The organism is Pelistega indica (assembly GCF_000506865.1).
Classification (GTDB): Bacteria; Pseudomonadota; Gammaproteobacteria; order Burkholderiales; family Burkholderiaceae_B; genus Taylorella; species Taylorella indica.
The window spans coordinates 1-44,904 of record NZ_AYSV01000043.1; the positions used below are offsets into that span (position 1 = coordinate 1).

Annotated in this window: 40 protein-coding genes and 4 pseudogenes; 24 read left to right on the plus strand and 20 right to left on the minus strand. The window is 37.0% G+C overall.

From position 1 onward, the window contains the following. The 3 genes and pseudogenes from V757_RS18035 to V757_RS27875 form a co-directional block, all read right to left on the minus strand. Positions 1-251 (minus strand): annotated as a pseudogene (locus V757_RS18035) (hypothetical protein); the annotation flags it as partial. Next, entirely contained in the window at positions 245-511 is a 267-nt protein-coding gene (gene tnpA / locus V757_RS18040; protein ID WP_018027281.1) for an IS66 family insertion sequence element accessory protein TnpA, read from the minus strand. The gene tnpA and the pseudogene V757_RS18035, both read right to left, overlap by 7 nt. A gap of 165 nt (positions 512-676) precedes the next feature. Next, positions 677-913 (minus strand): annotated as a pseudogene (locus V757_RS27875) (integrase core domain-containing protein); the annotation flags it as partial. Positions 914-978: 65 nt separating this feature from the next. Here V757_RS27875 and V757_RS18050 point away from each other — a divergent pair. Together V757_RS18050 and V757_RS18055 are read left to right on the plus strand one after the other, a co-directional pair. Next, positions 979-2,075 (plus strand): IS3 family transposase gene (locus V757_RS18050; protein ID WP_390621555.1). Its coding sequence is split into 2 segments (ribosomal slippage): positions 979-1,225 and positions 1,225-2,075, totalling 1,098 coding nucleotides; the frame shifts between segments, so codons are not numbered across the junction. 425 nt (positions 2,076-2,500) lie between these two features. Next, on the plus strand, positions 2,501-3,274 hold the full coding sequence (locus tag V757_RS18055) for a helix-turn-helix domain-containing protein (protein ID WP_023949775.1): 774 nt from the start codon (positions 2,501-2,503) through the stop codon (positions 3,272-3,274). A gap of 101 nt (positions 3,275-3,375) precedes the next feature. On the opposite strand, the gene V757_RS18060 is transcribed toward V757_RS18055, so the two are convergent. The 3 genes from V757_RS18060 to V757_RS18070 are packed head-to-tail and all read right to left on the minus strand — an operon-like array spanning position 3,376 to position 6,351. Next, on the minus strand, positions 3,376-3,684 hold the full coding sequence (locus V757_RS18060; RefSeq protein WP_031274193.1) for an AtuA-related protein: 309 nt from the start codon (positions 3,682-3,684) through the stop codon (positions 3,376-3,378). A gap of 6 nt (positions 3,685-3,690) precedes the next feature. After that, positions 3,691-5,028 (minus strand): acyclic terpene utilization AtuA family protein, encoded by a 1,338-nt coding sequence (locus tag V757_RS18065; protein WP_023949779.1) that lies wholly within the window; start codon positions 5,026-5,028, stop codon positions 3,691-3,693. 12 nt (positions 5,029-5,040) lie between these two features. Continuing rightward, positions 5,041-6,351, minus strand: a complete 1,311-nt coding sequence (locus tag V757_RS18070) for a CitMHS family transporter (RefSeq protein ID WP_023949781.1) — start codon at positions 6,349-6,351, stop codon at positions 5,041-5,043. Positions 6,352-6,451: 100 nt separating this feature from the next. On the opposite strand from V757_RS18070, the gene V757_RS29550 reads away from it, so the two are divergent. The 5 genes from V757_RS29550 (at position 6,452) to V757_RS18090 (ending at position 12,922) form a co-directional block, all read left to right on the plus strand. Beyond that, positions 6,452-7,015, plus strand: a complete 564-nt coding sequence (locus V757_RS29550; protein WP_081710629.1) for a LysR family transcriptional regulator — start codon at positions 6,452-6,454, stop codon at positions 7,013-7,015. Positions 7,016-7,037: 22 nt separating this feature from the next. After that, the gene (locus V757_RS29555) at positions 7,038-7,358 is read left to right on the plus strand and encodes a type 2 periplasmic-binding domain-containing protein (RefSeq protein WP_261796459.1); all 321 of its coding nucleotides are present in this window, start codon (positions 7,038-7,040) and stop codon (positions 7,356-7,358) included. A gap of 87 nt (positions 7,359-7,445) precedes the next feature. After that, positions 7,446-8,522 carry a uroporphyrinogen decarboxylase gene (gene hemE / locus V757_RS18080; protein WP_023949783.1) on the plus strand — a complete coding sequence of 359 codons (1,077 nt, stop codon included), beginning with the start codon at positions 7,446-7,448 and terminating at the stop codon, positions 8,520-8,522. Between the two features lie 237 nt (positions 8,523-8,759). Beyond that, positions 8,760-10,892: a primosomal protein N' gene (locus tag V757_RS18085; RefSeq protein ID WP_023949785.1), complete on the plus strand. Its 2,133-nt coding sequence runs from the start codon at positions 8,760-8,762 to the stop codon at positions 10,890-10,892. Beyond that, positions 10,889-12,922, plus strand: a complete 2,034-nt coding sequence (locus V757_RS18090) for a UvrD-helicase domain-containing protein (protein ID WP_023949787.1) — start codon at positions 10,889-10,891, stop codon at positions 12,920-12,922. The genes V757_RS18085 and V757_RS18090 overlap by 4 nt, the downstream gene beginning before the upstream one ends. Before the next feature lie 136 nt (positions 12,923-13,058). Here V757_RS18090 and V757_RS18095 read toward each other — a convergent pair whose 3' ends face one another. Next, complete coding sequence (locus V757_RS18095; protein WP_023949789.1) at positions 13,059-13,370, minus strand: DUF4298 domain-containing protein; 312 nt, start codon at positions 13,368-13,370, stop codon at positions 13,059-13,061. A 74-nt stretch (positions 13,371-13,444) separates the two neighbouring features. Between V757_RS18095 and V757_RS18100 the strand changes: the two genes are divergently transcribed. Then, positions 13,445-14,146: a fumarylacetoacetate hydrolase family protein gene (locus V757_RS18100; RefSeq protein ID WP_023949791.1), complete on the plus strand. Its 702-nt coding sequence runs from the start codon at positions 13,445-13,447 to the stop codon at positions 14,144-14,146. 237 nt (positions 14,147-14,383) lie between these two features. On the opposite strand, the gene V757_RS18105 is transcribed toward V757_RS18100, so the two are convergent. Beyond that, positions 14,384-14,749: a rhodanese-like domain-containing protein gene (locus V757_RS18105; protein ID WP_023949793.1), complete on the minus strand. Its 366-nt coding sequence runs from the start codon at positions 14,747-14,749 to the stop codon at positions 14,384-14,386. A gap of 169 nt (positions 14,750-14,918) precedes the next feature. Here V757_RS18105 and asd point away from each other — a divergent pair, with 169 nt between their 5' ends. The 3 genes from asd to V757_RS18120 all read left to right on the plus strand — a co-directional run bounded on the left by asd (position 14,919) and on the right by V757_RS18120 (position 19,061). After that, positions 14,919-15,815, plus strand: a complete 897-nt coding sequence (gene asd, locus V757_RS18110) for an archaetidylserine decarboxylase (protein ID WP_023949795.1) — start codon at positions 14,919-14,921, stop codon at positions 15,813-15,815. Positions 15,816-15,885: 70 nt separating this feature from the next. Beyond that, a complete protein-coding gene (gene trhP / locus V757_RS18115) occupies positions 15,886-17,280 on the plus strand; it encodes a prephenate-dependent tRNA uridine(34) hydroxylase TrhP (RefSeq protein WP_023949797.1) in 1,395 nt (464 codons plus the stop codon). A gap of 65 nt (positions 17,281-17,345) precedes the next feature. After that, positions 17,346-19,061: a DUF262 domain-containing protein gene (locus tag V757_RS18120; protein WP_023949799.1), complete on the plus strand. Its 1,716-nt coding sequence runs from the start codon at positions 17,346-17,348 to the stop codon at positions 19,059-19,061. A gap of 1 nt (position 19,062) precedes the next feature. Here V757_RS18120 and V757_RS18125 read toward each other — a convergent pair whose 3' ends face one another. From V757_RS18125 to pgaB, 4 genes are all read right to left on the minus strand, one after another. Continuing rightward, positions 19,063-20,256 (minus strand): sugar transporter, encoded by a 1,194-nt coding sequence (locus tag V757_RS18125; RefSeq protein ID WP_023949801.1) that lies wholly within the window; start codon positions 20,254-20,256, stop codon positions 19,063-19,065. A 169-nt stretch (positions 20,257-20,425) separates the two neighbouring features. Next, positions 20,426-20,905: a poly-beta-1,6-N-acetyl-D-glucosamine biosynthesis protein PgaD gene (pgaD, locus tag V757_RS18130; RefSeq protein WP_023949803.1), complete on the minus strand. Its 480-nt coding sequence runs from the start codon at positions 20,903-20,905 to the stop codon at positions 20,426-20,428. 114 nt (positions 20,906-21,019) lie between these two features. Beyond that, positions 21,020-22,204, minus strand: coding sequence for a poly-beta-1,6-N-acetyl-D-glucosamine synthase (gene pgaC, locus V757_RS18135; protein ID WP_245586954.1), 1,185 nt, complete (start codon positions 22,202-22,204; stop codon positions 21,020-21,022). 5 nt (positions 22,205-22,209) lie between these two features. Then, a complete protein-coding gene (pgaB, locus tag V757_RS18140) occupies positions 22,210-24,327 on the minus strand; it encodes a poly-beta-1,6-N-acetyl-D-glucosamine N-deacetylase PgaB (RefSeq protein ID WP_023949805.1) in 2,118 nt (705 codons plus the stop codon). Between the two features lie 334 nt (positions 24,328-24,661). Here pgaB and V757_RS18145 point away from each other — a divergent pair, with 334 nt between their 5' ends. After that, positions 24,662-26,248 (plus strand): inorganic phosphate transporter, encoded by a 1,587-nt coding sequence (locus V757_RS18145; RefSeq protein WP_023949807.1) that lies wholly within the window; start codon positions 24,662-24,664, stop codon positions 26,246-26,248. Positions 26,249-26,374: 126 nt separating this feature from the next. Here the strand turns inward: V757_RS18145 and V757_RS18150 are convergent, their stop codons facing one another. From V757_RS18150 to V757_RS18165, 4 genes are all read right to left on the minus strand, one after another. Beyond that, positions 26,375-26,887, minus strand: coding sequence for an exonuclease domain-containing protein (locus tag V757_RS18150; protein ID WP_023949808.1), 513 nt, complete (start codon positions 26,885-26,887; stop codon positions 26,375-26,377). A gap of 158 nt (positions 26,888-27,045) precedes the next feature. Then, entirely contained in the window at positions 27,046-27,633 is a 588-nt protein-coding gene (locus V757_RS18155) for a hypothetical protein (protein ID WP_023949810.1), read from the minus strand. An 8-nt stretch (positions 27,634-27,641) separates the two neighbouring features. Beyond that, positions 27,642-28,640 (minus strand): AAA family ATPase, encoded by a 999-nt coding sequence (locus V757_RS18160; RefSeq protein WP_023949811.1) that lies wholly within the window; start codon positions 28,638-28,640, stop codon positions 27,642-27,644. Further along, positions 28,621-29,085 carry an AAA family ATPase gene (locus V757_RS18165; RefSeq protein ID WP_023949812.1) on the minus strand — a complete coding sequence of 155 codons (465 nt, stop codon included), beginning with the start codon at positions 29,083-29,085 and terminating at the stop codon, positions 28,621-28,623. Before V757_RS18165 ends, V757_RS18160 begins: the two co-directional genes overlap by 20 nt. 455 nt (positions 29,086-29,540) lie before the next feature. On the opposite strand from V757_RS18165, the gene V757_RS18170 reads away from it, so the two are divergent. Beyond that, positions 29,541-30,719: an O-antigen ligase family protein gene (locus V757_RS18170; RefSeq protein WP_023949813.1), complete on the plus strand. Its 1,179-nt coding sequence runs from the start codon at positions 29,541-29,543 to the stop codon at positions 30,717-30,719. On the opposite strand, the gene V757_RS18175 is transcribed toward V757_RS18170, so the two are convergent. Both V757_RS18175 and galE read right to left on the minus strand, forming a co-directional pair. Beyond that, positions 30,714-31,343 (minus strand): hypothetical protein, encoded by a 630-nt coding sequence (locus V757_RS18175; protein ID WP_023949815.1) that lies wholly within the window; start codon positions 31,341-31,343, stop codon positions 30,714-30,716. The genes V757_RS18170 and V757_RS18175 overlap by 6 nt on opposite strands. Positions 31,344-31,384: 41 nt before the next feature. Continuing rightward, positions 31,385-32,398, minus strand: coding sequence for a UDP-glucose 4-epimerase GalE (gene galE, locus V757_RS18180; protein WP_023949817.1), 1,014 nt, complete (start codon positions 32,396-32,398; stop codon positions 31,385-31,387). A 150-nt stretch (positions 32,399-32,548) separates the two neighbouring features. Here galE and V757_RS18185 point away from each other — a divergent pair, with 150 nt between their 5' ends. Genes V757_RS18185 through wzy form a run of 9 tightly spaced genes read left to right on the plus strand, consistent with a single transcriptional unit; the run spans position 32,549 to position 40,483 of the window. Next, positions 32,549-33,835: a sugar transferase gene (locus tag V757_RS18185; protein ID WP_023949819.1), complete on the plus strand. Its 1,287-nt coding sequence runs from the start codon at positions 32,549-32,551 to the stop codon at positions 33,833-33,835. A 23-nt stretch (positions 33,836-33,858) separates the two neighbouring features. Beyond that, complete coding sequence (locus V757_RS18190) at positions 33,859-34,614, plus strand: glycosyltransferase family 2 protein (RefSeq protein ID WP_023949821.1); 756 nt, start codon at positions 33,859-33,861, stop codon at positions 34,612-34,614. Between the two features lie 16 nt (positions 34,615-34,630). After that, on the plus strand, positions 34,631-35,206 hold the full coding sequence (locus V757_RS29560; RefSeq protein ID WP_023949823.1) for a lipopolysaccharide biosynthesis protein: 576 nt from the start codon (positions 34,631-34,633) through the stop codon (positions 35,204-35,206). A 31-nt stretch (positions 35,207-35,237) separates the two neighbouring features. Then, complete coding sequence (locus V757_RS29565; RefSeq protein WP_023949826.1) at positions 35,238-35,837, plus strand: oligosaccharide flippase family protein; 600 nt, start codon at positions 35,238-35,240, stop codon at positions 35,835-35,837. Positions 35,838-35,858: 21 nt separating this feature from the next. Further along, on the plus strand, positions 35,859-37,004 hold the full coding sequence (locus V757_RS18205; RefSeq protein ID WP_023949828.1) for a glycosyltransferase: 1,146 nt from the start codon (positions 35,859-35,861) through the stop codon (positions 37,002-37,004). Positions 37,005-37,016: 12 nt separating this feature from the next. Continuing rightward, a complete protein-coding gene (locus V757_RS0113440) occupies positions 37,017-37,799 on the plus strand; it encodes a glycosyltransferase family A protein (protein ID WP_023949830.1) in 783 nt (260 codons plus the stop codon). After that, positions 37,799-39,079 carry a protoporphyrinogen/coproporphyrinogen oxidase gene (locus tag V757_RS18210; RefSeq protein ID WP_023949831.1) on the plus strand — a complete coding sequence of 427 codons (1,281 nt, stop codon included), beginning with the start codon at positions 37,799-37,801 and terminating at the stop codon, positions 39,077-39,079. Before V757_RS0113440 ends, V757_RS18210 begins: the two co-directional genes overlap by 1 nt. A 23-nt stretch (positions 39,080-39,102) precedes the next feature. Then, on the plus strand, positions 39,103-39,480 hold the full coding sequence (locus V757_RS18215) for a hypothetical protein (protein ID WP_023949833.1): 378 nt from the start codon (positions 39,103-39,105) through the stop codon (positions 39,478-39,480). Further along, positions 39,467-40,483, plus strand: a complete 1,017-nt coding sequence (wzy, locus tag V757_RS18220) for an O-antigen polysaccharide polymerase Wzy (protein ID WP_245586955.1) — start codon at positions 39,467-39,469, stop codon at positions 40,481-40,483. The genes V757_RS18215 and wzy overlap by 14 nt, the downstream gene beginning before the upstream one ends. Positions 40,484-40,641: 158 nt before the next feature. Here the strand turns inward: wzy and pgi are convergent. Beyond that, positions 40,642-42,200 (minus strand): annotated as a pseudogene (gene pgi, locus V757_RS18225) (glucose-6-phosphate isomerase). A gap of 129 nt (positions 42,201-42,329) precedes the next feature. On the opposite strand from pgi, the gene galU reads away from it, so the two are divergent. Then, positions 42,330-43,169 (plus strand): UTP--glucose-1-phosphate uridylyltransferase GalU, encoded by an 840-nt coding sequence (galU, locus tag V757_RS18230; protein ID WP_023949837.1) that lies wholly within the window; start codon positions 42,330-42,332, stop codon positions 43,167-43,169. A 113-nt stretch (positions 43,170-43,282) separates the two neighbouring features. On the opposite strand, the gene V757_RS18235 is transcribed toward galU, so the two are convergent. Next, entirely contained in the window at positions 43,283-44,350 is a 1,068-nt protein-coding gene (locus V757_RS18235; protein ID WP_081710635.1) for an LPS O-antigen chain length determinant protein WzzB, read from the minus strand. 409 nt (positions 44,351-44,759) lie between these two features. Here V757_RS18235 and V757_RS18240 point away from each other — a divergent pair. Next, positions 44,760-44,897, plus strand: a pseudogene (locus V757_RS18240) (helix-turn-helix domain-containing protein); the annotation flags it as partial. Positions 44,898-44,904: the final 7 nt, after the last annotated feature.

Sequence of the window (44,904 nt, forward strand, 5' to 3'; positions counted from 1 at the left end):
AACACGCTTATATTCAACAACACTGGACATTCATGGAGATAGAAAAAGCATAGTTTAAAGCCCCAACGCTTATTGGCTTGGGTAAGTTTAATCAAGCAATCGGCAATCTGCTCGTCCTCAGCCTTTCCTTTACTTTGATAGTAATAACTTGATGTGCTAATACCCACCGTTCGGCAAGCTAACCTGACAGCAAAGCCTTGACGTGATACAAGTGTTCTTGTCATCGCTTTTCGTAGCGATGGCTTTACCACTTTCCCTCAAGTAGCTCCTTTCGCGCCTCGGAAACTAGCCGCTCCTCAGCATAAAGCTTCTTAAGCTTCGCATTCTCTTCCTGTAGGCGTTTTAGCTCATTGAGCATTGACGAGTCCATGCCGGCATATTTGCTACGCCATTTGTAAAAAGCAGATTGGCTCATGCCGTGCTCACGACACAAATCAGCAACGCTCACGCCGCTCTCATGCTGTTTAAGAATAGATAAGATTTGTCGCTCGGTAAATTGTTTTCTACGCATGGAAAATTCCTTTAAATTTAACAAATAGTTTAACGAAATTTTCCACTCATCGGTGTTTCGATTTTAGGGGAGTATTACCTCTTATCCTTAATATTTATATTTAAAATATCCTCAGTTGTATAATTATTAGGAAAAACTTCTGTACCCATCCCATTTTTAGTACAACTATAAAGTAGAAACGGAATGTTTTTGTTTGTACATTAAAGGGGTGAGCCCCTTTAGTGCATCATGAGGTCTTTGCGTATTATAAATCGTTAACCACTCCTCGGTTAGTTGTTTAACCTGTTTTAGTGTTTTAAAGAGGTAACACCCTAAAACCTCTGTGCGATACGTCCGATTAAATCGCTCAATAAAGCCATTTTGGTAGGGGCATCCTGGTTGAATATAATGGTAGCCACCCCCTAAATTAATACAGCTCAAATGTAGAAATTTCCTTTAAAATTTAATTGATAATTAGGAGTTTTACAATGAGCAAACGTAAGCGTGAAGAGCAGATCATTGCTTTATTAAAGCGAGCAGAGGCCGGCGAGCCTATCGCTGAACTATGTCGCCAAGAAGGTATTGCTGTTTCCACCTTTTACAAGTGGCGTTCCAAGTATGATGGCCTAGAAGCGTCGGAGCTGAAGCGCCTTAAGCAGATTGAGCAAGAGCACGAGCGGCTTAAGAAGATGTACGCTGAGTTGAGTTTGATGGCCCGTATGCAGGAGGAGATTATAAAAAAGCTCTAGTGCCTGTAGAAACACGTAAGGCTTGGGCTCGTGACCTACAGGCAAGGCATCAAGTGAGTATCGTTAAAAGCTGCCAAGCAGTCGGTATTAGCCGCACGGCTTATTACTACCGTAAACGCCAAGTTGACGATAGTTTCGTTGAAGAGGTCTTGCTTAGGCTCACCGAACGTCATCCTCGCTGGGGCTTTGTGAAGTGTTTTGACCGCTTACGCGCCTTAGATCATACATGGAATCATAAACGCGTACAACGCGTCTATCATCAGCTTCGATTACAGCTACGAAGCAAACGCAAACAGCGTTTACCGGCAAGGCATCCGATGCCATTGACGCAACCGGTCATGGCACGAAGCAGTTGGTCAATTGATTTTATGTCGGATGGTCTGACGGGTCGCCGTCGGTTCCGTACACTTAACGTGATAGATGACTTTAACCGTGAGGTGCTAGGCATCGACATAGGGGTGAGTCTGCCCGCTATTCGGGTGACTCGCTTTTTAGATCAGCTTGGGGAAGCCCATGGATATCCGCAGTGTATTCGTACGGACAACGGGCCTGAGTTTACTTCCACAGAGTTCACGCAGTGGGCGCAGCAGCGAGGCATTCTGATTGACTTTATTGAGCCGGGATGCCCTTATCAGAACGCCTATATTGAGCGGTTCAATCGAACCTACCGTGAGGAAGTGTTGGATATGCATTTATTCACGACGCTCGATCAGGTGCGTTGGCATACAGAGGCGTGGATAAACATTTACAATACTGAAAGACCTCATGAGTCATTAGATCGTTTAAGTCCTGTCGAGTACAGGCAGAGAGCATATTCTACTTTAAAGCTGTGTTAAGAATGGGGTAGGTTCAATAAGACACAGTGATTAGCCCTTAATTTTCTGACTATACCTGCTTTTTTTTACCTATTTTCACAAGCATTTTTATACAAAATCATCCTCATTAACACCGAATTATGCGACTAATGTATCTTTTTTGTTGCATATTATTGAAACTTAAATGATTAAGTAGGATAAAACCATCCTAGTACATAACTTTTAACTATTTGATTTATATAAAATTTATTTATTTTCAAGATTTATTTAAATATAAAACAGTAAGCGTTTTCCTTAATTTGTAAAAAATATTAATCTGATAACATAGATTGAAACAATTTGATTTTAAAGAGAAGCAAAGGAAAAGGTGGGTTCTAATCTTAATGGAATCTATTGATGATAAATAACTTAACTGATGGAAAAAAATAATGTAAAAGGGGAGTGTTATGCGTGAAAAACTAGAATGTGGCGTATTTTATCTTGATAATTATGGTGATTGGTTAGATTCCTATATAGAAGACGTTCAAGCTATCCCAGATAACTTACGATTGTATAAAGTAAATATCAAAGATTACACTGACTGTGACTCGTTTACTGTTGGGGATTATGCTTTCCCTAGTCCCAGAATTTTAAAAGATTTAGAGTTGATGCTAGATCGTTATGACTGTATAGTCCTTCCGGTGACTCAAGATAGTCTTATCTGGACACGTATTTTATTATCACAGATAAAGTTAGAACTTCGCCATATCATTATTGTTATTGCCCATGACATAAAACCAGTTGCCTTTGTAGATTTGACTGGACTTGGTGTTAGTGATTATCTATATGACTTAGAAGATGCTTCTATGTTGAGAATCAAAGTATTGACAGCAATTGAACGAAAAAAATGGTTTAAACATGCAGAAATATTATGGCAACAAACGCCAGTTCCTGAGGTATCAAAACCTAGAGCAATTAAGAATACGAAAAAATCTAAAGGTTCCAAAGCCACTAAAAATGACATACAAAGCTATAACATTCAATATAGTGACTCATTCCAAAGCGCAAAGTCACGGCTGGTAGCTGATTTTGAGCAAAACTATATTATCAAAGCACTAGAGAAAACTAATGGTAATATCTGTGCCGCCGCATTACGAGCCAAAAAGCATCGAAGAGCCTTTTGGGAATTGATGCGTAAGTATAAAATTAATGCTAACGATTATAAAAAAGATCTGGAATGACGGAGAGTTTTCTCTAGAGCAGAATAGATGTAGATTGAATGAATAGAATAATGTACAGTTGTTTCCGTGGTAGGGTATCAACTGTACGGAAAGGATAATGTTTATATTTCCATATTAAGTAAATAAAAACTTAAAGACTTACCATGTGCATCAATTGAAAGAGATAATGTTACACCATAGTTTAGTAGTCCAGTTATAACAAAATTAAAAGCTTTTAATTGTGGTAATTCATAACGATCTACCTTTAATTCTTCATTGGGAACCATAGGTTGGAAGTAATCTTTAACTCGTTCAGGAGTTACTTTTTCTTTTATTAAGTCGTATGATGCTTGATCATATGCAATCAGCGATAGATTAGAGATATTACCCTTATCTCCAGCCCTGGAAGAAGCAAGTTGGTATAGTTTCATAATCATTTATATAAAAGTAACGTTTGTTGTAATAATGTCCTGAGGTATAAAAGTTGATAGTACAGCAACAACTGGCTTTATGCTTTTCATGGCACCTCCTCCCCCAGCGGGACCGTTAGTATAAAGTGCTTCGACCTCATTGCCGATTAATTTGGCCAAAGAAATATCCGTAGACCTTGCTGCTACACGAATTCTTATTTCAGGATGATTGAACGTGTTATTTGGGCTAGTAGGGAATAGGGAATTAGCGCCGATATAATCAAATCTAATATCTTCAAAAGCATATTGACTTAATCTTTCTTTTAATATTTCTATAGCTAATGATGCTCTTTCAAACGCTGAAATACCACCATAGGATATTTGTCCTTCACCGATATATCCAGCTTTATAGCCTATAGAAACCTTGTAGTTGTCTGGTTTGGCTTGTCCTGTAGCACCAGTAGCATATATATGATTTTTTGATTTTTCTTCAAAATACACAGCTGAAAAGTCAGCTATGACATCAGGAGTGTAATATTTTTTAGGATCATGAATTTCGTAAAGTAATTGTTCAGTACACGTTTGAGTGGTAATTATTCCTCCGCTATTTTCTACTTTACTGATCTCACAATTTCCGTCGTTAAAAATATCGGCATATGGAAAACCTAAGTGTGCTAGATTGGCGATAGTTTTTTTAGGTGGATCAGCAAAATATCCACCAGTAATTTGTCCTGCACACTCTAGCAGATGACCTATCATTGTTCCTTTACCCAATAAATGGTAATCATCAAAACTCCAGTTAAATTCATAGATAATTGGAGCAAGAAAAAGTGCTGGATCAGCTACTCTGCCTGTAATAACTATATTTGCTCCAGATCTCAATGCTTGAACGATAGGCGATGCTCCTAAATATGCATTGGCAGAAATTATTGAGTCACTAAAGTCTTTGGTGGAGATAGGGCGTTCTAGGATAGGGAAATCGTTATTCATAATAAGATTGGTCACGTCATCACCAGTAACATAAGCAATTTTGATATGCTCGTACCCTAATTTTTTTGTTAAATTTCGAACAAGTTCAGCAGCAGCTTTTGGATTAGCTGCGCCCATGTTTGTAATAATTTTTATTTTATTTTGAATACAAATATCCAAAACTGCTTCCATACGTACTTTTAGTAGAGGGTCATAACCTAAATCTGGATGAATGCTTTTTTCTAATTGAGCTAAAGCGATCGTTCTTTCTGCTAGGCATTCAAAGCATAAATAGTCAATATTACCGTACTTTGCTAATTCAATAGCAGCATCAATTCGATCTCCAGAATATCCTGCACCAGAACCAATTCGGATAAAATTTTTGTTATCTTTCATATTATTTTTTGCCTAAAATAATGGTAAAACTCCGGTAATAACCAATGTAATTGTCATGATGATAGAAATTATAAACATTACAGGGAAGGTATATTTTTGATGATCGGCAAGATCAACGCCAGCTAAACCCACTAATAAGAAAGTTGATGCAGTTAAGGGGCTGATGGCAAAACCTGTTGTCATTTGCCCTACTAAAGCTGCTTGAGCCATTGTAATCGGTTCAACACCAGTGTTAGAGCCAATTGTTGCTAGCACAGGAAGAATACCAAAATAGAATGAATCAGGGTCAAATAATAGGCTTAATGGCACAGATAAAATTGCTAGAATTAGTGCAAGACCTTCTCCCATTCCTTCTGGGACATAACCACCAATAGATTGAGCCATAGCAGTTAACATACCAGTACCTTTCATGATGCCAGTAAACACCCCTGCAGCAAGTAAAAGGGTAGCTAACATTAAAGCAGGGATGGCATGTGCTTGAATTCTATCTTGTTGCTGTTTAAGGTTAGGATAATTGATTAAGAGAGTAAGAGCAGTACCAACCATAAAGCATAAAGCAGGAGAAATTTTACCAACCACTAGGGTTGTTAGCACCGAGATAACAATTAATACATTAAGCCAAAATAGTTTTGGTCTTTTGAGAGCTTGTTGTTCAGGCGTTAAATTGTAAGTTGAAATGGTATCCAATGTATTATAGTCAGTAGATATTAAACCTAAACGTTTTTCTTCACGCTTTCCCATCCACCAAGAGAAAATATAAAGACAAATTAATCCGATGATTTGGGCAGGAATTAATGGTAGATAAATGTCATTCAGTGGCAAATGAAGTGCAGATGCAGCCCGAATAGTTGGTCCACCCCATGGTAATGAATTACAGATACCAGCGGCGGTTGCTACTACGCAAGCTAATAATCGTTTATCCATGTTCATGCGATTAAAGAGAGCAAGCATAGGAGGAATAGTAATTAGGAATGTGCTAGCACCGGCACCATCTAGATGAGAAATCGAAGCAAGAATTGCAGCCCCAAGCACGATTCTTGAGGGTTTCAATCCCATAAATTTCAATAATCGATTGATGATAGGATCCAATACCCCTGCATCATTCATGATGCCAAAAAATAGGATAGCAAAGACTAACATTCCAACTGTTGGTGCAATTGATTTAATTCCTTCAAGTACAAATTTATTGGTACTTATCCCAAATCCACCAATAAGAGCAGCAATTAATGGCAAGAGAATTAGTGCCATCATTGGAGATAGTTTCTTGGTAAGAATTAAGAATAAAAGAATGGCTATAGTGCTAAAACCGAGAATAGCAAGCATAGAAAAGTCCCCTAGTTTATATGTTTTAATTAATAAATCTATTATTTAAGATAATATTTAATTTGTAAAACTAAATTAATCAATTAATTAATCGATATTTATGATAAATATAAGTACTAAAATTTTACAGTCTTTTGTAGTATTAGTTGAATGTAAGCATTTTACAAATGCTGCTCAAAAGTTATGCATGTCTCAATCTGCGCTAAGTGCATTGATTCAGAAACTCGAAAGAGATGTTGGAGTCAATCTGTTTGTAAGAAATACTCGTCAGGTTGAGTTGAGTAGAGAGGGGGAACATTTTTATCGGATAGCAATTGATTGTTTGCATCAACAAAAAACACTTTTAAATAATTTTTTTAGAAATGTACAAGGAACATTAGGAATTATTAGAATGGCAGTATTGCCTTCGATTGCTGCCAGTTGGTTGCCGACTGTCGTCGCCCAGTTTAAACAAGAATATCCTGATATAGAAATTGAAATTTATGACTGTCTTTCTGATGAGTGCTTAAAACTTCTCCAATCAGGAATAGTTGATTTTGCGATTGCTGCGCCACGGTATATAAATCTACAAGAATTTATTGGAGAGATTATCTATAAAGATAATTATTATGTGATGTGTTGTGTGGGGCATGAATTAAGTAATAAAAAAAATTATTTCATATGAAGATATTCAGGCTTTTCCACTAATATCTCTTTCACAAGAAACAAGTGTTCGGCAATTTCTAGATAGTGAAATCATTAAAGAACAGTTGAAAGCTAGTTATGTTGTAAGAAACGTTTCAACAGTGGCGGCATTAGTTGAAAAAAATCTTGGGATTTCATTACTACCAGGTCTGGCGTGTAATTTATCAAAAGGCAGAAAAATCATTAAAAAAGTATTTATAGATACGACATTACAAAGAGAGATTCAAATAATTCAATTGAAAAGTAAACAGAATCAAATGCCTGCTGCTTCACAAAAGTTCATTTCTCATTTTAAAAAATATCTAGAGCAAAGTAACCAATAAGCTCTAAAGTAGAGGGTTTTAGACGATGAATAGTTTATAATTCCTACAACAATGAATATATATAGTATATAGGCAGGAGTTTTGGTCATGTTTGCCCCTTTACAAAATGATACTTTTTTACGTGCTCTTTTACGCCAAAAGGTTGATTACACACCAGTTTGGTTAATGCGACAAGCAGGAAGATACTTAGCTGAATACAATGCTACACGTAAGCAAGCAGGGTCATTTTTAGGTCTTGCCAAAAATCCTCAGTATGCGTGTGAGGTCACATTACAGCCGATTGATCGCTATCCATTAGATGCGGCTATTTTATTTTCTGATATTTTGATGATTCCAGACGCTATGGGGCTTGGTTTGGATTTTGTGGCAGGAGAAGGTCCTCAATTTGCCTCTCCAGTCCGTACGGAATCTGATGTGGCCAAATTAACAGTACCTGATATGAATGATTTGCGCTATGTGTTTGATGCTGTGACGCTTATTCGTAAAGAGTTAAATGGTCGTGTTCCATTAATTGGTTTTGCTGGTAGTCCGTGGACAATTAGTTGTTATATGGTGGAGGGGCAGGGTTCTAAAGAGTATCGCACTATTAAGACGATGATGTATGCTCAACCTGATTTGTTAAAACAAATTCTGTCTATAGCCGCACAATCTACGGTTTTATATTTAAATGAACAGATCAAAGCAGGTGCTCAAGCTGTCATGATTTTTGATAGTTGGGGGGGCGTATTAGCTGATGGCAAATATCAAGAGTTCTCGTTATATTACATCAAGCAAGTCGTTGATAGTCTTATTCGTTCTCATGAGGGTAATAAAATTCCAGCGATTGTTTTCACCAAGGGTGGCGGTTTATGGGTAGAAGAAATTGCTTCTATCGGGTGTGATGCTGTTGGTCTAGATTGGACTATGAATTTAGCTAAAGCTCGCCGTTTAACGGGAGATAAGGTTGCTTTCCAAGGCAATATTGACCCGATGGCTTTATTTGGTACAGAACAATCTATTCGTGCAGAGGCTCGTCGGGTGATAGATGATTTTGGCGTAGTTGGGGCTGGTGGTCATGTGTTTAATTTAGGACATGGTATTTCTCAATTTACTAATCCAGATCATGTGGCTTACTTGATTGATGAGGTGCATACCTATAGCCGTCAAATGCATTTATCAACATAGTTATCCACAATTTATTAATTAAGTAGTTAGGTGGTATATTTCAAGTTGTTTCGTATAAATTAATCATAATTATTTGATTTTTATTAAAATTCTTAAATGGCTTAGAATGATAATCGAAAATTGTGGTAATTAATTACGTCAATATATCACTTTAAAAAGATTTTTCTACAGAGTTATTCACAGTTTTTAGAGTGCTTTTTAAAAACGTTTACAGTACAGCATCATGGGGTATAGTACATGACTTCTTATTGGGTAAGAGTAGCATTAGATGTACCACTTGAGGCTGTATTTGATTATAGAGTACCTGAGGGTATGCCAGTTTGCCGTGGACAGCGTGTGATTGTTCCTTTTGGTGGGAAACAAGAGATTATTGGTGTTATCGTTAATGTACTAACTCAGACGGATATTCCCCCAGAAAAACAAAAAGATGTTATTAATGTTTTAGATGATTTACCACCGTTCAGTGAGCAGTGGCTACAATTCTGTGAGTTTGCGGCGCAGTACTATATGCGACCAATCGGTGAGGTGATTCTGCCAGTGTTGCCTCCACCGCTAAGAAAAATCACTGCTTACACAGGGAAGACAAAGACCAGTCCCGTTGAAAGATTAGATAAAAAGTTAGCTAATCAAGTGATTAGAGCAGAAAAAGAACAAAAAAAACGCTTAAAACAACAGCAATCATCCGGTAGTGAGACGACTATAGAGGCATCTATTAAGCCTTTGCAAGCAATACTATTAGCACTCAATGATGAACAGCAACAAGCTGTAGATGTCATTAGTCAGGCAAAAAAGTTTACGCCTATACTATTGCATGGGGTCACGGGTAGTGGAAAGACTGAAGTCTATTTACAGGCAATTGCTCACGTATTAGCTGAAGGTAAGCAAGCGATTTTTCTTGTGCCAGAGATTAATTTAACTCCTCAATTTGAACGCTTATTGATTGAACGATTTGTGCCTCTTTATGGGGAAAGAGCAATTGCCATCATGCATAGCAGCTTATCGGATGGTGAGCGCTTGAGTTCTTGGTTACATATGCAAAGACAAGAAGTAAAGGTTATTTTAGGCACCAGAATGTCTATCTTTGCACCGCTAGAAAATCTTGGTCTTATCATCGTAGATGAAGAGCATGATGCCTCTTATAAGCAGCAAGATGGGCTGAGGTATTCTGCAAGAGATTTAGCTGTTTGGCGAGCTCATCAACTTAATATTCCTATTGTGTTGGGTTCAGCAACTCCCTCATTAGAGACGTGGCATCACACACTTTCTGGTAAATACCAGAAACTTAGTTTAACTCAGCGTGCGAAAGAGACTCCTTTACCTTGTATCAAGTTAGTTAATACCAAAAAAATGCGTTTAAATCAGGGATTGTCAGCTGATTTAATTAGCGCTATTGATGAGCGTTTACAACGGGGCGAGCAATCCATGATTTATTTAAATCGTCGTGGTTTTGCTCCTGTGCTACGTTGTTCGTCTTGTGGGTGGACTAGTGAATGTATGCGCTGCTCTGTACATACTGTGCTACATCAAGTGCCAGGTCAAGTCCCTATCTTACAATGTCACCATTGCGGTTATAGTACGCAAGTACCTACGCATTGTCCAGAGTGCGGTAATGTGGATTTAAGCGCTTTGGGCTATGGCACGCAACGATTAGAGGATACGCTTATGCGCTTATTTCCTGAGGCAAGGGTTAAGCGTATTGATGCGGATAGTACAAGACTAAAAGGTAGTGCACAAGAGTTATTTCAGCAAGTTCACTCTGGTGATGTAGATATTATTGTAGGCACCCAGATGTTATCTAAAGGGCATGATTTTAAGCGCTTAAGTTTGGTCGGTGTACTAAATGCCGATATGATGTTATTTAGTGGTGATTTTAGAGCACCTGAGCGACTCTTTGCTCAACTTATGCAGGTAGCAGGAAGGGCGGGAAGACATATCAGAGATTCAGACGTATTATTGCAAACAGAATATCCTGATCATCACTTATATCAAGCCTTGATAAGTCATGATTATGATTCATTTGCCAATCAAACCTTGATGGAACGCAAAATGGCACATCTACCTCCTTTTGCACATCAAGTATTAATTACGGCTCAGGCAAAAGACGTGGAGCAAGCATTAGCCTTTTTACAATCTATTATTCAATATGCGAAACAATATTTGGAAGAGAGGTTAAAAGGGGTAGAGATTTATGATCCTGTACCATTAAAAATTGTTCGAATTGCTCATATTGAGCGTGCCCAATTATTAATTGAATCGGTGTCTCGTCCAGCATTACATCGTTTTATGAATGTATGGTTGCATCATATATACCATGAATTGAGAACACATAAAGTGAAGTATTTTGTTGAGGTTGATCCATTAAGTATATGATAGAAAGTTTAGGTTTAAATCAATCGCAACAGGAAGCTGTTTTGTATTTGGATGGTCCTTGTTTGGTCTTGGCTGGTGCAGGCAGTGGTAAGACTCGTGTGATTACACAAAAAATTGCTTATTTAATTAATCAATGTGGGTATGATGCTCGTTCTATAGTGGCACTGACATTTACGAATAAAGCCGCTAAAGAGATGGTCGAGCGAATTTCACATATTGTAGAAAAGAAAAATAGCAAAGGCTTAACCGTTTGTACGTTTCACTCATTAGGGGTTAGATTTTTGCGTCAGGAAGCCAAACATATTGGACTTAAAGATACATTCTCTATTCTTGATGCTCATGATGCAGGACAAATTATTCAGGAAATGTTGGCGACAACGGATAGGGGGCGTATTAAAACAGTACAACAACAAATTTCATTATGGAAAAATGACTTGTTAGAGCCTGATGATATCGTACCCACGACTCCAGATGAGAAGGATGCTCAACGAGTATATCGAAACTATAATGCTACGCTTAAAGCCTATCAAGCGGTAGATTTTGATGATTTAATCCGTTTGCCAGTCCTCTTGATGCGAGAAAATGAAGAGGTTAGGGATAGATGGCAAAAAAGAATTAAATACTTACTGGTTGATGAGTATCAGGATACTAATGTATGCCAATATGAATGGGTAAAACTACTTACGGGATGGCATCAAAAATTCACGGCTGTTGGAGATGATGATCAGGCGATTTATGCTTGGCGAGGGGCAACGATAGAAAATTTGGCAAAACTGACGAAAGATTATTCAAATTTAAAGGTTATTAAGCTTGAACAAAATTATCGTTCAGTAGAGACTATCCTTAATGCGGCTAATAAAGTTATTTCTAATAATCCAAATCTTTTTCAAAAGACACTATGGTCAACGCTTGGTAAAGGTAGCAAAATACAAATCATTAGTATGGATAATGAAGAGGCAGAGGCAGAAACTATTGGGATGAGAATTTCAGCGGATCATTTCAATAAAAAGGCACAATGGAAAGATTTTGCGGTGTTATACCGTGGTAATCACCAAGCCAAAGTCATTGAACAAGCTTTTAGACAATTACATATCCCCTATAGTATTTCAGGGGGGCAAAGTTTTTTTGATAGGGCTGAAATCCGGGATATTTTGGCGTATATGCGCCTGATTGCTAACGATCAGGATGATCCAGCGTTTATTCGTGCAGTAACAACACCCAAAAGAGGTGTGGGACAAACAACATTACAGCAATTAGGCGAGTTTGCAGCGAGCAATCAGCTATCTTTATTTGAAGCTATTTTTGCTTTAGAAATTAATGAGGTTATTGCTGAACGCCAGCTCAAACCCTTAATGGTATTTGCTCAATTTATTCAGAGAATACAGGATCGTGCGCATAAACCAGTACATCAACAATCTCCTAATGAGTTGCTAGATGAGATGATGAGCTATATTCGTTATGAAGATTATCTTTATGATCACCATGATGAACGTGCTGCGTTGTCACGTTGGCAAAATGTACTGGACTTATTGGAGTGGTTAAAGCGTAAGGCACAAGAAGACGATATGCGTTTTATTGATTTAGTACAGCATATAGCGTTAATTACCATGCTAGAGAGGAATGAGCAAGAACAAGAGCAGGATGCGGTGACATTGACAACCTTACATGCATCTAAAGGCTTAGAATTTCCTTATGTTTATATGGTGGGTGTAGAGGAAGGACTCTTGCCTCATATGGGTAAAGAGGATGAATATGGCGATACGAATAAAGATAATGAAGAATTGTATGTCCAGCGAATTCAAGAAGAACGTCGGTTAATGTATGTGGGTATCACACGGGCACAATATGAATTAACATTAAGCTGGTGTAAAAAACGTCGGCGTGCTAGAGAAGAATTGATTAGAGAACCCTCTCGTTTTATTAGTGAAATGGGAATAGATAGTGGCTCGCAAACTATTCAAGACCCATTTAAAGATATGAGTCCCAAAGAGCGTCTTGCGCAACTTAAGCAGATGTTGACAGGTGGCTAGATGTGAATAAGGATTATGACTATTTGGTTTAAGAGAATTTGTAGTTGCATCAGATTTGATTTATATCGTTATACGAAGTGCTTTATTGATAAATGAGTATCAAGTATCAGAGGATCATATTAAGCCGTTCTAAGTATCAGTCCTTTGGATCAACCACTTGCATCCCTAGCCTGATCCAATCCCAAGCTAAACTGTGTTGCTCTCCTATGGCGTCAAATATCGCATCTTCACTCATAATGCTATATTCACCTTCGGTAGCTAATGAAACATTTACGTCTTGCTTCTCGATTTGTTCGTAATAGTGTAGATAGTCACGCTCATAAAAATCTTTTATCGTTTGCATAATTTGCATACTGTGTCGCCACTCTTCTTGTGCTGCCTCAAGTTTTGGTTGAAGAGCTAGCCATTGACGATACAGTTGTTGAATTTCATTGATTTTTTCTTGCATATGTTTCTCCTAAACATATCGTTATTGTAGAGTAAAATACAATTCTCACCAAGCCCCTTTGTTTAGGATATATTATGAACACGACTTTATTATTTGATGCCCCACCACCGGTCTTACTTCCTATAAAAGGCAGTGATCAATTATTCCCCGTAAACCGTGCTTTTTGCATTGGGCGTAGTTATGCAGCTCATGCGGCAGAAATGGGGTCAAGTGTGGATAAAACTAAACAAGATCCTTTTTTCTTTCTTAAAGCGGCAAGCCATATTATTGGATCAGGTAAGACAATTCAGTTTCCTACTGAAACGGCTAACTTACACCATGAAGTAGAGTTAGTAGTATGCTTTGATAAACCAGCTTTTCGAGTAACACCAGAGCAAGCCCTTGCTAGTGTGTATGGTTATGCGGTGGGTCTGGACTTAACACGTAGAGATTTGCAAGCTAAGGCAAAAGAAAAAGGTTTGCCTTGGGATTATGCAAAAAACTTTGAAGAAGCTGGTGTGGTTGGGCTAATTACGCCAAAAACACAAGTGCCTGCGATTGAGCAATCTCGTATTAGTCTGGAAATCAATGGTCAAGTGCGTCAAGATGGTAATACCAACGATTTGATTTGGAGTTTGGCAGAGTTAATTAGTTATATCTCTAAGTTTTACCATATCCAAGCCGGTGATTTATTGTTCACTGGTACGCCAGAAGGTGTAGGTGCTATCCAGCCGGGTGATAGCTTAGTGGGTAAAATTGATGGGCTGGAGAATTTAACGCTTCAATTTGAACGTTAAGCGAGATTATCCATTTACGATTTAACTTTTTGTGAAAGAGGGCTTCTTAGTTAGCCCTCCTCAAACGCAGTGACTTTTTCTTGTTTTGACGTTGACGTGTAGCTTTTTAAGTATCAACTCATTGATCAAGTATGTGCTTACAATCATACAGTCTGCACGTCAAAGTACTACTTATAGAGAGCCTGAAAGTAACCTCTCTATTGTGGTAATAAATAAACGTGGTAACAAATAAACCGTTTATTCAAAACCTGCTTTTTTAAGATCCGCAAAACCACCAATATTATGTACTTGTGTATAACCTAGGCTTTCAAGAGTCTCTTTGGCACGTTGCGAACGATTTCCTGTTCGGCAGTATAGATAAATAGGGGCGTTTTTATTGGTTGTGATGGTATGGATTTTATTGGCAATATCATCTACTGGAATATGGATGGCTTTATTTAAATGACCTTCCTCAAATTCTGCTTGTGTACGAACATCAATGAGATAATTTGTTTTGATAGCCTCTTTAGTTTCTACTGATGGTGCTTCTACTTGGGCATTTACCACAGGTGTTGTGAGGAATAGTCCTGACACAATAAGACTGGCGATAACTAAATGTTTCATAATGGCCTCCTCCCAAAGAGTATGTGAATAGAATAAACATATTGTAGAAAAAATGTCATCATCATGGCGAAAATAGATTGTTGTTAGTAATTATTTTTCTCTGGAAAATAATCATCCTATACGTTATACAATATGCCTATATGCTTTTATATGAATGAAGGAAATGGATATGTCAATGTTAAATCCCTATGCTAAGCCTAGCTATGTACAACGTTTAAAAATAGCTTTGCATTATGTGCTACCACAATTAGCTATTACTCAATTAGCAGGGTGGTTTGCAAATAAACAATGGGGATCATTGACACATACGGCGATTAAGTTATTTGTCCAAAATTATAAAGTCGACTTATCCGAAGCGGTTAAGCAGCAGCCTAGTGATTATGCGAGTTTTAATGAGTTTTTTATTCGTCCACTCAAGGAAGGGGCGCGTCCAATAGTGCAGGATCCACAAGACTTGTGTTTGCCTGCTGATGGTCGAGTAAGTGAGGTTGGTGAGATTGTGAATCATCAATTAATTCAAGCAAAAGGACATTTTTTTACCTTAGAAAGCTTATTGGCGGATGATAAGGAATTGGCGCAGTCATTTGAAGATGGAGAGTTTTTAACTATTTATTTGTCTCCTCGAGATTATCACCGTGTACATATGCCTTGTGACGGAACATTACGCAAAATGATTTATGTACCGGGAGAGTTATTTTCAGTCAATCCTTTTTTAGCCGAACACGTCCCGAATCTATTTGCTCGTAACGAACGCGTTATTTGTGTATTTGATACGGCTTTTGGCCCTATGGTTCAAATTCTTGTAGGAGCAACAGTAACGGCAAGTATGAGTACAATATGGGCTGGTATTATTAATCCACCACGAACTCAAGATGTTAGAGTATGGGACTACCCTTCAAGTGGAGACGGTGTTGTTGCCTTGAAAAAAGGACAAGAAATGGGAGCCTTCCAATTGGGCTCTACCGTGATTAATCTATTCCCTAAAAATACTATTGATTTAAATCTTAATTTGCGTGCAGGCGTCCCCACAAAAATGGGTGAAAGATTAGGTACCTTAAAGTCTTAATTTTGTGTAAATGCTAAAATTAAGCATCAGTCGAAATCCCTTCGATTGACTTGCTTATAGATATTTATATATGAAATCTCCAGAATTACTATTACCAGCAGGTGGCTTGGATCGTATGCGAGCCGCCTTTGATTTTGGCGCGGATGCTGTTTATGCAGGTCAGCCCCGTTATTCTTTGCGTGCAAGAAATAATGAATTCGTTCGCTTTGACAAAATGAAACAAGCGATTGATGAAGCACATGCACGAGGAAAAAAATTCTTTGTGGCGAGTAATATTCTCCCGCACAATTCTAAGCTCAAAACCTATCTTGATGATTTAGTGCCTATTATGGAAATGAAGCCTGATGCACTTATCATGGCAGATCCAGGCTTAATTATGAAGACGAAAGAGCGTTGGCCAGAGGCGGTAATTCATTTGTCGGTACAAGCCAATACGACCAACTATTGGGGGGTTCAATTTTGGCAAAAAATGGGCGTTGAGAGAATTATTCTATCGCGCGAATTATCTCTTGATGAAGTTGAAGAAATTCGTCAAGAATGTCCTGATATGGAGCTCGAGGTCTTTGTTCATGGGGCATTATGTATTGCCTATTCTGGACGTTGTTTATTATCAGGTTATTTTAATCAACGAGATCCTAACCAAGGAACATGTACTAATTCCTGTCGCTGGGATTACAAAGTTCACCCAAGCCAAGAGAGTGACGCTGGTGATGCACAACTATTAGGTGGATTTGATTTTAATAAAATGCAAGAAGAAGCAAACGCTAGCTTTGCTGCTTGTGGTGGTGCAGAGCGTCATCCTTTAGCGGATCAAGTTTATCTATTAGAGGAAGGCAATCGCCCAGGTCAGTATATGCCGATTATGGAAGATGAGCATGGTACTTATATCATGAACTCAAAAGACTTACGTGCTATTGAACAAGTAGAGCGATTAGTCAAAATTGGTGTAGATTCACTCAAGGTTGAAGGGCGTACTAAATCCATTTATTATGTTGCACGTGTTGCACAAGCTTATCGTAAAGCGATTGATGATGCCGTAGCAGGGCGTTCGTTTAACCCTGAATTATTGGCTGATCTTGATGGCTTAGCAAATCGTGGCTATACACCAGGCTTTTTAGAGCGTCATCAAACCCAAGAATATCAAAACTACTTACACGGTTACTCGATCTCTAAGCAAAGTCAGTTTGCAGGTATTGTGACTGATGTTGATGCAGACGGATGGGCGACAGTAGAGGTCAAAAACCGTTTTGCTGTTGGCGATACATTAGAGGTTATTCATCCCCAAGGCAATGAGCTTATTAGAGTTGAGCAGATTATCAAGGATGATTTACCCATAGATGTTGCACCGGGTAATGGTATTCAAGTGCGTATCCCTCATATGCAAGGTAAGGAAAAAGCAATATTGGCGCGTATCCTTGATGATCAGGCTAAAGCGAAAGTCGAAGAGCTGATTGCGGGTAAATAATTGAGAGTTTAAGGTCTCCCACGGTTTAATTTCAATCAATATATCCAATTTATGAGGTACTTAAAATGACAAGTACAAATTTTAAAACGGAAAATAATACGTTTCGAAAATTAATAGGAAATGGTCTAGTCTATCGAATTCCTAGATTTCAACGTGACTATAGTTGGGAATCAGAACAGTGGGAGGATTTATGGGAGGATATATTAGTTGTTGTTAATAAGCAAGAAAATGCTCATTACATGGGTTATTTAGTTTTGCAGTCTAATGATGATAAGGTTTTCGATGTTATTGATGGTCAGCAACGATTAACAACCTTGAGTATTGTTGTATTAGCTATTCTTAAAAATATACAAAGACTAGTTGATGAAGGAATCCATGCAGGGGCAAATAGTCAACGATTAACTCAAATAAGTCAAACCTATATTGGTTACTTAGATCCAGTTACTCTTGTTGCTCGTCCTAAACTCACACTTAATAGAAATAATAATGACTATTTTCAGACTTATTTAGTTCCGTTAAGAGAGTTGCCTAGGCGCGGTTTTCGAGCCTCTGAACATTTGTTACGTAGGGCTTTTGAATGGTTTGATAGACAAGTATCTAACTATATTAAAGGCTTTTCTGATGTAGATGTTGGCCAGACACTTGCTCAACTTGTAGAGGATATTAGTGATCGTTTGTTCTTTACGGTGATTACGGTGGCTGATGAATTAAATGCTTATAAAGTGTTTGAAACCTTGAATGCTCGAGGAGTAAGGCTATCCTCGACAGATTTATTAAAAAACTATTTGTTTTCTGTATTAGATAAACCCACTGAGCATCCTCATGAGATAGATGCTTTAGAGGCAAGATGGGAGGGTATTGTTAATCGATTACAGTCAGATAATTTTTCTGATTTTTTAAAGATTCATTGGAATAGCCGTTACAAGTTTGTGAGGCATCAAGATTTATTTAAAACTATTCGAAGTTTTATTAAAGATAGAAAAGATGTGTTCTCTTTACTAAAAGGTATGGAAGATGATTTGGATAATTATTTAGCATTAACCTCTCCTGAGCTATCTTCTTGGAGTACCGAAGATAAAGAGTCAGCAACTATCCTAAAAATGTTGCGTGTTCGGCAGCCATTCTCCTTACTATTGGTGGCAAGAAATAAATTTAATGATAAGAGTTTTACACAGTTATTTAATGCTATTGTGATTATTTCACTACGCTACAATACAATTGGTGCTTATAGTCCAAATGAGCAAGATAGGGTCTATAATGATATCGCAGGGAGGTTAAGTTCAGGGTCAATTGATTCCATTAATCAGGTATGGAGTTTTTTAAAGAAAATCTATATTGATGATAAGCGGTTTAAGAATGATTTTTCTGAAAAATCTATAAAAACAACGGATTCTCGTAGTAGAAAAATTGTGAAATTTATCTTATGTGGTATTGAACGACATATATCAGGTAGTGATTTGGATTATATGAGTGATAACTTGACGATTGAACATGTGTTGCCACAGAATGCTTTTGATGATTGGGAGGGTTTTAATCATCAGCAAGTAACAGAGATGATTTATCGTCTTGGTAATTTATTGTTATTGCCTGCTTCAGTGAATAAGCTGTTGGGCGATGATAGCTACATCAATAAACGAGAGAAGTATTTACATAGTTCTATAGGATTAACTCGTCAATTTGCACAAGAAAACGAGAGCTGGTCACCAGAGAAGATGGCTGCTTGGCAGACATGGTTAGCTAAACAAGCAGTATCTATTTGGCGAGTTGATCAATTAGCGTAGATTAATTGTTGTTCTTCAATACCCATATATGCCTTGTCACCATTAAGAAAAAGACGAGAGCAGTAAAGACAAAAACAGCACCGACATGAGCCGTATGTAAAACACCGAGATGGTCTAATACCAAACTACCTACAAAAGCCCCACCACCAATACCGATATTAAATGTACCAGAGTAGATGGCGGTAGCTAAATCGGCAGCATCAGCTGCCACTTCAAGCACTTTTGTCTGTAGGCTCATGGCAATCAGCGTGATGGCAATACCCCAACCAAGGGCCACGAGTAGCATTGTCCATGCATGACTTTGTGCATATTCTAAACAAAGTAAGCATATTAAGAGAAGTCCAGCACCCATTGTATAGGTATGAATAGCTGTCTTACGAATGAGTTTTGTAAATAAAATACTGCCAAAAATACCTGCCACACCCATCGTAAATAAGATAATGATGACAAATTGCTCATCAAATCTACCCACTTCTCGCAGATAGGGGGTGATATAAGTGTAAGCAGCAAAATATCCCGTAATGGTTAATGCAGTAAGCAAAAAGGCTTGCATTAATGTAGCTCGTTTTAAAAGTTTAGGGAGAGACTTTAAATCGCCTGCATTTTGGCTAGGGGCTTTAGGGAGATATTTGATAAGTAGTAACATTACCAGAACAGCGATACTTGCAATGCTATAGAACGTGATACGCCAACCAAAATGTTGCCCAATAGCAGTGCCAAGAGGAACACCTAAAATGGTGGCTAGTGAAGATCCTGTCACAATAAATGCTAATGCTTTAGCACGATTACCTTCTGGCGCAAGTCGCATAGCAAGGGGAATACTGATTGACCAGAAAATGGCATGAGCACATGCAATGAGGAGACGACTCAGAGTCAGAATATTATATGACCATGCTACAGCTGAGAAAATATGGGCAATGATAAAAATAATGAATAAACTAATTAGTAATTTTTTGCGCTCTACCGTACCTACGGCTAGTGTGAGTGGAATAGAGAGAATAGTCACAGACCATGCATAGATAGTCATTAGTAGCCCTGTTTGTGACTCAGGGACATTGAGTGATTGAGCAATACTGGGCAATAAACCAATCGGTACAAATTCAGTGGTATTAAAAATAAAAGCCGCAAAGGCAAATAAAGCCACTACAAACCAAGACTGATTGTTTGGGGATGATGGATTAACAGGGGAAATCATTGGATGACGTAAATAAAGGTGTGATAAGAGAGAATCACTTATAAATAATAAACTTAATTAAATTGAATGAATAGAAGTTTAACGCAAATTTGTTTAAGGAGAGTTAAAAGTAATCCTAGGAACTAGGCTTGTATATGCATTGCTAACGATGTTTCACATGGATAGTCACCTATTTCTGTACTGGTGTTCCAATCTCAAGATTGATAATTTTACCTGAATCATCATGATAGATCGTGATAGTCTGAGCATGTTGTGCATTGTTTAAGTTGTCTGTCTTAAGGTCAAAATAGTTAGCATAATCTTCTAGTTTATAGACAGTCTTATGGTAATCACGTTGACGGCGACTGATTTTATTAATAATAATTAACAATAAAGAAGTACCTATTAGCATCTCTAAGGCATGGGTAAATGTCAGCGAATCAACTTGATTGAGGATACTATTAATCAACTTATCCTCATCTTGATCTACCTTAAAAATTTTCCATAGAATAAGGAAAAAAGGTTTCCACAAATATAACCAAAAACACCAGAGCAAAATGGTCAATATATCAGAATACAAACGTTTTTTATAAGGTAAGGACTTACGCTGATTAATAATTAATGCATTGTTTTTTTCAGGAGTCTGTAGAGAAGAGTTATGTTCTTTCATGATAATCTCTAGTGGTTAATGGTTTGATGTGCACCACGATCTGGACTAACCCAGCGAGCCCTTACTTTTTTGCCAAATAATACTTTGGGAAATGCCCAAAAAGTTGTACTTAGACTAATCATCCAATAAACAATAGGATACCAAATCATCCAGAAATAATTTTTGCCTTAAACCTTGATCATAGTGTGAGTCTATCCATTTACTGACGGCAAATTGGAGTAAACAGGTGCTAATTAAAATCACGCTAGTTTGGTTAGGAAGAATAGGGGCATTTGTAAATAGTAAGTCTAATTCAGTATTTGTAAATGTCGTAAAGAGATAAAGAACGCCTACAAGAACCATAGCATACGTCCAGATTAAACTTAGCACTAATTCAACCATTAGCGGCCACATAAAACTTTGACGAGGGTGTAGTAGGACAAAAATGTTTTTGAACATGACTTGAATGCCACCCATTGCCCAGCGTAAACGTTGTTTCCATAGACCTTTGAGTGTTTCTGGCATAAGAATCCAGACTAAGGCACGAGGCTCAAAACGGACATCCCATCCAGCACGTTGTAGTTTCCAAGTGATATCAATGTCCTCGGTTAACATATCAGGACTCCAATACTTCACTTGATGGACGGCAGATTTACGAAAGGCAGTGATAACGCCTGATACAGTGAATAGTCGCCCCAAAGTACGTTGTGCACGTTTGATAATCCCAATGATTGATGAAAACTCACCGACTTGAATTTTGCCAAGTAAGGTAGTGCGATTGCGAATGCGAGGATTACCTGTCACTGCGGCCACATTTGACGCTTCTATGAAATGACGTACCATCCAGTAGGCACAATTTTTATCAATCAACGCATCGCCATCGATAGCGATCAAAAATTCATATTGAGCCACTAGACTACCTGCTTGTAATGCCATTGCTTTACCTTGATTGGCAGCGAGATTGACTACTTTTAATTTGGGGTTGTCAGGCATCATACTGAGTAAGATTGCAAGCGTATTATCTTTACTTCCATCATTAACGGCAATGACCTCAAAAGTAGGGTAGTTAAGTGCTAGTGCGTGAGTAATTGTCTCTTGAACATTAAGCCCCTCGTTATAGCAGGGTATTAGAATACTCACCCCCGGTAAATTGTCTGGTAGATTTTGGGGAAGATCTTGCTTTAAGGAACGATACTCATTTCTAAAATAAAAAAATATGGCACCAAACATCCATAAAAAGGACATAAAGAGGGGATAGAAAAAAATAAAACCAAGCAGATAATGCCAAACAATTTGTAAAACATGAGAATTAAAAAGCATGGTGACTACCCCTTCTTGTTTTTAGGTGTTTGACTTATACGATATGGTCTTTCAGCAAAGACATCAAAGGTCGCTTTTTGATTTGGGTTATTAATAAAGACATTATCTGGATAATAGGCAATATGATTAATTCCCATGTCATATAAATCACGGATAGTTTGAGTAAATTCTTCCGTTGGTAATGGTTGACTATCCTTTCGCCAATCAACAGTTTGTAATTCCATCACTGTTTTTTCAACACCACATTTTTCGGCTTTAACTCGATCGACAATATCTTTATAAAACTGTTTATGATCTTTTGCCTGTTCCATATACGGCATAGCCATAATGGCGGTAAAGTCATAATGACGAATAGATTTTGATAGGGACTGTGCATACCATTCAGGCGCATTAGGGTTAAGGGCTACTTGTGCATATAAATTACGTGCTGTTTTTAATCCCGGTTGCTCAGTGGCTAGTTTTTTAGCTAAATGGTTAGCAAAACGATCAAGATAATCAATTTTCAAATTTGTCCACCGGGCAAAACTTTTTTTGTCTGCTCGAATACCAGCAACAGTACTAGGTAAGCCCCATTTTTTGTATTGTGCTCTTGCCCATGGGCTATCATCCTCAAAGTCAGAAAGTGTTATATCATCATGGAAAAGCACACCATTAATAGAGCTATATCGTCCTAAACTTTGATAAACCTTGGTAATTAACTCACGTACTTCAGGAGAAAAAGGACTTAAGCGTGGATAACCCATATTTAAATGCTGGCCATCTTTACCTATAGCAACAACTTTATTCTTGGAAATAGGGTTATTTTTAGGTAATTCCCATGCAATTAATGGCATCCATGCATATACCTTACTTACAGGTGTACGTGTTTGAATTTGCCAAGCAACCCGATTAAATAAATCCTGTTTCATGGGAATATAAGGGTTAGGGAAATAAACAGCATCTGCCGCACCGTTTGCATCTGCATCCGCAAAGGCTTGTAAATAAACAGTATTTACGCCCAACCCTTGTAAACGATCCAAAAGAGCACTCAGATTTGTTTCTTCTTGCTCAGGGTTGGGGTCATAAATATAGTCTAAGTCAATATGAGCTGCTCTAACAACACGATCCTCACTATTAGAATTAGCATTCCGAAAATTAATTTCGTCTTTTAATCCTTCAATGGTGAAATCTTTTTCGACTAATACTCGGCGAAGCCCCCATAAAGGAGTATGAACCGTATTACTACCGTCATCCAAAGTTAAGCCAGCAGGCATACCTAATTCAGCGGCAATTGTGCGAGATTCGATATTATAGCGTCCATAAGGCCATACCACGACTTTAGGCACATGACCCGTGTATGACTTTAAGAAATCATTATTTTCTTTAAGGTCAGCAGTGATTCGTTTTTTGTAATTAATTTCACTTTCATAGTGACCATTGCTATATTGCCGTGTAGTGACGGCTGGTTGCAAATTACCTTGCGGATTACCTTGGGTACCGTCATGCATCGCAAAAGTATGACTACCTAAAGTAAGCAAACCACTTTCAAGCATTTCTTTTAACTGAGTTTGTGAGAGAAAGAAATTTCTGTCCGTATGACCTTTATCAAAGTTTTTCACTAAGCCAGATTCCACTTTTAACCATGAACCTACCAAGGCATCCACAAAGGGAATATGGAATTTTTTTAGGACTGGCCAAGCATTATCATAGACAGAACGATAACCGTCATCAAAGGTAATCATGACGGCTTTAGTTGGTAGGGGGGTATGATGCATTTTATAAGCAATGACGTCATCAATACTCACAAAATGATAGCCATTGTCATGTAACCATTGCATCTGAGCAGCAAAATTTTCAGGGGAAACCGCATAGGTGGTATCAATTGCTTTATCTTCTGATGTTATTTCATGATAACTCAGGATAGTGACTTCATTGGGGCTCTGGTCGGGAGTACAAACATTACTAAGAGTTTCGTCAAACTCTAATAAATTGTCATCATTCACATAAACAGCTTGATCTGATGCTGTGTTAGCAGTGTTAGCTATGTTAGCGTCATCAATAGTGGTGGCAAATACGGAATTTATCAAAAGGCTAGTGCTGATAACAGCATAAATGCAAGACACTTTTAGTGCATTTTTGAGCATAAAAATCCCTGAAAAAGGAGTGTGGATTGTGTATAAAAATTACTCAGATTTTAGCAATGAGATTTTATATGAAGACATAAAAAAGTGATATTTTATTTTTTGAGATTTGTTGTATTTGTAGTACGTTGAAATGAGATTTTAATACGTAGGATTTAGCTCGAGGAAATAGGGATATTTTTTCTGATTATTTTTATGGTGATTATGAAAAACGCATTGATTGAGAAACAAAATTCAACTTGTAGTGAATAAGCCTCTAAAAACGAAATGATTTTTCAACGCTAAGGCGATAAATACAGTAAAATATATGACATCTTGTTTCAATAAGACCTCATTTATGAAAACGACTACAGCCACACAAACACCCCCCATTGTTAGTTTTGTTTTTGCTGCCACTCTAATCGGGATGGTGGCTTATTTTTTATTCTGGGGTTTAGGTTATACCAATGGCAACCATCCTACGCTGTTTGTCTTAGCGACATTGTTTGGCGTATTTATGGCATTCAATATTGGTGGAAATGACGTAGCTAACTCTTTTGGGACGAGTGTAGGGGCTGGTACATTAACAGTTCCTCAGGCCTTAGGTGTTGCGGCTGTATTTGAGGTATCAGGTGCTGTTATTGCGGGTGGTGAGGTTACTAAAACTATTCGTTCAGGCATTGTTGATTTACAGGTCTTACAAGTCCAGCCAATGGACTTTATTTTTATCATGATGTCTGCGCTACTCGCGGCGGCATTGTGGTTGTTGTTTGCGACGAAAAAAGGTTGGCCCGTATCTACGACCCATTCCATTATTGGGGGGATTGTGGGGAGCTCATTAGCATTAGGCTTTTTGCTGACAGATGGCTATTCGAGTTTATCTATTGTGAAATGGAGCAAAATTGGTGAAATTGCTATTTCTTGGGTGTTGTCACCAGCACTAGGTGGCATTATGTCGTTTATTCTTTTCAAGCAAATCAAAACTTATGTATTAGATTACAACGATAAGGTTGATTTACAACTCAAAGATTTAAAACGAGAGAAAAAACAGCATAAAGAAAATCACCGTATTAAATTTGAAAATTTATCAGCTCATGAGCAAGTAGTGGTCGCTTCGGCAATGGCTAGAGATGCACAAACCTATAGTGAAAGAGATAATTTAGAAGAGGAAATAGAATTAGAGTCTGAATACTATAAAGGGTTGTATGCTCTAGAGAAGCGTCGCGTTTCACTCGATGCTTACAAGGCATTGCAACACTGGGTACCATTAATTTCTAGCCTTGGTATTATGATGATTGCTGCCATGCTATTGTTTAAGGGATTAAATAATCTTCAATTAGGCCTCACAGTATTACATAATTTCTTAATTGTTGGTATGGTGGGTGCTTTGGTGTGGATGGCAACCTATATTTATGCGAGAACGCTCAAACACAAAGACTTAGCTAAATCGACTTTTATTATCTTTAGCTGGATGCAAGTATTTACCGCTGCAGGATTTGCATTCAGTCATGGTGCTAATGATATTGCTAATGCTATTGGTCCTTTTGCCGCCATCATGGATGTGATCCGTACAGGGGAAATATCTTCTAGTGCTGCCATTCCACCTGTTGTCATGATTACTTTTGGTATCGCATTGATTGTGGGGCTATGGTTTATCGGTAAAGAAGTAATTCAAACAGTAGGAACAAACCTAGCCGCGATGCACCCAGCGTCAGGCTTTACCGCAGAACTAACAGCCGCTACCGTGGTGATGTTGGCGTCTTTATTGGGCCTACCAGTATCTAGTACGCATATCTTAGTAGGTGCCGTGCTGGGTATTGGTATGGTGAATAAGAATGCCAATTGGCAATTGATGAAACCCATTGCGACAGCATGGGTAGTGACCTTGCCATCGGCTGCTATTATTGCGGTGCTTGTATTCCTAGGATTAAGATCAGTATTTTAATTAGCATGGGTATGACAGAGAGCCTTGCTACACTATGAATAATGCCTAATTGATAGGTTAATGAAAGTACAAGGCTACCTACTGCTGGCTCTTTTTTCTATTATCAAGCCCAAGCGAGTATAGATTCTATTTCCATACCGTTAATGACGTATCGGCTTCATAAAGAGCTTCGCAGAGAATTTCGCCACAAATAATGGCATCCTCTAGAGCATTATGATGCTTTTCTTGCTCCAGACCTAAAAATTCCGCCATTTTATTTAAGCTATAGCCACCTTTCGAAAATTGAGGCCAGACCTTACGCACGATGGTTGTGACATCATACCAATGAGCGACTTCAAGATCAGGATAATTACGTCGCATGACCTGTTTATCCAATAAACCATAAGAGACTACTTGCTGCCCCGCTAAATAGTGGGTTAGGCGTTCAGATAGCTCAGATTTTTTTGGGGCTTTATATGTTTGACGTGCTGTAATGCCATGAATCTTGATATTAAACGGAGAAAATAACTCCTCAGGATTAACTAACGTCTCCCATGTTTCAATAATATGATCCTCCTCGAAAATCGCAATACCCACCTGACAAAGAGAGGTGAGATTATTATTGGCCAGTTCAACATCAATAGAGACAAAATGAGTCATTGGGAAATAGAGAGGTAACTGTTAAGTAGATGTTAGTATTTTACGCTGAATCAATGCATGTTGAGGGAGAAATTGCTGGTATGAGAGGAAAGGATGGAGTAGACTTTTTGAAATTTACAATTTACAGCGCCAACTGATACTGTATAGTAACCGCTAATTTAGTGGTTAAGAGAGATATGTCTTGCATCAGCGTCACCGTTATGGTCTCGTTGAATTTTAATAAGTTGCGCTTCTTGATTGTAATTAAGTTCGATTTCACTGTGTGTCCAGTCATGACCATCGAACTTATTCACTTCGCCTACTAATGGTTTATTAATGACATAGCTTGATACATCAGGAGCTCTCATTTCATCTCTGCTATATACAATATAAGCTCTTATTTGGATGGGGTCATTTAATTGCAAGAGCTTGATAATCGCTAATGCTGATAAATGCATTCCTTCAAATTGTTTTTTGGCGGTATTCCATGCTCTTGTTCTTAAAGTGCTCTTCATTTCAATAAGATGTAAGAGATTGCCATGGGCCTGAAATGTTAGAAATGCCCCCTCAGCACAATGTCTGTTTTTAAGCGACCAGATTAATGGTGCTTTGTTTTGTGCTTTGATGGATAAAACAGGCTCTTTGGAGAAAAAAGTACACTTGCCCTTGCCTTGATCTTTTGTTTCTTCAAAATAGAAGTCACCTGTCTTAAAAGTAACAAAGTCTGAATTAAACAAATTTTCAAGTAACTCAACTGATGGTTGCATTTTTCCTCCTACTCAGATTCGTCAATTTTATTCAAAATATCAGTTGTTTCAAGTTGTAGGCTTTTTAACACCTCATTAAGTGATGGAGCAATAAACCCATATTTTGAGCAAGGAATATTTTTAACCATAGTTCTTCCTTCCTGATTAGTAAAATCGTACAGAGCTACCTTTTCCTCATCAATCATTTCATTGTCTTTAATGCCTAATTGATAGGGCATATTAGTCTCTTTGAGTCGATGCAATAAGATGAGGTTATTGAGTTGCTGCAAGAATGTATCACTATGGCTAGTTAATAAAACATGCGTGCCTTGATTAACAAGAGAAACAATAATTTTTGCTATATCTCGTTGTGCTGATAAATGTAGATGTGCTTCAGGCTCTTCAAAAATAAGAAACTCTGGGGCATTAAAAATGACATCAGAACAGAGAATATCAAATGCGGCTAATTCAGTGACTAATGATGAGGAAGCGGCCAAAGGCAAAGTTGATTTGAGATTTTTGGGGCGAAACTCAAAGGATGATTTTTCTTCATCAAAATTAATGGAACCTTCCATTAATTTAGTTAATGGCGTTTCTTCTGAATCAAGATGCCAAAGACCAAAGCGAGAGCTTCGATTAAGATCACTGATAAACTTTTTAATGGGTGCCGTGAGTTTAGATGAGTTTGAGCTCACCTCCTTATTAGATAAAAAGCTTAGTTGTGCATTATCTCGTTCAAGAGTGCTTTGAACGATATCATGTAATCCAAACATTAATCCAGTACGTGCAGCCGGAATATAGACATCTTGTTCTAGTAAATTCAGGTTTTGTTGGAAAGCAACAAGTTGTACTATTTTTCTTAGAATTGCGTTAGTTAAGCTGTCAATGATGGCATTATTTTTATTAAAAATAGTAGCGTTGTTTAGCGTATCATTGGGGATAGGAATAAGAAGTGTTTGATTTATTTGGTTTTTATTATCCACTTCAAAACAGATGTTTATTTTTTGGTTAAGATTTTTTGTCTTCATGATAAGTATCATTTAATGGTGTAGAAGGTTTTAAAGATAGGGTGACATTAAATGATTGATATGTTGGGATATCAAATTGTAATATTGCATGCTGAAAAAAGTCAGCACTAAAAGTGTTTGTTAGTAATGCGCTACCATTGCTGAGTAAGGTCTTTTGGATATCTTGTGCTAATGCTTCTAAGTCTTTAGCATCTAAAGTAAAAGAGGTTTTATTAAAATCTTTCCAGTTTTGTAAGACTGTATCTACGATGTTTTTGTAATGAGTATAAGTACTTTTTGATAGAAGAGCATTGACAGGTTGCGTTTTAATATAGCGAACGATAGACCAAATGGCACTTGCTGCATAAGTTTTGCCAGTGCCATTTTGACCAATAAAGATAGTTAATGGTTTTAGCTCAATATCAGCTGATGTAATTTTTCCAACGTTTTCTAAATGAAATTTCATTCTTAACCTGTGTGTTAATTAAGCTAGTATTGTCCAGAAATGTAATCTTGAAATCCAGACGATAGTTTCTGTATTGTAAACGTAAATGCGAGTAAATTGGTAATCTGAGGACTTTTATATCCACCCCTTAAAATACGCCCCATGAAAAGGGCTGTGGTAGTGCTAATGGTTATTTAGGTTGTAGGTTGGTCAAAATAAGTTGTTCATTAGGCAATCAATTAAAAAATTAGAGAGAAGCATATCTAATGCCGAGGCTAATTGCTATAATAAGCCTTAATTTTAAAATAGGTGTGTTGTCGCCTATTAGTCTTGAGTATTTTAGAAATAGCGACATCCAATAACTTACTAAGTTGAGTCTCATGCGAATAAAAGCGCTTTTTACGGCCTCTAATTTTGTCCATTTAAGTATTTTTATCTTCTTCGTTTTTGGAATGGTAGTTAAGGATAGCTATACCGTGGCAATTATCTTGTTACTTTTAACAAGCATCTACGTAGTCATTCGTTATAGAAAAGACATTGATTTTTCCAAAGGTCGACCACTGGCGGTTATTTTCTTGTTGTATGCCTGTGTGGTCATTCTGGCTAATCTCTTTGGAGGGCATGGGGATAGGGACTATGAGTCGCCAGCTCGATTTCTATTAGCTATTCCTATTGTATATGCTATGACTTATATCAGGGTTAATCGAACCTTTTTGATGGTCTGTATTGCCTTAGGGGCAATAGCAATGGGGGTGTTGGCGGTTTATCAAGTATATGATGTGCATTATTATAAAAGAGCAGGATTGTATCCAATACGGTTTGGTAATATTGGAATGTTAGTGGCTTTTTTTTGTGTTGCAGGGTTGATATTTTTTCCTAAAGAGTCGTCTGTTTTGAAAAAGTATTTACTTAAGAGTGGCCTACTGTTAGGTGTTATTTTTGGAATAGTGGCCTCCATTTTATCTGGAACTAGAGGAGGGTGGCTTTATCCATTAGTTGGAATTCCTATTATCTCTTTATTTTTGATTAGTAGCTCTTCAAAGATATTGCGAGATTTATGCATCTTATTTACTGTGACCATAGGATTAGTTGGATTTGTTTATTTAGTACCTAATATAGGAATTGAAAAAAGGATTCATCAAGCAATTACAGAGGTTGAAAAATATGAGCCTAATGCTAAGTCGTCACTTACTTCTATTGGAGGGCGTTTTGAGATGTGGCGATTGGCAATTAATTTAATTAAAGAAAAACCTTTTGTTGGGTGGGGAACTGATGGTTATAGAGAGAGGATGAAATTGTTTGTTGAGCAAAAGGAGGCAAGATCTGTTGTATTACATCGTCATCCTCACAATGAAATTCTTAATGAGGCGTCTAAAAGAGGAATTTTTTCATCGTTAATAGTTATTTTGGGATTTTATCTTTACTTTTTTTCTCTTTTTGTTCGTAAATATGGTTACCCTGATGATTCGATTAGATGCTATTCAATATTAGGGTGTTTAATGATTGCAGGGTGGGTGGTATTTGGTCTGACAGATGTGTTCCTAGAGCATCATCAAATGATTGTTTATTTTATTTTTTATATAACCCTATTTTTTGGTGGAATTAATCAAAAAGTGACTAATATTAATGAGAATGACGTCACTGCTATTCTATGAAGAATCTTTAATAGTGTAAGAGTTGTAGTCATTAACTGCTGTGTGTATAAGTTCCTTCGCCGTATATTCTATGTCTTTCCAAAAAGGAAGGGCATCATTACCACCATATTTGAGTTCAAAGTGGGAAAACAGATTATGATTTTTCTTCTTATTTGTGGGATATTTCAAGAGCTCATACCATTTATCAATAGTAGAGTTATTATCTTGCAGGAATTTATCTATGATAGAGTTCTGAGGGATGTCATGGATATAAGGTGTTAGCAATTGGATAATTTTATGATTATCAGATAGTTTCTCTTTAATATTAGTGAAAAGAGTACTGATATGATGTGTAAAGTTATTTTTTATTATTATTTGTAGAAGTTGTTGGTATCCCTTTAAAAGTAATTCAATACCATGATAAAAATTAAATAATATAGGTATAGAGATGGCAGTGTCTGTCCATTGATATGTCTCTCTGAATTCTTGTTCTCCCTCTGGCGTACATGCATCATGTGTAGTCGTAATCCACAAGGAGTTTTTTGTCGTTACTATCATATGGGTAGAGCTTTGTACTAGAGATAAAAATTTTTCTGCTAGAGTGAAGTAAGCGATTGCCTCATCAGCAAAACTTGTATTATTCATAGTAGTTCATTATTAATGTTAATGATTGTTGTGAAAAAACTCTATTCAAAGCCATTAGGATTTTTCTGTTGCCAGTTCCAACTATCACGAACCATATCGTTAAGCGTATATTTTGCTTTCCAATGTAATTCGTTTTCTGCTTTGGTTGGGTTTGACCAGCACTCAGCGATATCACCTGCACGGCGAGGGGCGAGTTTATAAGGTACGGCTACCCCATTAACTTGTTCAAAAGCTTTGATCATATCAAGGACGGAATAACCTTGACCTGTACCTAGATTCCAAGTAAAGCATCCATTATGGCTATCAAGATAGTTGAGTGCAGCAAGGTGTCCTTGTGCCAAGTCAACCACATGGATATAGTCTCGTACCCCAGTGCCGTCATATGTATCATAATCGTCACCAAATACAGCGAGTTCTTTTAATTTGCCGACAGCGACTTGTGTAATAAATGGCATGAGATTATTAGGGATGCCATTAGGATTTTCTCCAATGAGTCCGCTGGGATGTGCACCTATAGGGTTGAAATAACGTAGACGAGCAATTGACCAACGATTGTCTGATAGAGCTGTATCCTCTAGAATACGCTCTACCATTAATTTTGACATACCATAAGGGTTAGTAGGATTGCCCGTAGGACAGGACTCAGAAATTGGAATTTCTGCTGGACTTCCATAGACTGTTGCCGAAGAGCTAAAAACAAGTTTAAATACGCTAGCATCACGCATAGCTTCAAGTAAAGTGATACTACCAGATACATTGTTATCATAGTATTCAAGAGGTTTCTGTACACTCTCACCTACAGCTTTTAAGCCAGCAAAATGAATCACGGCATCAATCCTATGCTGAGTAAAGATTTTATCTAGACATGCACGGTCACGGATATCTCCTTTAATCAAGGTGATATCCTTGTTTGTAATTTTGTTAACTGCCTCTAAAGATTTAGGCGTGCTATTACAAAAGTTGTCCAAGATAAAAACACGGTATTGTGTATTGAGTAGTTCAACGACAGTATGTGAGCCAATATAACCAGCCCCGCCAGTGATGAGAATATTCATAGTCTTAATCCATAAAAATTTAGTTATTTTAGCGAAATCTAGTACTTTATGATAAAAAACATGAAGGTTTTTAAGTGAATATATAATACAATTATTAAAAAAATTTAATGCCAAAGTGTTGTATAATGCGGAAAAACTTAAGAAATCATTATGAAAAATAATACTAACCTTTATAAACGTCATTCAAAATGGTACGAGCGTTTGTTTTTTAGTACTACAACGCAAATCATTATTATGACATTAGTGTCAGCGGTATTTCCTGCGTTCCTTATGTGGGGAAGTTATTTTTTTGTTGTACCAAAAGATACGCAATTGAATTCTTTTCTGGGTGTTATAGTCAGTAATGCGTTGGCACTCATTATATTGAGAATGCTATTAAAATTTCCAGGTGATCGTTCGTCTGGCTTTATTATTTCAGCGATATTATCTTGTTATAGTGTATTGTTTGTATTATTTTTTATATTTAGGTTGGACTATTCTATTGTTTTTCTAATGATAAGTCTATTGTTCAGTCTGGCATATGCGTTTGTCGGTTATTTTTTAGGTAGGCGTTGGATTATTCCGAAAATAGCATTAGTACCTGTCGGTAAGGCATTGTATTTGCTTGAGACTACACAAGCAACATGGTTTGTGATAGAGAATCCAGAAGCAGTAGAAAAACGACGCTACAATATGATTGTAGCAGATTTGTATGCATCAGAACTAAGTCCAGAATGGCAGAAGTTCCTTGCTAATTGCGTGTTGGCTGGAGTTCCTGTATATAATGCAAAACAGGTAGAAGAGTCATTAACAGGGCGTGTTCGTATTCGACATATGTATGAGAATCAGTTGGGATCATTATTACCATCGCCCGTATACTCTTTAATTAAAAGGTTTATAGATGTCGTTGCTGTTCTATTTGTTATGCCGATTGTGTTGCCTATTATGCTGATTACGGCTATTATCATTAAGCTTGAGAGTAAAGGAGGTGCTTTATTTATTCAAAAGCGAGTTGGTAAAGGTGGGAAAGAGTTTAATATCTATAAGTTCCGTAGCATGGCTCATGATTCTGAGAAAGATGGTGCCAAATTTGCCTCCGCTAGTGATATGCGAGTAACTAGAGTGGGTAAGTTTATTAGAAAGACTCGAATTGATGAGTTGCCCCAGTTTTTTAATGTACTAAAAGGGGATATGAGTTTGATTGGTCCGCGTCCCGAACAAAAAGTGTTCGTCGATCAATTCGAGAAGAGTATTCCTTTTTATAATTATCGTCATATTGTGCGACCAGGTATTTCAGGGTGGGCTCAAGTTATGCAGGGATATACTGCTGATGTTGAGGATACCCAAATAAAAGTAGAATTTGATTTTTATTATATTAAACACTTTTCTCTATGGCTGGATGTTCTGATTGTATTTAAGACCATTAAGACAATGTTAACGGGTTTTGGTGCAAGATAATTAGCGCAGAGTAAAATCAAGATATGAATGATATAGTAGTCAGTATAATAGTCCCTGCTTACAATGCGGAAAAAACTCTTGAGAAAACCTTACTATCAATCCAAAGACAACAGCACAAAAATGTTGAGGTATTGATTGTTAATGATTGCTCCACTGATAAGACAATAGAGGTAGCGGAAAGGTTCTGCTTAGCAGATTCTCGATTTTTTTTATTCAATCAAGAGAAGAATGCTGGTGTTGCAGCTGCTAGAAATAGAGGGATTAAGGAAGCTAGCGGAGAGTATGTATGCTTTTTAGATGCAGATGATTGGTGGGGCGAGGATAAGTTAACAGATCAGTTAGCTTTTATGCAAACCAATAATGTTGCCTTGTCTTATATGCCATATGTAAGAATTCAAGAATATACAGGGAATCAATTGTCAATCGTAAATCCTCCTGCAAAATTGACATTTAATGATTTACTTAAGAGTAATTATATTGGTAATTTAACAGCTATGGTTACTAGAACGGCTATTGGTGATACCCGGTTCCAAAAAATTGGTCATGAAGATTATGTGTTCTGGTTAGAGATATTAAGAAAAAATATCGTAGCCTTTTGTGTACCAGGAAACAGTGTAAAATGCTTTTACCTAGTTCGTAAGAATTCGTTGTCTTCTAGTAAATTCAAAATGATTACATGGCAATGGAAGATATATAGGAACTATTTGAAATTAAGTTACCATAAATCGTTTATTTTTCTAATTTGCTATATTGTCCAAGGGATACGAAAGAGGGCGTAATTTAACAAAATTAATAATGAAAAATAGCTTAATCTATATTTTTGGTGAAATTGTAGCTAAGGCCATTCCCTTTTTGTTGATTCCTTATCTAACAAGGAGTTTAAGTGTAGATGGCTTTGGTGTATTGTCCTTTTATCTATCAATAATTCCCTTTTTGGCATTGTTGCTTGGTCTGAATCAATGGCAAGCACTAGCTAGATATTATCATCGGTATGGACAACGGGCGATTAATTTAATCGTTGTTAGTGGTCATATTTATACACTACTGTTTTCTGTTCTTATTGCTGGTGGATTATATTTTTTTCTAGGTCTAGAGAAACAGTTCTATTTAATATTAGCGTGTGCAGTGCTACAAAATATATTTACGATGCACATGGCATTACTTCAGATGGATAGGCAATCTATTCTCTATGCGTTGTTACAAATTGTGACTGGTTTGTTTTCTGTGGTTATTACGTTACTCGTATTTGAGTATAGTGGTAAAACGCCAGAAAATCGTTTGTTGTCAATGGCTCTTTCATCTCTTATAGTCGTGCTACTTAGTACGGCATTATTCTTTTATAGAAATAATCGAAAAGTTTTTTTTTTGTAGTCGACAGTATAAGATTGGCGTTACTTATGTAGTGTCTTTTGGTTTACCATTGTTTTTGACAGGCATTATCTATCTAACAAAGTCTCAGTTGGATAAGATAGTCATTTTCAACTTGTATACAGAAAAAGATTTGGGTATTTATTCGGTGGCTTATCAGTTATCGACCATTGCTCTAGTGGTTATAGCTGGATTAAATACAGCACTAACACCGGTTCTATTTGAAAAACTAAAGCAAAAAACAATGAGTAATAGAGATTTATTAGCACTAGTAAAATGGTGTATGATTATCGTACCGTTACCAAGTATGATAGTTGCATTTGTGTTTCCTGAGACGTTATTAACCTATATTATAGGGGGAGCATTTAGTGGAATTAAGTATTATTTAATATTGTTTTTAGTCGTTGCAATGCTGGAGTTGCCTTACTTGCTATTAATGAACTATTTGGTCTATTTTAATAAAGGAAAGCTTGTTAGCTATGCAACAATAGTGACAACGATAATTTATTTTGTTGTATTGTTCATTGTATCTAGAATCGGTATAGAATATATTCCCTTTGCTAATATTTTGGCTAGTGTGGTGCTAATTGCGATACTATATTTTTACGTTTATAAAGAAAAAGTGACAGAATAATCAGATGAGGAAGGGTGACTAGTGAAGTTATTATATTGTATCCCTCGACTAGATACCTCTGGAGGTATTGAAAGGGTAGTTGTTAATAAAATTAATTACTATGTCCAAGAGTGTGGCTATGAAGTTACTGTTGTTACATATCGACAACAGAATAGGGAAAATTTTTTTAAATTAGACTCACGAGTCAGACAGATTAATTTGGATGCCCCTTATCCTATTAGCTATGAGCAATTGAGTTTTTTTAAAAGAATTATTCCTTTTAGAAAAGTTAATGCCTATCTAATGACTAAATTAAACCAAATTGTATCGGAAACTGCTTTTGATTACTGTATATCTATTTTGATGGATGATATTGCTATCATTCCAAAGTTAACCGACAGTAGTATTAAAGTAGGTGAATGTCATGGAATTTTAAATGAAATTGTCTATTGCTATCGGCATAGTGAGACATTCTTTCAGAAGCTTAAATGGTTTTTAAGATTAAAGAAATTTCATTTTTTTTCCAAAAAATTTGATGTATTGGTTTTTCTGACACAAGAAGAAAGCAAGTTGCTGAACTATTCAATACCTCTGGAAATCATTCCGAACTTTATAGTTTGTACCCCTTTGAATGATGAATTTTTTCAATTTAATAATAGTAAAACAGCTGTAAGTGCTGGCCACCTTATTCCTTTGAAAGGACATGCTAGGTTGTTAGATGCATGGAGGCTCGTAGTAGATAAGTGTAGCGATGCACATTTAGATATTTATGGCTCTGGTAGTGAAGAAGAAACACTGTTATTGAAAATTCGAGAACTAAAGTTGACAGATAATGTGACGATTAAGAAGCCCCTAAAAGACTTAGAGAATCATTATGGGCGATATTCTCTAACTTTGCTTGCCTCATATTATGAAGGTTTTTCGATGGTTTGCCTTGAATCATTAGCAAAAGCAGTTCCTGTTATTGCTTATAATGTACCTTGTGGTCTACAGCACATTCTAAAAGGAAATAATGGTGGTGTTCTTGTTGAAGATGATAATGCAAATGCATTTTCAGCAGCGGTAATAGAATTGCTAGAGAGTAGAGAACTACAAAGGAAGCAAAAGCAAAAAGCATTTAGTCGTGCTAAGGATTATAATATTGAGATTATTATGCATCAATGGCAGAAACTTTTTTTTAAAATATAAAGGTAAAAAATAATGCGCTTTCAAATTTTAATGGCAACAATGCATAAGCAAAAGATTTCGGATATTAATTGGGATGAAAAGGGAATTACTTCTGATGTGTTGCTAATTAATCAATCTGATTTTTCTGGGCGTGAAACATCTGGTAAGATTCAAATGATTAGTACGACTGACCGTGGTTCCTCTAATAGTCGGAATCTTGCGATTGATAATGCGCTAGGCGATATCTGCCTGATAGCAGATGATGATGTGAAGTATTTGCCTGGGTATGAAGAGAAAATTTTGGCTGAGTTTGCAAAATATCCTGAGGCCGATATCATTACTTTCCAAATTCAGACACCCGAAGGAAATAAATTTAACATGGGTTATCCAGATGTTCCCATGAAGCATAGCTGGAGAAGTATTTTGAAATGTGCTTCTATCGAAATAGCGTTTAGAAGAGATGCCATCAATAAAGCACAGTTACGGCTTAATAAGCTATTTGGATTGGGAAGTCATTATAGAATACATGATGAAATTATTTTTTTAAAAGAGGCTTTAGATAAAGGGCTTAATTTGAGGTATGCACCTATCCCTGTTGTTATTCATCCAGCAGAGAGCTCAGGAACTGATTTTAATGATCACCTGATTTACTCTAAGGGGGCAGCCTTTGCTAAATTATTTGCCTATAAAGCTTACGCGTTCAACATCGTGTTTAGTATAAAAAAATATGCTTTGTATAAGAAGAATAAATCATTCTGGCAATTTTTGGCACTTATGAATAAAGGGACAGCAGATTATCTTAAAGGAAAGTATTAATGCAGACATGTAAATATCTTGTAATTGGTGCCGGGGTATCTGGTCTTACATTCGCCAATTTTATAAACGATAAGGACTACTTGATTGTTGAAAAGTCACAAGAGCCGGGAGGATTTTGTCGAACAATCTATCAGGATGGTTATATTTGGGATTATGCTGGGCATTTTTTCCATTTTGCAACGGATAAGATAAAGAATTTTTTCAAAAATAAGATTAAAGATGATGAGCTAGTTTACAAAAAAAAGTGTACAAAAATTTTCTATAACGGTCTTATTATTGACTTTCCTTTTCAGGCTAATATTCATCAATTGGAAAAATCAGAGTTTATAGATTGCTTATATGATTTGTATTTTAGAGAGAAACAAGGGTCTAAAGAGGTATTTGAGTCTTTCCTGCAAATGTTATACGGAAAATTTGGGATTTCTATCACAGAGAAATTCTTAAAACCATATAACGAGAAATTGTATGCATGTGACTTGGATATGTTAGATCAAGATGCAATGGGAAGATTTTTCCCTTATGCAGATATAGGTCAAGTCATTAGAAATTTTAAAAATGATTATAGTGGTAGCTATAATGCAGAGTTTATGTATCCTAAACGTGGGGCAATGGTTTTTGTAGATGCTTTATCGGAAGGAATTGACCGAGATAAAATCATTTTAGGAGAGCAGGTAACTTCAATTAATTTAGAGACTAAAGTAGCGACAACAAATAAGAATCGTCAAATTAAGTTTGAGTACATTATTAATTCCTCACCGCTAAACCAGTTCTTAGGATTATTTGAAGGTAATACATCATACAAAGAGTTTATTAATACTCTCTCTTGGAATAAAGTTTTAGTTTTTAATTTAGGTTTTGCCAAAAAATCGTCGATTAAAGATATTCACTGGGCGTATATTCCAAGTAAAGACATTAATTTCTATCGAGTTGGATTTTATGACAATATCTTAGATAGTGATAAATTGAGTATGTATGTTGAAATCGGTTTAAGTGCTAATCAACAGATTGATATTGATGAGCAGTTGAAACTCACCCTTATCAATCTTAAAAAATTAGGAATTGTTGATGAGGATAATGAATTGCTCTCTCATGCAACCATTATGATGGATCCTGCGTACGTGCATGTTGATTCCAAATTAGAGGAAACGAAACAACTATTGAAATCAGAATTGCAAAAGCACAATGTTTTTGTGATGGGGCGATATGGTGATTGGAAATATTGTTCAATAGAGGATTCAATGCGAGATGCATTAGCATTAACTGAGAAATTTAATGCGTAAAATATAACATAAGCAAAATACTCATGATAAAAAAAAGGCAAGTACTAGCGTGCTTAGTAGCGATAGATTTATTGATAGGATTTTGTTATCTTTTAATCAGTACACAAATAGTAGTTGAGGAAGCACTAATTTACTTAATACCTATTATTTTTACAATTGTTGTAAGTATCGTTTATCGTTATGAAGGGTATTTTTCATTAACGTTACTGTTGTTCTTGACTGCATTTGTATTTATGCATGGGCTTACGGTAGCCTATGTTTTAGGAATTCCCTTAGAATCAATCTTGTTTACGAACTATATGATTGATTTTTCGTTGGAGCTTGAGCAATTCTTAGAGGATTCTTATTTTATTTTTTTTGTGTTATTTATTAGTACTCACTGTAGCGTTGCTGGTTGGTAAGAAAAACACGGTTATTCAACAGACCAGTGATCGCACGAATGGAAAAATAAGTCTCTGGGTTCTGGCCTATGTCTGTATATATATTGGGCTTTTTATGCTTGATTTATATATGGCGTCGTCTTATATCAAGGAGTCTGGTTATTTAGGGTTCTATATATACAACCAGATGAAAGTAGTTGACCCTAGTATGTTGAATAGACTCTCTGGGTATATGACAACACTACTGCCCGTTGTTTTTGGCTATAGTTATATTTTCCATTATTCTAGACTTGAAAAACGCTTACTCTTTTTTACTTTTTTTATCTCAGCTTTTTCTTTAGCTCTCATCGGACAAAGAGGAATGCTGTTTTGTTTACTATTACTTAGTATTAGTCTATATACTAAAAAAAAGAAGATTAGTTTAGTAAAGTTTTCAGTGATGGCTTGTTTGTTGGTGATATTGGCTCAAGTGTTGTTTTTGCTCCGATCAGAAGGCTTAAATACAAATATATCGCTCTCTTCTCTTTTAGGAAGCTTTTTTCATCAACAAGGCGTAAGTTTTATCGTTTATGAGTTATCGAAACTGTACTCATTCCCAGATTATCTAAGTTATCAGGTATTTATTCCAGGACTAAATTTTATGTTAGATATATTTAATCTGGGAAGTGCAGAGCAGACTTTTAAGTTTTTTGGTGATTATTTGGCTTTTACAGTTAATACTGAGGAGTATGCACAAGGTAAGGGTCTAGGTTGGACTTTAGTTGGTGATTTTGAGCAGATACTCGGATGGGGAGATTTTGGAGTACTGGTGGGGATGATTTTGTTTGGTGCGATGTTAGGTTATCTTGATAAAAGTCGGTATAAAGATATTCAATTTATCAAATATAGCCTATTTTTGAATATCCTATTTCTACCTAGATCATCCTTGCAAAACTTATTAATTCCTATTGTTGCGTGTGTGTGTATTCTTTTGATCAGAAAACTTATTATGGGTAATTTTCTCTTGAAAATTAGACCAAACTAAAGCTAAGATTTTCGTTAATTTACTTACAAGAGACGTTTTATCTTTAATTTGCTTTAAGTTCTTAGGAGTAGTTTAGAACTATCACGATATTTATTGAAAAATAAGTTGAGAATTACTTATAAAATTTTCTAAGCTTTTGAAGAATACGTTGATTATAACTATGTTTTAAATTTATTAATCCAATATTGAGTCGACTTATTATGTGGGGTAGCTGTCGCTGCCCCTTTTAATTCTTGTTCAATCCCTCTCGCTAATACTTTTCCTAACTCTACTCCCCATTGGTCAAATGGGTTTAGCCCCCAAACTAACCCTTCCACAAAAACTTTATGCTCATATAAGGCGAGTAACGCACCTAAGGCGAAAGGGGTTAATTTGGGCAACACAATTAATGTAGATGGACGACCTCCAGGCTGTTTGCGGTGTTTAGCTAAGAGTCTTGCCTGTTGTTCTGACATGCCTGCATTGATATTTTCTTGATAGGCTTCTTCTTCTGTTTTGCCATTTAAGAGGGCTTCTCTTTGTGCTAAGCAGTGAGCGAGTAATTGCTGGTGATGTTCTTTCCAATGATGATCTTCTGATTGACAAACAATAAAGTCAACTGGTGCTCCATCTGTCCCTTGATGTAGCCATTGGAAGAAAGTATGCTGTGCATCTGTACCAGGCATTCCCCATACAACAGGGCCTGTTGGTACATCAATAGCTTGACCATTGATATCAACCGATTTACCAAGGGACTCCATCTCTAATTGTTGGAGATAGGGAATAAGATTGGCAAGGCGTGAGTCATAGACGGCAATATTGCGAGAAGCATAGCCAAGAACACTACGATTAGCAATTTCAGCCATTGCCATTTGAATAGGAACATTTTCTTCAATAGGAGAGTGTAAAAAATGCTGATCCATTGCATGAGCACCACTTTGTAACCCTGCTAAGACTTCAGACCCTACAGTTAATCCAGCAGCAACACCTACAGCAGACCATAGAGAGAAGCGCCCCCCCACCCAGTCCCAGAATTTGAAAATCTGATGCTTTGGAATCCCCCATTTTTCGGCTAAGTCTGGTTTAGCGGTCACTGCGATTACTTGGTTAAATGGATTATGGATATTCGCTGCGGTTAACCATTCAATTGCTCTATTAGCATTAGCAAGTGTTTCAGCCGTGGTAAATGTTTTAGTTGCCACAACGATAAGCGTATCATGAGGGTCTAGCCCTGCAAGACCTGCTTCAATGGCATGTCCGTCAATATTGGAGACAAAACGAATATTACGCCAAGTACTAGCATAACCAAAGGCACTAGTGGCGAGTCGAACCCACCCCAATCACTTCCCCCAATACCAATGTGAACAATATTTCGCCAACGACGATCGCTATCAGTACGACGCACAAATTCCAATACCCGTTTTCTTTCCTCGGCTACTTCAGCGATAGGTTGAGGCTCTCGTAGCATGGTATGCCAAGCAGGACGGTTTTCCGTTGTATTACAAATCTCTCCATGGAACAGTGCATGACGCTGTTGACAGAACTGTCTGTCGTCTAGTAACTGAGCAACAGCTCTTTGTAACTTGCTTGAATAACGTTGAGCACTTAAATCAATGGTTAATCCTGCTGACTTGACTAAACGTAATGCCTCTTTATTCAAAGGGGCAGATTTAACAGCTTGAGTAAATTGATGCCAAGAGTCAAGTTGGTGTAGAGGGGTAATGGAAGTATGAGCCATAAACTTTGTGAAAAATTAGAATTGATTTTGTCAAATAATGAGGTGATTGTGTACTCATTGACTATAATAAGTATTATAAAGATGTTTTGTTTTGATAATTGTTAATTTCTATTATTTGAGGTTTTTAGTATGAATCCCATTCATAAAGCGGTATTTCCTGTTGCTGGTTTAGGTACACGTTTTTTACCTGCTACTAAAGCAATGCCGAAAGAAATGTTACCTGTGGTGGATAAGCCATTAATCCAATATGCCGTAGAGGAAGCTGTAAAAGCAGGAATTACAGACTTGATTTTTATTACTGGTCGTAATAAGAGAGCGATTGAAGACCATTTTGATCGTTTGCCAGAACTTGAAGCTGAACTGGAGCATAAAGGTAAAACGGAGTTATTGAATATTGTTCGTGGGATATTACCTGATAATGTGAATTGTATTTTTCTTCGACAATTTGCTCCATTGGGGTTAGGGCATGCGGTTCTCTGTGCAGAGCCAGTAGTTGGCAATGAGCCTTTTGCCGTTTTATTAGCAGATGATTTGATTGATGCGGATGTTTCTGTGACGCAACAGTTGATTCAAGTTGCCCATGCTCAAGGTGGGAGTGTATTAGGCACACAAGAGGTTCCTTTAGAGGATACCAAAAAGTATGGGATTATTGCAGGTAAATCTTGTGCGGAGCGGACGATGAGGGTAGAGAGTATTGTAGAGAAACCCAATCCAGAGCAAGCGCCGTCACGTAATGCTGTCGTAGGGCGTTATATATTAGAGCCAGAAATCTTTGAGCATTTACGCCATATTGGTCGTGGGGCAGGTGGTGAGATTCAATTGACTGACGGTATTGCCTCAATGTTAAAAACTCGCCCTGTGTTTGGTTATAACTATGAGGGAATTCGTTATGACTGTGGGAGTAAAGAGGGTTTCTTTAAGGCGAATATTGCCTTAGGTCAAAAATATCATGGCTTAAGTATTGAATAGACTTCAAACAGCAGAGTGTGTAGTATTGAAGGAGGCTTTTGCTCTTTCGTCCTTAAAAAAACCGTTAATCAAATAGATTAACGGTTTTTTAATTTGTCTCTGGTCAATACTAACTAGTTCGTTTGACGACGAGAGCGAATGGCTTGTTGCAGTAAGACAAATAGACAGCCTAAAATAACCCCCACTAACGCACCTGCAACAAGAATTAATGCTTTGCGAGGCTTATCTTTGGTGAGCGGTAATGACGGTGTTTGTAGATAGTCAAAGGCTACACCAGTAGGTTTAATGTTTAGGATTGGCTTGAGTCCGTCGATATTTTGTAAATAGCGATAATAAGCGGCTGGATAAATGGTAGGATTATTTTCCCATGCGGTTAATTGTGCTTGTAAATATTTGGTTCCTAACATAAATAATGCACTGTTGTTTGTGAAGTCAAGCAATAAATTGGCACTCGGTGTTTGTCCTACAGGCTCCATGATATTGGCTGTTTGAGCAGCAGCGAGAGCTTGCTTAAGTGTCAAAATATAGTTGGCTTTGTTTTGATCAGTATCTTTTTGGGTATTGATGGCAAGTTGTTGTAATGTGGCAATACGTTCGCGAGTCCGCTCAAATAGGTTTTCAAAAATCTTTACTTGTGCAAGGCTATTTGCTTGAGTTAGATATTGTTGTAGGGTGCTTTGTGCATCTCCTGCTGTATCTGCCGTAAAGGTTACTTCTAATATATCCTTAGTGTCTTTATTCAGAGGTTTCGGTGAGAGATTCTTTTCTGCTAGTTTATTGATAGCTATTTCTTTGCTAGTCTCATCATCTAAATTGGCAAGGATTTTTTGTCCATAGGCAGAATTTTTTAAGAATTTTTGTTTATTGTCGCTAGACTGTAGCTCTAGTAAGAAAAGTCGAAAAGAATTATTAAGTGCGCCATTAACATCAAAGTCAGACTCTAAACCACTAAAACGATAATAGCGACGCTCCGCCTCTAAATAAGAGCCTAGTTGAACAGCCTTAGGTACCATAATTTGAGCTTTACTCGTCCACTCTTCTTTTGCTGTGAAGGCGTAAATAGCTGCTAGGATAATGCTTAATAAAGTGACAGCAATAATCAACAGCTTCTGTTTCCATAGGGTAGAAAAAAGCTCGAATAGGTCGATTTCGTCAGATGAAGTTTGCGTTGTGTTTTGCATAGTTGTATAGGTGATTTGAATAATAGATGTTTGTTATTTTAGCAGAATAGGAGGAGGATATAGAAAAGGAGTGTAAAAGACGTGATTCTAAGGTTATAAGGGAAAGAACTAGTTTACTTTTTAGCTTGATAAAAGCATGTTATATATTGTTTTAGTAGAGGGGTGAGTTGTAGAGATTTTTCTTAGAAAAAAGGGGGCAGAAATGGAAGATAAGGAATTGCTGAAAGTGGTTAGAATACAAGCAGGAATGGGACAAGCTAGTGATAGAAAAAAGAGAAAGGGTAATCAGTGGGGTGTTGTAAATAACATGTAGAAGTTCAGACCAAATCTGACAAATGAGTTGCAAAAAAGAGAGTTTCCCGTTTGAATAAGAGGTGCGAATCTTTTAAACAAACAAAAGGAAACTCTCATGTTACATACTACCAATAATGTGATTAAACATAAAGCAGGACTGCTTAATTTAGCAGAGCAATTAAAAAATGTGTCGCAAGCATGCAAAATTATGGGCGTATCGAGGGATTACATTTATCGACATTATAAAGAAGTTGGTTGAA

Excerpts from the sequence above, each read along its gene's own strand:
- tnpA (WP_018027281.1), bottom strand. The coding sequence starts at position 511 with ATGCGTAGAAAACAATTTACCGAGCGACAAATCTTATCTATTCTTAAA.
- V757_RS18055 (WP_023949775.1), top strand. The coding sequence starts at position 2,501 with ATGCGTGAAAAACTAGAATGTGGCGTATTTTATCTTGATAATTATGGT.
- V757_RS18060 (WP_031274193.1), bottom strand. The coding sequence starts at position 3,684 with ATGAAACTATACCAACTTGCTTCTTCCAGGGCTGGAGATAAGGGTAAT.
- V757_RS18065 (WP_023949779.1), bottom strand. The coding sequence starts at position 5,028 with ATGAAAGATAACAAAAATTTTATCCGAATTGGTTCTGGTGCAGGATAT.
- V757_RS18070 (WP_023949781.1), bottom strand. The coding sequence starts at position 6,351 with ATGCTTGCTATTCTCGGTTTTAGCACTATAGCCATTCTTTTATTCTTA.
- V757_RS29550 (WP_081710629.1), top strand. The coding sequence starts at position 6,452 with ATGATAAATATAAGTACTAAAATTTTACAGTCTTTTGTAGTATTAGTT.
- hemE (WP_023949783.1), top strand. The coding sequence starts at position 7,446 with ATGTTTGCCCCTTTACAAAATGATACTTTTTTACGTGCTCTTTTACGC.
- V757_RS18085 (WP_023949785.1), top strand. The coding sequence starts at position 8,760 with ATGACTTCTTATTGGGTAAGAGTAGCATTAGATGTACCACTTGAGGCT.
- V757_RS18090 (WP_023949787.1), top strand. The coding sequence starts at position 10,889 with ATGATAGAAAGTTTAGGTTTAAATCAATCGCAACAGGAAGCTGTTTTG.
- V757_RS18095 (WP_023949789.1), bottom strand. The coding sequence starts at position 13,370 with ATGCAAGAAAAAATCAATGAAATTCAACAACTGTATCGTCAATGGCTA.
- V757_RS18100 (WP_023949791.1), top strand. The coding sequence starts at position 13,445 with ATGAACACGACTTTATTATTTGATGCCCCACCACCGGTCTTACTTCCT.
- V757_RS18105 (WP_023949793.1), bottom strand. The coding sequence starts at position 14,749 with ATGAAACATTTAGTTATCGCCAGTCTTATTGTGTCAGGACTATTCCTC.
- asd (WP_023949795.1), top strand. The coding sequence starts at position 14,919 with ATGTCAATGTTAAATCCCTATGCTAAGCCTAGCTATGTACAACGTTTA.
- trhP (WP_023949797.1), top strand. The coding sequence starts at position 15,886 with ATGAAATCTCCAGAATTACTATTACCAGCAGGTGGCTTGGATCGTATG.
- V757_RS18120 (WP_023949799.1), top strand. The coding sequence starts at position 17,346 with ATGACAAGTACAAATTTTAAAACGGAAAATAATACGTTTCGAAAATTA.
- V757_RS18125 (WP_023949801.1), bottom strand. The coding sequence starts at position 20,256 with ATGATTTCCCCTGTTAATCCATCATCCCCAAACAATCAGTCTTGGTTT.
- pgaD (WP_023949803.1), bottom strand. The coding sequence starts at position 20,905 with ATGAAAGAACATAACTCTTCTCTACAGACTCCTGAAAAAAACAATGCA.
- pgaC (WP_245586954.1), bottom strand. The coding sequence starts at position 22,204 with ATGCTTTTTAATTCTCATGTTTTACAAATTGTTTGGCATTATCTGCTT.
- pgaB (WP_023949805.1), bottom strand. The coding sequence starts at position 24,327 with ATGCTCAAAAATGCACTAAAAGTGTCTTGCATTTATGCTGTTATCAGC.
- V757_RS18145 (WP_023949807.1), top strand. The coding sequence starts at position 24,662 with ATGAAAACGACTACAGCCACACAAACACCCCCCATTGTTAGTTTTGTT.
- V757_RS18150 (WP_023949808.1), bottom strand. The coding sequence starts at position 26,887 with ATGACTCATTTTGTCTCTATTGATGTTGAACTGGCCAATAATAATCTC.
- V757_RS18155 (WP_023949810.1), bottom strand. The coding sequence starts at position 27,633 with ATGCAACCATCAGTTGAGTTACTTGAAAATTTGTTTAATTCAGACTTT.
- V757_RS18160 (WP_023949811.1), bottom strand. The coding sequence starts at position 28,640 with ATGAAGACAAAAAATCTTAACCAAAAAATAAACATCTGTTTTGAAGTG.
- V757_RS18165 (WP_023949812.1), bottom strand. The coding sequence starts at position 29,085 with ATGAAATTTCATTTAGAAAACGTTGGAAAAATTACATCAGCTGATATT.
- V757_RS18175 (WP_023949815.1), bottom strand. The coding sequence starts at position 31,343 with ATGAATAATACAAGTTTTGCTGATGAGGCAATCGCTTACTTCACTCTA.
- galE (WP_023949817.1), bottom strand. The coding sequence starts at position 32,398 with ATGAATATTCTCATCACTGGCGGGGCTGGTTATATTGGCTCACATACT.
- V757_RS18185 (WP_023949819.1), top strand. The coding sequence starts at position 32,549 with ATGAAAAATAATACTAACCTTTATAAACGTCATTCAAAATGGTACGAG.
- V757_RS18190 (WP_023949821.1), top strand. The coding sequence starts at position 33,859 with ATGAATGATATAGTAGTCAGTATAATAGTCCCTGCTTACAATGCGGAA.
- V757_RS29560 (WP_023949823.1), top strand. The coding sequence starts at position 34,631 with ATGAAAAATAGCTTAATCTATATTTTTGGTGAAATTGTAGCTAAGGCC.
- V757_RS0113440 (WP_023949830.1), top strand. The coding sequence starts at position 37,017 with ATGCGCTTTCAAATTTTAATGGCAACAATGCATAAGCAAAAGATTTCG.
- V757_RS18210 (WP_023949831.1), top strand. The coding sequence starts at position 37,799 with ATGCAGACATGTAAATATCTTGTAATTGGTGCCGGGGTATCTGGTCTT.
- V757_RS18215 (WP_023949833.1), top strand. The coding sequence starts at position 39,103 with ATGATAAAAAAAAGGCAAGTACTAGCGTGCTTAGTAGCGATAGATTTA.
- galU (WP_023949837.1), top strand. The coding sequence starts at position 42,330 with ATGAATCCCATTCATAAAGCGGTATTTCCTGTTGCTGGTTTAGGTACA.
- V757_RS18235 (WP_081710635.1), bottom strand. The coding sequence starts at position 44,350 with ATGCAAAACACAACGCAAACTTCATCTGACGAAATCGACCTATTCGAG.